We start from the raw sequence: 54,199 nt of genomic DNA on the forward strand, positions 1-54,199 counted from the left end.
GCGCGAGCATGCGCAGCCGGGCCCTCCGCGAGAAGACGTGGCTTGTTCGGGTACCGCGATCAGGGCTGCAGCGGCCGGTTGTGCTCGTCCCGAACCTTGCCGGTGAGCATCATGATGCCGTCGATCAACGGCCAGATGCCACCGAGGCCGCAGGTCAGCCACACCACTGCGATCTGCGCGATCGCCAGGCCCGGCTGGTTGAGATAGAACCGGCCGGCGCCGAACGCACCGAGGAGGATCTCGAGCAGACCCGCGGTCATCCGCGACTTGTCCGAGTACGGCTCGCCGGTGAGCGGATCACGACCGTACGGCGCCGACGGGTCGGCGAAGCCGTAGCCGGGCGTTCCACCCGGGCCGTAGCCGGGGGCGGCGGCACCGTAACCGGGCGCGGCACCGTAGGGTTGCGGCGGCGGAGGCGGGGTCGGTCCCCCGAATCCTCCCGGTGCGCCGTAACCGGACTGGTCGCCCATCGGGTACTGCGGGTTCGGGGTGCCGTAGACGGGACCGGCCGGACCGCCGGGCTGCTGCGGCGCCGACGAGTAGTCGGACGGCGGCGGGTAGCTGGGCGTGGTGCCCCAGCCCGGGCCGTTGCCGATGCCCGAGTAGGTGTCCCAGCCCGGGCCGGCGGTTCCCGGGGACGCTGCCGTGGACTCGGAGGTCTGCGGCGGCTCCGAGAGAGATGCCTGCGCGGTCGCGTCGTAGTCGAACCCGGGTCCGAAGTTCGGGTTCGACTGCGCGTCCGCTGGGTCGGATGCTTTCTTGCCGAAATCGATCGGGCGGCCCGAATTCGGGTCGGAAGCAGCCGGATCCGGTGTTGTCACTGGTGATCCCCCTCGTGGTCGATGTGTGTGTCAGACCTTACCGGCGCTTGCTCCCGGGTTCGGTTCAGGCAGGGGTCAGCGGTCCGCCGTCTTCGACCCGCCGGCCTCCTCGACCGGCTTCTCGGTTGACTTCTCGTCCGCTGGCTCGGCGTCGGCCGTCTTGTCGTCGGCCTGCTTGTCGTCGCCCTCCTGCGGGTCCTCATCGCCCTTCGCGACCGCGCTGTTACCGGCGGTCACAGCACCGTCGGTCCCGTCTTCGGAGTGCCGGGTCCGGGTCGACTTCAGCTCCTCGGGCGCCTCCCGGCCCTTGCGGGCGAAGACGAAGTACGCGACTGCGAGCGCGAACACGATGCCGGAGGTGAACGAGTTGATGCGGATGCCCGCGATCTGGGTGGCGGCGTCGCTGCGCATCAGTTCGATCCAGAACCGGCCCAGGCAGTACCCGGCGACGTAGAGGGCGAACAGCCGGCCGTGCCCGATCCGGAAGCGGCGGTCCACGACGACGAGCAGCACGACGATCAGCACGTTCCACAGCAGTTCGTACAGGAACGTGGGGTGCACCACCGAGGCGACCTGCCCGGTGGAGACGCCGTCGATCAGGCCGGGCGACACCTGACCGGCGTCGTTGCGGCGTTCGTAGATCTCGAGGCCCCACGGAAGCGTCGTCTCGCGACCGTACAGTTCCTGGTTGAACCAGTTGCCGAGCCGGCCGATGGCCTGGGCGAGCAGGATCGCGGGCGCCAGGGCGTCCCCGAACGCGGGCAGCGGGATTCCACGGCGGCGGCAGCCGATCCAGGCGCCGACCGCGCCGAACGCGACGGCACCCCAGATCCCGAGACCGCCCTCCCAGATCTTCAGGGCGTCGATCGGATCGGCGCCGTCGCCGAAGTACTTCCGCCAGTCGGTGGCGACGTGGTAGAGCCGGCCGCCGATCAGGCCGAACGGCACCGCCCACACGGCGATGTCGAGGACGGTGCCCTTCTCGCCGCCGCGCGCGACCCAGCGCCGGTCACCCCACACGATCGCGACGACGATGCCGACGATGATGCACAGGGCGTAGGCACGCAGGGCCACCGGCCCGAGATACCAGACGCCCTGTGGGGGCGAGGGAAGATAGGCGAGGAACGTGGTCGTGTCGGTCACGGTGCCACGGTAGCCGAGCGCACTCCCTTCGCGAGATCGCGTGTCAGCTCGAGCAGCGCGTCGCGGCCCTGAGCGGCGGCGGTGACGAGCGCGGAACCGACGATGACGCCGTCGGCGTATCCGGCGATCTCCGCGGCCTGGGCGCCGTTGCGGACACCGAGACCGACCCCGACCGGGATGTCGGAGTGGGCCCGCACCCGCGCGACGAGCTCCGGTGCGCGGTTGTCGACGTTGTCGCGGGCACCGGTGACGCCCATCGTCGACGTCGCGTAGACGAACCCGCGGCAGTTGTCGAGGGTCATCGCGAGCCGCTCGTTGGTCGACGACGGGGCGACGAGGAAGATGCGGCCGAGCCCGTACTTGTCGGACGCGGCGATCCAGTCGGCGGCCTCGTCGGGGATCAGGTCCGGGGTGATGATGCCGAGCCCGCCCGCCGCGGCGAGGTCGCGCGCGAAGTTCTCGACGCCGTACTTGAGGACGAGGTTCCAGTAGGTCATGACGACGGCGGCGCCACCGGCGTCGGTGACCGCCTTCACCGCCGGGAACACGTCCCGCACGCGCACACCGGCGGCGAGCGCCGCGTTGGCGGCGTTCTGGATGGTGGTGCCGTCCATGACGGGATCGCTGTAGGGGATGCCGACCTCGACGAGGTCGCAGCCGCCCTCCACGAGCGCGGTGACGGCCTCTATGGACTTCTCGACCGTGGGGTAGCCGACCGGCAGGTAACCGACGAGCGCGGCGCGCTTCTCGGCGCGGCAGGTCGCGAAGATGGCGGAGAGGCGTTCGTGCGGTGCGCTCACTGCGCGGCTCCTTCGGTGTCGGTGCTGTCGGAGGGCAGGTAGCCGAACCACTTGGCGGCGGTGTCGACGTCCTTGTCGCCGCGGCCCGAGATGTTCACCAGGATGATCGCTCCCTCGCCGAGTTCGCGGCCGAGTTTCAGCGCCCCGGCGACCGCGTGGGCCGATTCGATGGCGGGGATGATGCCCTCGGTGCGGCTCAGCAGCTTGAACGCGTCCATCGCCTCGGTGTCGGTGGCCGACCGGTATTCGGCGCGGCCGGTGTCGGCGAGCCACGAATGTTCCGGTCCCACACCGGGATAGTCGAGACCCGCGGAGATCGAGTGCGATTCGATGGTCTGGCCGTCCTCGTCCTGCAGCAGGTACGAGTACGCGCCGTGCAGGGCGCCGTGGGTGCCGCCGCCGATGGTCGCGGCGTGCCGTCCGGTTTCGACGCCGTCGCCGCCGGCCTCGATGCCGACGAGCTTGACGGACGGGTCGTCGATGAACGGGTGGAAGATGCCGATGGCGTTGGAACCACCACCGACGCAGGCGACGACCGCGTCGGGCAGGCGACCGGTGTGGGCCTGCACCTGGGCGCGCGCCTCGAGGCCGATGATGCGCTGGAAGTCGCGGACCATCGCCGGGAACGGGTGCGGCCCGGCGGCGGTGCCGAAGCAGTAGTAGGTGTTGTCGGCGTTGGTGACCCAGTCGCGCATCGCCTCGTTGATGGCGTCCTTGAGGGTGCGCGAGCCGGTCTTGGCGGCGATGACCTCGGCACCGAGCAGGCGCATGCGCGCCACGTTCAGGGCTTGCCGCTGGGTGTCGACCTCACCCATGTAGACGAGGCATTCGAGGCCGAGCAGGGCGCACGCGGTCGCGGTAGCGACACCGTGCTGACCGGCGCCGGTCTCGGCGATGACGCGGGTCTTGCCCATGCGCTTGGCGAGCAGGGCCTGCCCGAGCACGTTGTTGATCTTGTGGGAGCCGGTGTGGTTGAGGTCTTCGCGCTTGAGGAGCAGGCGCGCGCCGCCGGCGTGTTCGCTGAGCCGGGTGGCCTCGTAGACCGGTGACGGCCGGCCCGTGTAGTCGCGCTGGAGACGATCGAGCTCGGCGAGGAAACCGGGGTCGGTGCGTTCCTTCTCGTAGGCGGCGGTGACCTCTTCGATGACGGCCATGAGCGCCTCGGGCAGGTAGCGGCCACCGAAGACCCCGAAGTGTCCCTTGGCGTCCGGTTCGTGCGCGGTGGGGACGGACACGGCTTCGCTCATGACGGGAAGGCCGCGGCCCTTGGCCGAGAGGACGGAATCGTCTGCAGTCACGTGTCCAGTCTGCCCCACCATCGCACCCGCCGTGCCGTCGGGTCACCCGCGCAGTTCGCGGTGCGTCGTCGGCCGAAGACGTCCGCGCGCACCGGTATCCGCCGACGACGCGGACAGCCGCGCAGTGAGGACACTGCGCGGCTGTCTGATCGTCGTTCGGAGGGTCCGGTCGGTCAGCGTGCCGGCTTCGGGCAGGACGGATGCGTACCCACGGTGACCAGTTCGGCGACCGCCTGGCGGGGGTCGCCGCTCGTCACGAGACCCTCACCGACGAGCACGGCGTCGGCACCGGCACCGGCGTACGCCAGCAGGTCCGCCGGGCCCCGCACACCGGACTCGGCGATCTTGAGGACGTCGCTGGGCAGGCCCGGCGCGATCCGCGCGAACGTGCCCTTGTCGACCTCGAGGGTCTTGAGGTTGCGGGCGTTGATCCCGATGACGGTCGCGCCGGCCTCGAGAGCGCGGGTCGCCTCCTCCTCGGTGTGCGCCTCGACGAGCGCGGTCATGCCGAGCGATTCGACACGGTCGATGAGGGAGGTGAGCACGGGCTGTTCGAGCGCGGCGACGATCAGCAGCACGAGATCGGCGCCGTGCGCGCGGGCCTCGTGGATCTGGTACGGGCCGACGATGAAGTCCTTGCGCAGCACCGGGATCCGCACGGCGCGGCGGACCGCGTCGAGGTCGGCGAGGCTGCCGTGGAAGCGGCGTTCCTCGGTGAGCACGCTGATCACGCGTGCTCCCCCGGCCTCGTAGGCCTTGGCGAGTTCGGCCGGATCGGCGATGTCGGCGAGTGCGCCCTTCGACGGGCTGGCCCGCTTGACCTCGGCGATGACGGCGATCCCGGGCTCGCGCAGCGCAGCCTTCGCATCGATCGGCGGGGGTGCGGCGGCAGCGGCGGCCTTGACGGTGTCGAAGTCGACGACCGCCTCTCGGGCGGCGACGTCGGCGCGCACCCCTTCGAGAATCGAGTCGAGAACTGTCATGGCTCGAGTCCTTTCCGCACCCTTGTCAATCCCCCTGTGACGAAGCTCATCAGGTTCCTGAAGCCTAGTGGGCCGCTCCACAGCGGTCAGCGGCGGGTACCCGAATCGTCGCCGTCTTCGCCGTCACGAGGCGGCTTGCGGGTGGCGTCCGGGGCGGGATCGGCGTCGAGCGTCGGGTCCTCCCCCGCATCCAGGGCATCCCACAGGGCGCGTTCGGTGACCGGTTCGTCGCCCTCGCCGCGCCGCGCGGCCGCCTCGCGTCGCGCGGCGGGACCGGCGTACTTCGACGACAGGCCCGCCTGACTGCGCGGGGTCCGCCACAACACCACCCCCGCGACCAGCGCCGCGACCGCCCCTACCAGGGCAAGGACGGCCGGTCCGTAGGCGATGTCGGTGGCGGTGACCGTCGCCCGCGCGGGCAGTTCCGCGATGCGGGCCGCGTCCTCCGGGTCGGCGCCGCCGGCGAACAGTCCGACGGCCGGAACCGCCGCGGCGATCCCGACGGCCGCGACCGCGACCGCGACGATCCGCAGCGCCCAGCCGCGCACCGCGAACGACGCGGCGATCGCGGCGACGAGCACGAGCGCGAGCGGCGTCAGCGAGGCCGCCCAGGTGCCGCCGTCAAGTGTGCTGGTCCGATCCTGTCCCAGCCCGTCGGAGGAGGACACGGTCACCCACGTCATCCGGCTCGATGCCCACAGCGCGAGCGCGGCGACGCCGAGCAGCAGCGCCGCCACGACGGCGGGGCGGCGGCGCGGCGCGGCGGGTGCGGGTGCGGGTGCGACGGGGTCGGTCACTCGGGGTCACCACCGTAGGGGACGAGGGTGGCGGCGGCGGCGACCGCGGACAGCGCGGACATGGCCTTGTTGCGGGCCTCGGTGTCCTCGTAGACCGGATCGGAGTCGGCGACCACCCCGGCACCGGCCTGGACGTACGCGACGCCGTCCTTGACGAGCGCGGTGCGGATGGCGATGGCGGTGTCGGCGTCGCCGGCGAAGTCGAGGTAGCCGACGATGCCGCCGTAGATGCCGCGGCGGGTCGGTTCGAGCTCCTCGATGAGTTCCATCGCGCGGACCTTCGGCGCACCGGACAGGGTGCCCGCCGGGAAGCACGCGGTGACGGCGTCGAGGGCGTGCTTGCCGTCGGCGAGGCGGCCGGTGACGGTCGAGACCAGGTGCATCACGTGGCTGTACCGCTCGATGTGCCGGTAGTCGTGCACCTTCACGGTGCCGGGTTCGCACACGCGACCGAGGTCGTTGCGGCCGAGGTCGACGAGCATGAGGTGCTCGGCGTTCTCCTTCTCGTCGTTGATGAGGTCCTTCTCGAGCAGGACGTCCTCCTCCTCGCTGGTGCCGCGCCACCGGGTGCCCGCGATCGGGTGGGTGGTGGCGACGCCGTCGGAGACGGTGACCAGCGCCTCGGGGCTGGATCCGACGATGGAGAACGCGGTCTCCCCGTCCGGGCCCGGAATGTGCAGCAGGAACATGTACGGGCTCGGGTTCGACGCGCGCAGCATCCGGTACACGTCAATGGGCGCTGCGGGACAGTCGATTTCGAAGCGCTGCGAGAGCACCACCTGGAAGGCTTCACCGGCTTCGATGTCGCCGATGAGCTTGCGGACGTCGGCGCCGAAGCCCTCGGTGGTCCGCTGCCGCCGGTAGTCGGGGGCGGGCTTCGCGAACGTGGAGACGGTGGACGCGGCGGGGGCGGCGAGCGCGGCGGTCATCCGGTCGAGCCGGGCGACCGCGTCGTCGTAGGCCTCGTCGACTCGTTCGTCGGAGCCGTCCCAGTTGACGGCGTTGGCGATGAGCCAGATCGTGCCCTCGTGGTGGTCGACGGCGGCGAGGTCGGTCGCGAGGAGCATGACGAGTTCGGGGATCTGCAGGTCGTCCTCGGCGATCGAGGGCAGCTTCTCGAGGCGCCGGACGGTGTCGTAGCCGAGGTAGCCGACCATGCCGCCGGTCAGCGGCGGCAGGCCGTGCAGGCGCTCGGTGTGCAGGAGCTTCAGGGTTTCGCCGAGGACGTCGACGGGGTTGCCGCCCTGGGGTGCGCCGGCGGGAACGCTGCCGTACCAGGCGGCTTCACCGTCGACGACGGTGAGCGCGGCGGAGCTGCCGGCGCCGATGAACGACCAGCGCGACCAGGAGCGGCCGTTCTCCGCGGATTCGAGCAGGAAGGTTCCGGGCCGGTCGGCGGCGAGCTTCCGGTACGCCGACAGCGGCGTCTCGGCGTCGGCGAGCACCTTGCGGGTGACGGGCACGACGCGGTGCTCGGCCGCGAGTACCCGGAACTCCTCGCGGGTGGTGGTATCGGATCGACCGCGCGCGGAGGGGTCGCTGGCTGCGGGAATGGTGGTGGGCTCGCCGGACATGCGCCCATCATCCCAGGGCTGCCGCGAGGGCCGCGCGCGCGGTAGCGTCGCCGGGCATGAGACCCGGTGACATCGCCCCCGATTTCTCGCTGCGCGACCAGGACGGCAAGCTGCGCTCGCTCGGCGAGCTGCTCGCCGACGGCCCGCTGGTGCTGTTCTTCTACCCGGCCGCGTTCACGCCGGTGTGCACCGCGGAGGCCTGCCATTTCCGGGATCTGGCGGCGCAGTTCGCCGCCGTCGGCGCGACCCGCGTCGGGATCAGCGCCGATCCGGTGGACCGGCTCGCGTCGTGGGCGACGCGGCAGAGATTCGACTTCCCGCTGCTGTCGGACCCGGACGGTGTCGCCGCCGCGGCGTACGGGGTGCGGCGCGGGCTGCTCGGGAAGCTGTCCCCGGTCAAGCGGACCACGTTCGTGATCGACACCGATCGCCGCATCCTCGACGTGGTCGCGAGCGAGTTGCGCGCGTCGGTGCACGCGGACCGCGCGCTCGACGCGCTGCGCGCCCGCTGAGCGGGTTCAGTCCACCTGGATCGAGCGTTTCGCCAGGCCCATCCAGAATCCGTCGATGACCTGCCGGGCCGACTGCTCGGGGTTGCTGGACGCACCGAGCGTGACGAACAGCGGCGCGAAGTGCTCGACGGTCGGGTGCGCGTAGGGCATGCCCGGTGCCCCGGTGCGGAAGTCGAGCAGTCCCTCGATGTCGCCGGCCGCGAACCGTTCCCCGGCCCACGCGTCGAACTCGGAGGACCAGCCGGGGGCGGTCGCCTCGGGTCGCATGTCGCGCAGGAACGGCAGGCCGTGGGTGGTGAAGCCGGAGCCGACGATGAGCACGCCCTGCTCGCGCAGCGGCCGCAGGCGCTCGCCGAGGTGCAGCAGCCGCTGCGGGTCGAGGGTGGGCAGCGAGATCTGCAGCACCGGGATGTCGCCGTCGGGGTACATGACGGTCAGCGGCACATAGGCGCCGTGGTCGAGACCGCGGTCGGGCTGCTGCACGACCGGTTCGTTGTCGGGCATCAGCGCCGCGACCTGGCGGGCGAGGTCGGGTGCGCCGGGTGCGGTGTAGGTGACCTCGTAGAAGCGCTGCGGAAAGCCCCAGAAGTCGTAGACGAGCGGGGTGCCGGTGGCGGTGGCGCCGATGGTCAGCGGCGCCGATTCCCAGTGCGCGGACACCACGAGGATCGCCGTGGGTCGCGGCAGGTCCGCTGCCCACCGCTGCAGCTGGGACACCCACAGTTCGCTGTCGACGAGCGGCGGGGCGCCGTGGCTCAGGAACAGGGCGGGCATGGTGCTCATGACACTCCTAAAAGTTGAAGCTTCAACCATCATAGGGGTGCAACGAGCGGATCGCCAAGTTCATTCCCCACCGCCGCGAGCGTGCTCACACCGGAGAAGACCGAAATGACGGCGGGCGTACCGAAATATCGGTGCACCGACCGTCGTACCGGGCGCCTCCGACCGGCCGGACCGTCCGCGTCAGCCCGTGAACGTGAGCAGCGCCCAGCCCACCCCCACCGCCGACGCGGCGACCGCCAGCGTCAGCGGGATCCCGAACCGCACGAACGTCGCCGTCGAGTACCCGCCCGGGCGCAACACCATGAGGTTCGTCTGGTGGCTGTACGGGTTGAGGAAGGTGAACGAGATGCACGTGCCGATCAGCGTGAGCAGCAGCACCGGATCCAGGTCCGTGGTCGCGGCGATCTGCAGGGCGATCGGGGTCAGGATGGCCGCGGCGGCGGCGTTGGTCACCACGTTCGTCAACACCGTGGTGCCGACGACGAACACCAGCACGATCAACGCGACGTTCCCGGCCGCCAGGGTGAGAACGGCGTCGGAGATGTAGTCCCCGAGGCCGCTGCGCACGACGATCGTGCCCAGCCCCACCGATCCGGCGATGATCGCCAGGATGTTCCAGTTCAGGGCGCGCACGGCCGATCTCGGCGTCAACACCCCGGTCAGCACCATCAGGACGGCGCCGGCGGTCGCGACGAGTTCGACCGCGAGGACGCCGGACGACGCCGCGGCGATGGTGGCGGCCAGGATGCTCACGGCGATCCACGTCTTCGCGGCCTGCGGCGCCTTGCCGGACAGCTCCCGCCACACCGCGACCAGGGAGTTGTCCGCGAGCGAGTCGGCCGATTCCGCGGTGACCAGGCACAGCCCACCGGGTTGCGCGGGAGCCTCACGCAGCAGCCGATCGGTCTGCGCGGCGATCACCAGGATGTCCTCGTGCTCCTCGAGGTCGCGCACCGACCGGCCCTCGTTGGTGGCGATGGCCACGCGGAACAACCGCTGCGGAACGAGGCCGAAAACCGGGTTCGACCACAGCATCCGGACACCGGCCTCGGTCGCCCGGTACACCAGGACGTCGCCCGGCTCGAGCGGGCTGTCGATGTCCACGGGGTCGCCCCAGCGGCGGATCTCCACGAGTTCGTACTCCGCCGTGGAACGGACGTCGAGCCGGGATGCGGTGCGGCCGACGGCAAGCGCCCGCGCCGAGATCGGGATCTCGGCCTGCCACGACAGGTCGCGTTCGCCCTCGGCGACCCGTCCACCGAGCAGCAAGGGTGCGGTGACCGTCAGCACCAGCCAGCCAACGACGGCCACGGGCACCGCGATGGGCACGAACGAGAACATCGACACCCGCACCCCGGCCGGCTCGGCGAGCCCGGCGATGAGCAGATTCGAACTGGTTCCGATCAGCGTCGCCGACCCCGCCAGGGTCGTCGCGTGCGCCACCGGCAGCAGGATTCCGCGCGCCGGGATCCGGGACCGCTGCTCGAGTTCCTTCGTGGCCGGGATGAGCATCGCCACGATCGGGGTCGTGTTGATCAGCGCCGAGACGACCCCGACCGACGGAATCAACCGGCGCAGCACCTGACCCGAGGTGCGAACCCCGGACAGCAGCAGATGGGTGACGCGGGAAACCGCCCCGGTCCGCAGGACGCCTTTCGCGATGACGAGCATCGCCGCGATCGTGATGACGCCGCTGTTGCTCAACCCCGCGAACAGTTCGGCCGGAGTGGCAATCCCGGCCAGGCCCGCGACGACCAGTGCCGTGGCCAATGCCAGCACCGCAGGGGCCTTCCCGGTCGTCATCACGACGAGGGTCGTCACCACAATGAACGCCGCGAGAAGAGCCATGCGAGAGATAGTCTCAACTCGTGTCGCGGCAGGCTCACAACAGTCGACGAGAAATCCGATACTCCGTCATACTCTCCGATTCTTCCTGTTGCCTTGCTGCGTGTCCCGGAGGAGCGGGATCGGCACGCATCGCAAGGGTCGGTCACCGCGCCGGCACACACCCCGACCCGGTCGGGACGCGGACCGAACCGAGTCTGTCGGTGCCCGACGCTACGGTCGGAGCCGCGGTCGAGCACGACGAGATGTTTCCGGCAGGAACCGATCGACGACGACACGGGGCGGGGGTGAACGGATGAGCAACACCGCACCGATGGGCCGGCGCCCGTTCGCGTTCACCACCCGCCCGTACGCGGCGGTCGACGACAGCACCGGCGAGCAGATCGGACTCGACGACCTCGATATTCGCATCGCATGGCTGCTCGACCTGATCACCGGCGCCGAAACCGAACTGCTCACCCGCCTGTGGCACCCGGACACCTTCGACACCCTGGCCGCCGGCCGTGACCGCGACGGCCGGGCACTGCCGAAGCACGGGCACGTCGCGGCGGCGCGTCTGGGCTGGACCCCCATCTATCCCGGCGGGGTGTACGTGCCGTCGCGGGTGACGCGGGTGGTCACCGCCCAGGCCACCGCGACCCTGCGGACCCTGGCGTATCGGGATGCGGCGATCGCGGCGCTGTCGGCCCGGTTCGATCCCGTCACCGGACGCATCGCCGCACCGGAGTGTGCTGCGGAGTATGTGCCGGCGGGGTTCGCGCGGGGTGTGCGCCGTCAACTGCTCGCCCGGACCCGCCACGTCGGCGAGGCAACGTCCGGCGACGCGATGTGGGACGCAGCACAACCCACACGGTTGCGGATCACCGACATCCAAACCCCGCCGCGGGTCGGTGCGATGGCCCGGCTCTCGGCCGCCGACACACAACTCGCCCGGCTCACCGTCACCGGCGACATCATGGTGCTGACGGTGAAGCTGCCCACCACCGCCGCCCCGACCGGGCGGGCGCAGTGGCGCCCGGTGCGGATGACCGCCGCGCTCCCCCCGCACCTGCACGGCCGGACGATCACACAGTGGCATCTGCCGACCCTGACCCTCGACGGGCGGGGTCTGTTGCTGCGGTGCGCCGCCACCGAAGCCGTCCCCGCCGGCGACCTCGCGGCGGGCACGGTCGCGGTGGGGGTGGATTGGTCACCGGCCACCCTCGGCGCCGCCGCCGTGGTCACCGACACCGGCGACGGGTTGGTCTCCGACTTTCGGGGCTTCACCTACGACGATCGTGGTCTCGGCATCACACTCGCCCGCCTCCAGACAGAAGGCCAATTCCTGCACCGCAAGGCCGCCCGGCTGCGCCGGCTCGCCGAGAACGCCTCGCCCCGGGTGCGGGCGGAGCTGGAGGCGAAAATCGAGGTCCTCGACGACAATCGTCTCGCGATCGGTGTGAAACGCGCCAGGATCAACCGGGAACTGGCGTTTCATTTCGCCCGCCAGATCGTCGACCACGCCGCTGCCTCGCAGGCGACGGTGATCGCGGTGGAGGACCTGACCACCCTGGAGGCTCGCAGGCGCGGCCGGTGCAACAACAATCGGGCGGCGCAGTCCGCCCGCCGCAAGACCGTCGATGCCCTGGCCCACACCGCGGCCCGAGTGGGTGTGGTGGTGGTGTCGGTGCCGGCGCGGGGATCGTCGGCACGGTGTCCGGGCTGTGATGAGCCGCTGACCCGCCCCGGTGGCTATCACACGGCATGGTGCGAGGCGTGCAAGGTGGGTGGGAATCGTGATCATGTGGCGGCGGTGAACCTCGCCGCACGGGCGTTGTCGGGGCGCGCTGCGGCGGTCCGCACCCGCAGTGGGAGCGTCGAGATCCGAACCGCGGTGCACGCCCCGGTCCGGAAATGCCGGGACAAGACCGGCCCGACCCCGCGCAGGCCTCGGCATCGCCGGGTCCGCCGCAGTGTTCCCGCCGCGACACCCCCGAAGGGGGTGACACAATCGAGGAATTGTCCTGCACCCGAAGCGTCGGTGTGGGACACGGTCGAGCCCGCAACATCGCACGATGGTGTGGTGGGTAGCCGTGAGAAACGTGGATCTTCACCGCCTGCCACGTCAGCGGCAGGAAGTATCAGATTTACGTAGACGCTCGATCGCCACGCATGTTCGCACGACAGCTGACCATCGGCCGAAGGCGAGGAAGGCATGACATTCGTGAACACCGGAACACACATCGCGGTCGGCATCGACGGATCCGACACCTCGCTCGGCGCCGCGAAATGGGCCGCAGCGGTCGCCGGGAAGCTGGGCCGGTCACTGCAACTGGTGCATTCGACATCGCACCCCACGCGTCTGCTCGGCATCGGCGATCCGACACTCTCCCAGCAACTGGCGGACAGCCTGACCGAGGACGGCACCCGCATCCTCTCCGAGACGGTCGCCGCCGTCCGGGAGCACGCACCCGAGGCGCAGCTGACGACGCTGCTCGACGAGGAGGCCCCCGCGACGACCCTGCTCACGGCCGCGAAGGACGCGTCGCTCATCGTCGTCGGCGCGACCGGTCGCGGGTCGGTCGAGCGGTGGCTGCTCGGCTCCACCGCGTCCCGGGTGGCCGGCCGCGCGCCGTGCCCGGTCGTGGTGTGGCGCGGCGACCCGGCCGATCCGGGACCGGACACCCGCCCGATCGTCGTCGGCGTGGACGGCACGTCGACATCCGCGAACGCGACCGAAACCGCATTCGGCTTCGCCGAACTGACGGGCGCACCCGTCACCGCGGTCCGCACCTGGACCGGCGAATTCGCCGCCGACACCGTGATCACCGACTCGATGCCGATCGTGGGTCCGGCGACGCTCCTCGTCGACTGGGACGCCGTGGCAGGCGAGCAGGCGTCGAAGTTGCGCGAGATTCTCGCCCCTTACCGGCAGCGCTTCCCCGACGTGGCGGTCGAGGAGGTATCGACGCGCGGATCCGCGCCACGCGAGCTGCTGCGGGTCCTGGACGACGCCCAGCTCGTGGTCGTCGGCAGCCGCGGCCGGGGCCGCATCGCCGGTGCCCTGCTCGGTTCGACGAGTCAGAATCTTCTTCACCGCGCGGAGCGGCCCGTGATGATCTGCCGCGCGGACGACACCGATCCGAAGTGATCGGAGCGGCCCGCCGCGCGCGAGCACCCGTCTCTTTGGCAGGCTGGACGGGTAGTGACGACGGAAGCGAGGACACATTCATGGGCAGCGACAGTCCCCGCTGGCTCGACCCGAACGAGCAGGCCGCCTGGCGATTGCTGGTGTCGGTGATCACCCGGTTGCCCGCCGCCCTGGACACCCAGACCCAGCGCGACTCCGATCTGACGCACTTCGAGTACTTCACCCTCGCGCTGCTGTCGGAGGCACCGGACCGGCGCGCCCAGTTGTCCGTCCTCGCGGAATCGGTGAATGCGTCGCTGTCGCGGCTGTCCCACGTGGTCACCCGCCTCGCCAAGCGCAGCTGGGTGTACCGCGAGCCGATTCCGGGCAGCCGCGGCTCGTACGCGGTACTGACCGACAGCGGCTACGAGAAGGTCGTCGAGGCGGCGCCGTCCCACGTCGAGACGGTGCGCCGGCTGGTGTTCGACGGGCTGGACGACGATCAGCTGCGCGCCCTCACCGAACTCGGCAAGGTGCTCGTCGCACAGCTGGACAAGGGGCTCGCCGAGGGGACCGGCAGGGCTTAGGGCAGTTGTGCTCACATGGTGAGCACCATGCGATAGCGCGCGCGTCCCTCCTCGGCGACGGCGTACGCCTGCGCTGCCTCGGACAGGGGACATTCCTCGATGCGAGCGCGCACTCCGGTCTGTACCGCGAATCGCATCGTCTCCTCGACATCGCGTGCCGTCCCGGACGGGTGACCGGTCACACTCAGCCCGGGCATGATCAGCTGCAGAGGATTGATCGGCAGCGGATCGACCGTCGCGCCGACGACGACGAGTTCGCCCTGCGGCTGCAACCCACCGACCGTCGCGGCCATCGCCGCGGAGTTCGCCGCGGTGGCCAGCACCACCGACACGCCACCGAGTGCCTGCAACGCCTCCGCCACGTCGCCCGCCGAGGAGTCCACGTAGTGATGGGCCCCCAGCTCCAGGGCGTCGTCCCGTTTGCCGGCGCCGCGCGCGATGGCAACGGTCTCGAATCCCATCGCGCGGGCGAACTGCACTCCCAGGTGACCGAGACCGCCGAGTCCCAGGACCGCGACCCGGTCGCCGGGTAGTGCCCGGGTCTTGCGCAGTGCGTTGTAGGTGGTGACGCCGGCGCAACCCATGGGGGCGGCCTCCGAGAACGACAGTTCGTCCGGAATCCGGGCGAGCGCAGTGACGGGCACCGTCGCCGACTCGGCGTAACCGCCCGGATAGTGCCAACTCGGCACCTGCAGCTTTTCGCAGTGGATGAATATTCCTCGGCGGCAGGGAACGCACTCGTTGCAGTGGCCGCCGAACCATCCCACGGCGACCCGGTCGCCGATGTCGAAACCGGTGACCCCGGCGCCGAGTTCGGCGATGGTTCCGGCGATTTCGTGGCCGGGCGTCAGCGGCCAGGTCGTACCGGGAAATCCGCCGTTCACGAAGCCGTGGTCGGTGCCGCAGATTCCGCAGGCGGACACCGCAATTCGGACATGTCCGGGATCGGGGGAGGTGGTTTCGGTGTCGACGAGGGTCAGTGCTCCCCCGGCCGACTCGACGTGAACTGCTCGATGTGTGGGCATCTGCATCCTCGCTGTCCGGTGTGGGATCGGGAGCTGGGTCCACCTACCAGTCAAAGGGTTCGACCGGGCACTTGACAAGGGCCTGCCACCGACACCGGGAGCGAAACGAATCAGCGGGTACCGCTCATGCCCCCGTCCACCGGGATCACCGTGCCGGTGAGGTAGGCGCCGGCCCGCGACGACAGGAAGATCGCGGTGCCCGCGATGTCTTCGGGGCTACCGATGCGCCCGAGCGGGACATTGCCCTCGACCGCGGATTTCAGCGCGGGGTCGTCCAGTATGAACGCCATCATCTTCGTCGGGAAGGGTCCCGGCGCAACGGCGTTCACGGTGATGTGCTCGCGTGCGAGAGTAGCGGCGAGCTTGCGGGTGAGCATGTGCACCGCGGCCTTGGATGCCCCGTACGAGAAGTTCTCGGTTCCCGAGACCACGATCCCGTCGATCGATCCGATGTTGATCACTCGCGCCGGGCCGTCCGGGGTCGCCGCGGCCCGCAACTGCGGCAGCAGCGCCTGCGTCAGCGCGAACACCGAGGTGACGTTGAGGCCCAGGACCTTGTCGAACCCGGAGAGGGGGAACTCGTCGACGGGCGCACCCCAGGTGGCCCCGGCGTTGTTGACCAGCACGTCCACCCGGTCGAAGGTCCGGGTCACGAATGCGGCGAGATCGGCCACCCCCTCCGGGGTGCTCAGGTCCGCCGGGTGCGCGACCACGTCACCGAACGCGGACAGTTCCGCGGCGGCCGACTCGCACGCATCGGCCTTGCGGGACGAGATGATGACCCGCGCACCGGCTTCGGCGAAGCCCTTCGCGATCATCAACCCGATGCCGCGGGTGCCGCCGGTCACGACCACGGTCTTGCCCTCGACGTCGAACAGGCCGCTCATCGGGTGGCCTCGAACGATGCGCGGCCGATCCGTAGGCGGGCGGCCGAGACGATGAATGCTTCCCCCATCGGGACTCCTTGTCGTGCGTGCGCGGCGCGGGATGCGGCCCGTGCGACAAGACGATACGGGACCGATTCGTGGCCGGTGGGCAGGCAATGGGATACGTGGTGCGTCCGGTGCCGAACACCGCGGAGGCCGGGCGACCCTTCTTCCGAAACCGGGCTGGGCTCATCCGGACGTCACGGGGACCCGCCCCTCCCACACCGCCCGGGAACCGGACTCCCCCACCCGATACACCTGAACAACCGCGCCGACGGCGATGATCACGGCGACGACCGCGACGATCACGGTCACGATCCTCACCCGGGCGGCGGGGATGCGTTCACGGGCGATGAGCACATGGACGGCAGCGACCAGCAGGGCCGCCACGAACAGGGCGATCACGACCCAGGGCATGGTTTCGCCGAGGTCGGCGTGGGTCTCGATCCGCGGGCTCTCCCCGAGCTGCTGCTCGAGCCATTCCCCCGCGTCGGTGGTTACGGGGGTCAGCACGAGCAGCACGACGGCCAGCGCGAGCGTGGGCCACACCAGCCGGACACGCGCGACCGGCCAGAGCGCCGAGAGAACGACCCCGAGTGCGACGAGCGGCACGAGGACCACGATGGCGTGAACGAGCAGGACATGGGCCGGAAGTCCGCCGATCAGGGTCATGGCACTCCGCTCGGGACGAGGCCGGCGCACCCGGCTCCAGCCGTGCGAACGAATCTAGTCGACGGTCGGCGTTCACCCCACCGGATCCGCGCACCGCACTCGGTTCAGAGACCCGCGGGAAGCGTGAGGATCTGCGCGTCACCGTCGGTGATGGCGATGGTGTGTTCGCTGTGCGCGGTGCGTGATCCGTCCGCGGAACGGATGGTCCATCCGTCCGGGTCGTAGACGATCCGGTCGGTGCCCTGCGCGAACCACGGTTCGAGTGCCAGGGTCAGGCCGGGCTGCAGTTTCAGGCCGCGGTCGGGACGTCCCGTGTTGGGTACGTGCGGATCCTCGTGCATCGTGCGACCGAGGCCGTGGCCGCCGAACTCGGTGTTGACGAGATAGCCGTACTCGGCTGCCACTGCGCCGATCGCCGCCGAGATGTCGCCCAGTCTGTTGCCGGGTCGGGCCGCGGCGATTCCGGCTTCGAGGGCCCGTTCGGTGGCTTCGACGATCCGCTGATCCTCAGGTCGCGGCGTGCCGACGATGACGGTGCGCGCGGAGTCGGCGACCCATCCGTCGATCGAGACCGCGATGTCCATGCTGAGCACGTCACCGTCGCGTAGCAGATAGTCGTGTGGAAGTCCGTGCAGGACAGCGTCGTTGACGGACAGGCAGATGACGTTCCGGAACGGGCCGCTTCCGAAGGAGGGGGCGTAGTCCCAGTAGCAGGACTTCGCGCCACGCTCCTCGATGAGGTGCCGCGCGCGATGTTCGAGATCGAGCAGGTTCACGCCGGGCTTCGCTATGCCGGTCAGGTCGTCGAGCAGATCGGCGATGAACGCGCCGGTCGTCCGCATGGCCGCGATCTCTTGTGTCGTCTTCAGTTCCAGCAACGATCCGCACTCCTGCATCGGTCGAAGAATCGGTATTAAAATACCACCGTAGCGGATCGCATCGGTATTTTCATACCGGTTCGGGTAGGGTGGCCCCATGGTCCGCCTCCCCCTGACCCCGGAACAGCTCGCCACCGGCAAACGCCTCGGCGAACACCTGCGCCGCGCGCGCGGCGGGCGCACGCTGGCCGACGTCGCGAACGCCGCGGGCATCTCGCCCGAAACCCTGCGCAAGATCGAAACCGGGCGACTGGCGACACCGGCGTTCACCACGGTCGCCGCACTGGCTACCGAACTGTCGGTCTCACTCGACGACCTCGCCCGCCTCTGCCTACCGCCGGCGGATCTCCAGCAAACCGGCTGAAGGAAACAACAGATCCGGATATCGTCACGATTCATGCCGGACGACTCCCTGCACGATTTCGACCGAGGCACCTTCACCCACGACGGCAAGACGCGCACGGTCTTCCGTCAGGGCACGGGACCGGCGGTGATCGTGATCGCCGAAATACCCGGCATCACACCGAAAGTGCTCGAGTTCGCCCGCCGCGTCTCCGCGATCGGCTGCACGGCCGTGCTGCCCCACCTGTTCGGCCGGCCCGGACAGGCCTACCCCCACCCCGACGTGGACGGCTGGCTGCACCTCGGCCGTGTGTTCGCGGAGTCGATCGTTCCCGCCTGCATCAGCCGCGAATTCACCGTCCTTGCCACCGGCAAGACCTCCCCGGTCGTCTCGTGGCTGCGCGCCCTGGCCGCCGAGGAACATCGCCGATGCGGCGGGCCGGGGGTCGGAGCGGTCGGCATGTGCTTCACCGGCGGGTTCGCCCTGGCGATGGCCACCGACGACCGTCTGCTGGCGCCGGTGCTCTCCCAGCCTTCATTGCCCTACGGAATCACCGCACGACAGCGGCGTTCGATCGACATCTCCCCCGACGATCTGGCAAAGGTCAAACAGCGCTGCGCCAACGGGCTCACGGTCCTGGGGCTGCGATTCAAGGGCGACAAGAACTGCCGTGCCGAACGCTTCGCCTATCTGCGCGAGCAGCTGGGCCCGGCATTCGTCGGTGTGGAGCTCGAGAACTCCGCCGCCAATCCCGCAGCGGCCCTCGGACCTCACTCGGTGCTCACCGAACACCTCATCGACGAACCCGGGCAACCGACGCGGGACGCACTCGACCAGGTCCTCGACCTGTTCCGCACCCGGCTGCTCCCGCCGCTGTGACCCACCGCCTCGACCGTGGCGACACCGACAACCGGACTCGGCGCTGTACATGACCGCGACCCGCAGATCCCTCGTTGATCCGCGTGCCGGGACATGACAGCGCCGAGCCCTGTCGCACGATCGAGCCGAACGATCATGACACTGTCGAGACCACCGTCCCTTCTTCGGTCACCGAGTGACGCCGCTTCAGCTCCCGGGCGGCGTGCCGGTACGAGGACGGGCGGGCAGGCAGCAGCCACTGCAGCAGTCGGGTGCCCGGGCCGACGTTCAGTCCGATCTCGTCGAGAACCTCGTCCACGTGCCGGAGAGAGAACGGGATGATGTTCGTGCCGCGGGCCTGCTTGCCCTCGGTACGGTCGATCATCCAGTCCAGTCGCGTGCGGACGAACGCGCGACGCTCCTCGACCGGCGGGATCGCCCCTCCCAGCATGTGGTTGACGGTCCACAGTGCCGCCGCCTCGGCGCTGAGCGGGCTGAACAGCGAGGACCCGTAGCCGACGAAGTACAGATTGGCCACCTCGTTCGGCAGGATCTGTCGGTACAGCAGGAAGTTGCCGTCGTCGTCGAGCAGTCGCTTCTGCACCGCTTCCGGCAGGAAAGGCACTCGCTGCACGAACCCCGTAGCGCAGACGACCACGTCGGCGGGCAGCACCGTGCCGTCGTCGAGTTCGGCGACCGGCCGCCCGTCCTTCTCCCCCAGCACCGCGATGGACCTTCCCCGCCGTACCGAGATCGTGCCGGCCTCGACCTTCTCGTAGAAGCCCTCGGTGGCGAGGCTGACCGCGTGACGCACGATCCGCTCGAACGAGCCCTCCGGCACCAGCCCGGTCCGGTCGAGCCGCAGTTGCCGACGCGCGACCCACTCGATGCCGCCGAGCAACCCGTTGCGAACGAACCGCCCCGACCCGGTCAGGAACCGCCCGAGTCCGCGTTGCTCGATGTGCTCGAACAGTCCCTCGCTGAGACGGGTGAGCAGGATGTACTTGTAGTTCAGTACGTTTGCGAGCTTGCGCGGCATCTTCCATGTGACCTCACGGGCCACGAGGGTGGTCGAGGCCGCGACGTCGCTCAATGCCTCGGCCACGTCGCAGGACGATTTGCCGTAGCCGACGACCAGTACGTCGCGGTCCGCGGCGTCGGCGAGGTCGTGGAAGTCCGAGGCTGCGCAGAGCCGGCCTCCCGCGGCCTCGTACTCCTCCCGCCCCTCGTAGGGCGGGAGGAACGGGTCGCAGAAAATGCCGTTGGCGACCACCAGACGGTCGTACTCCTCGACCGCGGTCTCCCCCGCGACGGCGTTCCGGCTGGTGACCGTCCAGCGCTGCGAGACGGGATCCTGGTCCGCCGAGACCACTTCGGTGTCCAAACGCAACAGGCGCCGGAGATCGAAGTGCTCGACATAGTCGTCGAGGTACCGCTGGACTTGTTCCCCGGTCGGCCACTCGGGATAGTCGGCCGGCATCGGAAAGTCGGAGAACGCGTACGTGCCCTTGTTGTTCTGGGTGGTGACACCGGGATACCGCCGCGTCACACTCCACACCCCACCGACGTCCGGGGTCCGATCGTAGACGTGGACGTCGAATCCGAACTCGGACAGCAGTTTCGCCGAACACAGGCCGGCGATCCCCGCACCGACCACCGCGACTCTTCGTCCCTGGCCGGTCATGACCGATCGGCCCCCGCGGTGTCCTCGGCGAAGAAGGCACTCACCAGCTGCTGGAAGCGTGCGGCATGCTCGATCTGTGTCCAGTGACCGCACTTGCCGAAGACGTGCAGCTGCGAATTCGGGATCAGGTCGAACATCTTCTGCGACGCCGCAACCGGCACCACCCGGTCCTCCCGGCCGTGCAGGATCAGCACCTCGTGCTCAATCGCGGCCAGGTCGGCGTCGGGCACGATCTGCGCGTCCAGCCACCGCTGGCGAGGCTCGGGGAAGACCTGCTCGAAGGCCTCCTGTGCGCCGGGCCGCGCCGTCGCGCGGTACCGCAGCTCGGCCAGCTCGTCGGTGACCAGCGACCGGTCGTAGGCCATGATGTCCATGATCTTCTTCATGTTCTCGACCGAGGGCGTGTAGCCCCACAGCGCGTCGAGTTCGGGCGTGAAGTCGAACTGCACACCACCGGCTCCCATCAGCACGATCCGGCCGAGCCGCTGCGGATGCCGGACCGCCAGGTGCAACGCGAGTCCCCCACCGAACGAATTGCCGACCACGTGCACCTTCGGAATCTCGAGGGCGTCGAGCAGCGCGAGAATCTGATCGATCCAGGTATCGAAGATCTCGAAGCGGACCGGGTCCGGCAGGGTGGTGTACCCGAAACCGACCAGGTCGGGGGCGATCACCCGACGCTGCTCGGCGAGCACCGGGATCAGTCCCCGCCAGTTGGCCCACGCCGAGACGCCGGCGCCGGAACCGTGCAGCAGCAGCACCGGGATGCCGTCACCCGACCCTACGTCGTGGTAGTTGGTCTCGAACCCACCGGTTCGGATGGTCTGTGCAACTTCGGGATTGGTGTCGACCTGCATCAGGACTCCTTCGAGGGGAAGACGGATGCCACCGCGGCGAGCAGGTCGTCCTGCGGCCGTTCGGGCGAGGGGTATGCCTGCTTGCTGTGCGACAGGCCGGTCTGCACGAGCATTTCGCACATCTTGTAGGCCACGACACCGGGATTGAGCACCGGAACGTCGAGGACGGTGGACAGGTGGGCGTGGCTCTGATGCATCGTCGTCGAACCGAGGATGATGACGTCGGCGCCGTCCTCCGCAACGGCGGCCTTCGCCTCGCGCTCGAGCGCCGCGAAGACGAAATCCTCCTTGCCCGCCAGCAATTCGGCAGCATCCGGGCGGACGCCGATGTCGCGCACCGACGCCAGTCGGGAGGTGATGCCGTTTTCTCGAGCAGCCTTGTGATAGAGCTCGTGCCATTGCGGCCACATGGTGACCACCGAGAACTTCTTGCCGAGCAGGCAGGCCAGCAGCATGGTGGCCTGGCTCGGCGCGACGACCGGGATGGACAGCCGGGACCGCAGGGCGGCGAGCGCCGAATCGCTCATCGAGTTCACGCAGACCCCGACGTAGCCCTGCTCCTCGGCGCGACAGCCCGCGTCGAGCACGAACGCGTCCGCGAGGGTCGTTTCGTAGGCGCTGTCGAGGCTGCCGCCGCCGTTGCGCGCCGAGACGAAGACGTTCTCGAACGCCGGGTGCACGAAGTCTCCGGAGAGCTGGGCAGCGAAGGCGTCCAGCGCCTCCGGCGGAACCGGGACGGGGACGATGTTCAGTACACGTTTCACAGGTCGAGTTCCTCTCGGGTACGGGTCAGGGTGTCCACGACGGCGAAGGCGATGGCACGGGTCGCCATCATCACGTCGGTCACCGAGGCGACACCCATGCCGCCGAGACCCTCGTTGAGTTCGGCCGGGGCACTTGCCGGCGGCCAAGGGTAACCGATTCGGGCACAAGGAATTCCGAGACGACGGATCAGAGTGCCGTCGGTCTGCCCACCCAGCAGAGGGGTGGACTCGTAGGGCTTGCCCTCGACTTCCTCCCAACCCCGTCGGCAGCTCTGGATGATCCAGTTGTCGGGGTCGGTCATGCCGCCCGGGAGGGACCCGTACATCTCCCAGTCCAGTTCGATGTCGGGATGTCGCGTGCGCAGGGCGCGGATCATCTCGGCGAACTGATGCCGCACCTCGCCGGGTGTGGTCCGCGGATTGACCCGCACATCGAGATAGATCTCCGTCGCCGCGGACGGGAAGGCCGGCTTGTCGGGACTGCCGGACCGGACCGCCGAGATCCAGCCCTCCGGCAGCGTCGACCCGGAGGTGTTGCGCGCCGTGTACTCCGGCAGCCACGCCTCGATCTCCTGGATCACCGTGGCGGCGGGCACGATCGAGGATCGGAAACCCTCGGTGCCGCGGCTGATGCCCGCGTACCCGAACGTGCCGCGCACCGTCACCTTGAACCAGCACATCCCGGGTTCCTCCGGGTACACCGCCCACCACGGCTTCAGCACGATCGCGTGATCGGGCATCATGCCGTGGGTGAGCAGATGGAACACCCCGGAACTCATCCCGACCTGATCGCGATTGCTCATGCTCACCGGCATCCCGCCGCCCGCGAAGCCGATCGCCAGATCGCCGAGCAACGGCAGGTCCGCGTCGACGACCGCGTGCAGCACCTCGGTCAGCCCCGCCACCATGCACTTCGGGTTCGAGGCGCCGAGCCCGATCACCAGATCGCCGTCGACCTTCGCCTCGGGAATCATGTCGGGCCGCAACGACTTCCCGACCCACGGCACGTCGGCCTCGGGATCGATGTGGGTGTCGATGGGCGCGTACAGCAGCAATCGGCTTCCGCCACCGCTACCCCGTAGCTCGCCGATCGCATTGCCGGTGTGCTCGGAGATCGGCTGGTACCGGGCGTCGATTCCGACGTTCTCCTGCAGGTAGCTCGCCATGTGCTCGGACGCAGGACGCTCCCGACCGGTCGGGCTGTGGATGTTCACCAGGTCGACGAGCAGATCCCGGAATCGATCGGGATTCAGTTTCGCGCAGACCTTCTCGTACATCTCCCGCCGGGCGGGATCGAGTGTCACGGCGTCCGTGGTGTCGAGAGTGTCGGTCACGGTCGGCCCCCTTCGTGGACTTCGAAGCGATGCGCCAGACCGACGCGATCGGTCAGGCACGTCGCGATGCGGACCAGCCCCTGGTCGGCGTGGTGCGGCGCGATGAGCTGGATACCGAGGGGCAGGCCCTCGACCCCGCGCCCGGCGGGCAGGCCGACCGCCGGGCACCCGGCGATGCTGGCGAGCTTGTTGAACACCGGGTCGCCGGTGCCGGTCTCGATCGGCGGGGCCTCGCCCGGTGCCGCGAGCGTGACCAGCACATCGACCTCGTCGAACGCACGCCCGACGAACGTTCGCACGCCCCTCAGCACCTGGCGCGCCCGCTGGATCTCGCTGGGGGCGGCGGTGCGCCCGTCGTGAAGGAATCGGTGCAACTGCTCGGAGACCCGTTCGACATGCGGACGCGCGATGCGGTCGGTGAGCGAGGCGGACGCCTCGACGGCCATGACCAGGGTGTGCGCCCGGTCCAGCGCGTCCAGTTCGTCCGGCACCGGCACGTCCCGCACGTCGGCCACGACCCCGCGCAGGTTCTCCGCGAACTCGTCGAGCAGCGCCGCCGCGGCCGGGGTGGCCCGGTCCGCCCACGGGGGCCGGAGAATCCCCACGCGCAGGTTCCGCAACGCGGGAAGAACCGCGGCCGGCGGGGTGGTGGACCCGTCGGTCGAGAGCGACTCGTCGATCGCCCCCAGCCACGCCGGATGGCGGGCGAATGCGCCGACGGTGTCGAAGGTGAGCGCGACGGGCAGGACCCCGTCGAACGGCCACCGCCCGTAGGTCGGTTTCAGGGTGAACACCCCGCAGAACGATCCCGGCCGCAGCACCGATCCCGCGGTCTGGGTACCGAGCGCGAGCGGCACCTGACCGTCCGCGACCGCGGCCGCGGACCCGCTCGACGACCCGCCCGGTGTTCGATCGAGTCCGTGCGGGTTCCGGGTGGCGGTGGGCCGGTAGGTGGCGAACTCCGTGGTGGTCGTCTTGCCGAGGATCACCGCGCCGTCCCGCCGGAGCCGACGGACCACCTCGGCGTCCTGCGCGGGCTGCCACCCGGACCACAGGTCGGATCCGTAGCCGGTCGGCTGGTCACCGGTCTCGATGATGTCCTTGAGCCCGAACGGGATACCGTGCAGCGGCGACCGTCGCGGCTCGGCGTCCCGCGCCCGTGCCTGTTCGAGGGCGAGCGCCGGATCGAGGTGCGCCCACGCTCCGATTTCCCGGTCGCGCTGCGTGATCCGGTCCAGACAGCGCTCGACGGCAGAGACGCTGGGGTGCTCGTCGGCGAGGATATCGGCGATCGGAGAGACGGCCTCGGTGCCGGTCACGGTACTCATCCGACCTTCTGCGGCTCGTGGCCCCACCGCGACGGCGAGCGGAAGGTCTTGACCTCCCAGTCGTCGGAGTCGATCGTGTCGCCTCCGTAGCCGATCTCGATCGCGAAGCCGGACGGTGTGCGCATGTAGAACGAGGTGACGCCGTCGTTGGTGTGCCGGCCGAAAGTCATCTGCAGTGCGATGCCCGCGCCGGTGACGAGATCATAGGCGCGGCCCACGTCGTCGAGCGATTTCGTCTCGATCATCAGGTGGTTGAAGTCACCGCCGGTGAAGCTGAAGCACTCGTTCATCAGCGCCAGGCTGTGGTGCCGCGGATTGCAGTGCAGGAAGGTGGCATCCGCACCGTCCCAGACGATGTAGTCGGTGAGCTCGAAGCCGAGGACGCGGGTGTAGAAGTCGACCGCGGCCGGGTAGTCCCGGCACATCAGCACCACGTGACCGAGGCCGAGTTCACCGGTGACGAAGCCACTGATCACCCCTCCCCCGGCGAGCGGGGTGTGGTCGATGGTGGGTCCGAACACGACCTCGTTGGGGAAACCTTCGGCGTCGGTGAACCGGAACGCCGCGACGGCCAGTCTCTCCTCCGGCGCTCCGGTGTCGATCCAGTCGACGTCGATACCTTCGGCCGCGACCCGCTCCGCGACGTCGCGGAGGTCGTCGAGGCTGTCGACCTCCCAGGTGATGGCCCGGATCCGGTCCTCGTTCGCGGGGTACAACGCGATGCGGTGGTGGTGGTCGTCGAGCCGGATCAGCAGGGGATCGCTGTCGTTGTGCCGGGGGCGTGCCTGCAGGCCGAGCAGATCGACCAGAACCTGGCGCCAGGTGTCGAGGTCGGTGACGTCGACGCTCAGAGCGCCCAAGCGGGTGATGCTCATATCGTCCTCTGTTTCGAAAAGGGGGGCCGCGGAGCGGCTAGCTGGGAAGGAATTGCTCGGCGTGGATGCGCTCGGCGGGCAGGCCGAGTTCGACCAGCCGGTCGTGTGCGGCGGCGAGCATCGCCGGCGGTCCGCACAGGTAGGCGGAAGTGCGCGGGTCGCGGACGTCGTCCTCGGTGAGGACGCTGACCGGGTTCCCGGTCAGGACCTCGTCGATGGAGGTCGGCTCGTCGCACGTCACCCGGACGTCGAGAGTGCGCATGAAGCTCCGGCGGGCGTCGAGTTCGTCGAGGTGGAACAGGTCCACCTCCCGGGCGCAGCCGAACACCAAGCGGATCGGGTGGTCCTCGCGGGCGGTCTGCAGGTTCTCGAGCATGGACAGCATCGGTGCGAGACCGGTGCCGCCGGCAATCATCAACGTGGGTCCCGGTTCCTCCGCGAGGCCGAATCCGCCGCTGGGACCTTCGATCTCGATCAGGTCACCGACGGAGGCGGCGTCGCGCAGGTAGTCCGACATCGCCCCGGACGGCAGGACTCGAATGGTGAAGGCGAGTTTCTTGCGGTCCCGCTCACCGGAGGCCATCGAGTACGAGCGCCACTCGTCGGTGCCCGGTACCCGCATCCGGACGTACTGACCGGCACGGAAGGCGAACCGGACGGACTTCGGCAGCTTGAGCACGAACTCGACCACCGACTCACCGAGCCAGGTGATCGCCCCGACCTTGGCGGTGGCGGCGACGAGCGGGTACTCGTCGAGCATCGAGGCCGGGTAGTCGAGCTCGACCTCACTGTCCGCGCACGCCACCGACTGGCACAGCAGTCGCTGTCCATCGCGAATCTCGTCCTGCCGCAACGAGAACACGCGGTCCTCGGGCATCGCGAGGTCGCCACGGACGACCTTGCCGACGCACGTGCCGCACGTGCCGACGGTGCACTGGCTGACCAGACGGACCCCGGCGGCCGTCGCCGCCTCGAGGACCGTCGAACCGGCCGGCACGGTCACCGTCCTGGTGCCGTCTGCGAACGTCAGGTCTACCGTGTGGGCGACGCCGGCCTCGGACGCCGCCACCGTTTCGGTCGGGGTGATCGTCATGGGTCAGTCCTCGTCCAGGTACGGCGACTCGAAGAACCCGCGCGGATGACGGGCCGCCATCTTGCGCCACGCGATGATGGAATAGTCCATGTCGCAGAGCATTTCGTTGTTCCAGCCGTCGAAACGGGTGTAGTGCTCCTCGGTGGCCTCACGGGCGAAGACGTCGCTGTTGTTGAAGCCCTCGAGCGCCAGCGGCAGCATGAAGTTGTCGTACTTGAAGTTGAACTCCGCGATCTCCTCGTCGGTGCGGGCGCGGGTGGCGATGACCTCCCAGTACTCGTGGTGGTGGTCGTCGATCGGGACGTAGAACTCGTACTGGACGTGATCGGTGATCGGCCAGTGCTCGACCATCAGGACGCCGGGAACCCACAGCGAGGTGCGGAAGTAGTGCGGCACCGTGCCGCGGGCCTTCATGTTGACCTTGGGGTTGTCGAGGACCGGCTGGTACAGGTCGGGGCGGTCGTAGCGGTTCATCACGCCCTTGGGACCGTTCTCGATGTCGATTTCCTCGGTCGCCGAGTCGGTGAGCGCGTTGACGCCGAGGGGCAGGGCACGGTCGAGGGCGACGAGGATCTGGTTGTCCCAGTGCACCAGCAGGTGGCCCGGATCGAGGCCGTTCTCCGCGGCGAGGCGCCAGTTGCCGACCAGCTTGCGGTGGATCCCACGGATCACGACACCTTCGTCGAGCAGGTGCGGCACCGGAGAATCGTTGGGGTCGTTGGTGACCGGAGCCGGAAGGTCGCTGGCCAACGGCGGCGGAGTGCCGAAGTCCTCCTCACCCACGAACACGTAGATGATCCCGTTCGCCTCTTCCACCGGGTAGGTCCGGATGCGGGCCTTTCCGATCAGCGAATCGTCGGGATTGCCGACGATCGTGGTCAGACTCCCGTCGTCGAGTCCGTAGGTGAAGCCGTGGTACCAGCAGGTGATCGTGCCCTCGGACAGGCACATCGGCTTCGCCGAGAGCTTCACGCCGCGGTGGATGCACCGGTCGGACACCGCGTAGGTCTTGCCTGCGCTACGGCGCAGCGCAATGTCGTGCCCGCCGATGGTGACGCCCTTGGCGGTGCCGTCCTCGAGTTCGCTGGACAGCAGGGCCGGGTACCAGTGATTGGCGAAACCCCAGTCCGCCTGGACATACGGGGCGTACTGGCGGGTGACGCCCGCCGAGGATCCACTGTGCGAAATAGCGGTCATGGAATGACCTCCCTGGAGGTGGTGATTGTGGGATCGGTCGCGATCTTGTGGGCTGAGACGCAACCGGGATGAGAACCCGCGAACCGGGTGATCCGAGAAGTGGAGTGACACTCGCTGTGTCCGACACCACAATATCGAACTTCGATCGAGAGTCAATGGAAATTTCGTGAAATTTTCATTGATGCTGTGCGGCCGGGCTTGGTACCGTTGACCAGCGCGGCGCACCGCGTCGCGGGGCGATGAGCCCGGGCCGACCCCGGAAGACAGTGATGACCAGCGCAGACTCCGAGCCGACCGACGACAACACCCCCCTGCCCGACGGCAGGCGCTGGCATCTCGCCGAGAACGCCTATGAGGACGCGTTGACGTCCTTCGAGTTCGCAATCCTCCAGGCCGAGGGCGGGTTCCAACGCTTCGCCGTCCAGGCGATCCGGACGGCCACCGACCTCGACCTGGCGTTCAACGAGATCGTGGCGCTGCACGTCGTCCGGATGCAGGAACGGTCCAAGGACACTGCGACGATCGCGCAACTGACCAACCGGGAGGATCTGCCCAACCTGCAGTACAACCTCCGCAAACTCGTCACCCTCGGCCTGCTCGAACGACGGAAGGCCGGCACCTCCTCCGTCTTCACCGTCACCGAGAAGGGTCGGGCCGTCACCGACCGCTACGCCCAGTTGCGCCGCGAGACCCTCGTGTCCAATCTCGAGGAACTCAGCGACATCACCACGAAGATGCGGCACGCGTCGCGATCGATGCAGGTGCTCACCGGCCTGTACGAGGCCGCGAGCCGCGAACTCGCCACCATCAACACGGCCGTGCTGTTCGAGCCCCTCGAGAACGGATCGCGACCCCGCCGCTCGGCGAAGCGCACCTCCGACTGACCCACCCCCTCATCCATCACCCCCTATGCACCCGGGTCTCCCGGGTGCGTCCCCGGCGACCCCTGAAAAGGATCGACACATGACCGACGACACCCGGCCGTTGCTGGCCGCGCTCTCCCCCGACGCCGAAGACCGCACGGCAGTCCAGGTCGGCGATCGGGCCCTCTCCCGTTCGGAACTGACCGCTGCTGCGGCTGCCGTGGCCGACCGCGTCGCCGGGGCGAGTGCCGTCGCCATCGATGCGACCGCAAGCCTCGAGACGATCGTCGCCGTCACCGGCTGCCTGACCGCCGGTGTCCCCGTGGTGCCGGTGCCCCCGGACTCCGGCCCTGCCGAGCGTGGACACATCCTGACCGACTCCCGCGCGCAACTCTGGCTCGGCGACCCTCGCGAGGACGTCGCGCTCGAGACCGTCCCGGTCGACATCACCGCCCGATCCGGGTCGACCCACCGAGAACCGGCCGCCGACCGAACCGCGATGATCATGTACACCTCCGGGACGACCGGTGCACCGAAGGGTGTGCTGCTCTCCCGCTCGGCCGTGGCCGCCGGACTCGACGGGCTGGCGCAGGCCTGGGACTGGAACCCGGACGACACCCTGGTCCACGGCCTGCCGCTGTTCCACGTCCACGGGCTGATCCTCGGGGTCGTCGGCGCACTGCGGCACGGGTCGCCGCTCCATCACACCGTCCGGCCGACCCCGGATTCCTATGCGGCTGCGGCGGGCTCGCTGTACTTCGGGGTACCGACCGTCTGGTCGAGGGTCTGCGCCGACGAGTCGTCCGCTCGCGCCCTCGGCTCCGCGCGACTGCTCGTGTCGGGGAGCGCACCGCTCCCGGTGCCGGTCTTCGAACGGCTGCGGGCGTTGACCGGATCGGCGCCCATCGAGCGCTACGGCATGAGCGAAACCATCATCACGCTGAGCACCCGGGTGGACGGCGAACGCCGCCCCGGGTGGGTCGGCCTCCCGATCGACGGGGTCCACAGCCGGATCCGGGACGCTTCCGGCGGCGACGTGCCGCACGACGGCGAGACCCTGGGCAACCTCGAGATCACGGGTGCCACCCTCTTCGACGGATATCTCCGCAACCCGGAGAAGACCGCCGAGTCGATGACCGCCGACGGATGGTTCCGGACCGGGGACATCGCGGTCGTGGACGAAACAGGATTCCATCGCATCGTCGGCCGCGAGTCGATCGACATGATCAAGTCGGGCGGCTACCGGATCGGCGCCGGCGAGGTGGAGGCGGCACTGCTCGATCACCCGGACGTCGGCGAGGCCGCAGTCGTCGGAGTCCCCGACGACGATCTGGGTCAGCGCATCGTTGCATTCGTCGTCGGCGAAGCGAACGACGCGCGGACGCTCTCCGACTTCGTCGCACGCACCCTGTCGATCCACAAGCGGCCCCGGGAGATCCACTTCGTCGACACGCTCCCTCGCAACGCTATGGGCAAGGTGCAGAAGAAGATTCTCGTGGAAGAGCACCAGGCCGGGCGGTGAGCGCGCTGACTCGGCGCCCACACAGCTACCGGCGGCGCACGGCGTAGGTCAGGTGGGTCACCCTCGGCGAGGACTCCACGTGTACCGGCTCCAGGGCCACTCGCTCCGCGTCCACACCCTCGAACAGGCGGATCCCGGAGCCGAAAAGCACCGGTGACAGCGCGATCGAGAACTCGTCGATCAGGCCGGCGTTCAGGTACTCGAGGATCGCGGCGCCGCCGCCCGCGATGCGGACGTCCCGGTCGCCGGCGACCGCTCGGGCCTGTTCGAGCGCGGCCTCGATACCGTCGTTGACGAAGTGGAAGGTCGTGCCGCCCGGCCGTTCCCACGGGTCACGCTTCTCGTGGGTCACGACGAACACCGGGGTGTGGAACGGCGCTTCCTCCGGCCACCCCTGCTCGCCGCCGTCGAACATGCGCTTACCCATCACGCTCGCGCCGGTGCGCTCGAACGTCTGCCGCAGGATGTCGTTGTCGCGTCCTTCCTCGCCGCCCTCGCCGAGTTTCAGGTTCTCCCGGAAGAACCGCTGCGGAAAGACCCACTGCTGCAGTTCCGTCCACTGCCGGCCCATCAGGTCGTCGAGGGACTCGGGCGCGATGAATCCGTCCAGCGACATGGACACGCTGAAGAACACCTTCCCGGTCATCAGCCCTCCGCCGCCTTCCGGACGATCTCGGTGACATAGGCGTCCAGGTGGCTCAAGGTCTGCCGGCCGCCCTCGACCGCGTGGTACTGCTCGACAGCCTGATCGCGCAGCTCCTTGGTGGGGAACACCGTGCGCATCTCGATCCGGGTCGCCGCACCGTCGGGCTCGAACGTCAGGACCGACTCGAAAGCGCTCGGGTCGCCCGGGTATTCACCGTGGACCAGCGCGATCCGCTCCGGCGGGGAGATCTCGGTCCAGGAGATCCACTCCTGGTAGTCCGTCCCGTCCGGGCCGTGCATCACGAAGTCCCACTCTCCGCCGACGCGGAAGTCGAACGCCCGCGTCGTGGTCGTGAACCCGTCCGGACCCCACCACCGTGACAGGTGCCGCACGTCGGTGAACGCCTCGAACACCAGATCCCTCGGTGCCTTGATGATTCGGTCGATCACGATCTCGCGGTCCGCCGTTGCGGACCGAGCCGGCACTCCTCGTCCCGTTGCGCTCATCAGCTATTCCTCTCGCGTTGTCTGCTCGAGTTCCTGCACGTACTTGTCCAACCGGTTGAAGCTCTGGTTCCAGAACCGCTCGAATCCGCCGGTCCAATCGTGAACCGGCCGCAGCCCGCGGGCGTCGAGGCCGTACAGGCGCTGCTTGCCGACCCTGCGGTCCCGCACCAGCCCGACCTCCCGGAGCACCCGCAGGTGTTTGGACGTCCCCGGCTGGGTCATCCTCAGCTCCTGGGCCAGCTCGGTCACCGGTCGCTCCCCCGCGCGCAACAGCATCAGGATCTCCCGGCGCTGCGGCTCCGCGATCGCGTTGAAGACATCCGACGTCGTTGCTGCTCGTGCCATAGCCCCAATCATATTCCCATATCGGAATGCGTCAATGGCAGAGAACCGGGAGGCTTCTACCGATGGGTCGCCGCACCGAACGTGTCCGACCCCACCCGCTTCATCTGCCATGACGAACACTGCCACGATCGAGTGGATCGCCTCCGAACTCGAGGGCGTCACCGAGTTGCTGCAGGCCGCGTACACGCGGATGAACGCGGTCAACGCCCGGGCGCGGTTACTGTATCCCCGAGCGTGAAGGCAGGTCAGCGCCCCGGCCGGTAACGCGACCGCGCCAGCGCGTGGGCCTGCGACAGCAACCCCCGCACGTCGGCGTCGGTTCCGCTGCCCGGATTCACCACCGACAGCCACCCGAGCGTGCCGTACACCGGATGCGCGAAGACCCGGTCGGGCACGCTCGGGTCGGTCGCGAGCGCGCCGGCCTCGCGCGGTCGCACGCCCGTCCGCGCGGTGAACGCATCCTTCCCCGCGAAGACGTTGAGCCGGAAGGCATCCGGACGATTCAGCTGTGACTTCTCGTCACCCGGGTAGTCCTTGGTCACGATCGTCGCGAACGGCTGGGTCCTCTCCGGTATCCGCCCGTCCGGGGCGTAGTAGAAGAACGTGTCGCCCCAGCTGATCTCGGGTGAGCCGTCGCCGGGAACCGGCCGCAAGGCCAGCACGCCGCCGGGTTCGGTGACGAAGTCGATGATCTCGTCGATACTCATGTCTCGAGTGTTTCATTCAAGTGCTTGTGGAGACCTGGACCGCAAACAGCGAGGAGAATCGGTGGAAAGTCGCCATTCGCGGCTGCGCACGAGCGACGTCGCGCGCGGTGCCGGGTACTCGGTCCAGCAGATCCGCAATCTCGAACGCGACGGCGTGCTGCCACCGGCGGCCCGATCGGATACCGGCTACCGGATCTACGGCGAGGAGCACCTGGAATCCGCATGCGCCTACCGGGCCCTGGCTGCGGGGGTGGGGCCGGTCGAGGCGAAGGCGATCGTCCGCGCGGCGCATACCTACCCGGCGTCGGATCTGCTCGCGCTCCTCGACGCAGCCCACGCACGCCTCCACACCGAACGCCGCGACCTCGCGCTCGCGCAGGAGGCGGCGGCGGCGATCTCCACCGAACCGATCGACGACGTCCACCCCTCCGACGCCATGAGCATCGCCGAACTCGCCGGCGCGCTCGGGGTGCGGGTCTCGACGCTGCGGCACTGGGAAGCGGAAGGGCTCCTCGTGCCGGACCGGGCCGGGGCGCGCGGCCCGCGCCGCTACTCCCCCACCGACGTGCGGGACGCGCGCATCGTCCATCAGCTGCGCCTCGCCGGGTACCGCATCCCGCAGCTGCGGCAGGTGCTGCCCCGGTTGCGGGCCGCCCGCGGCCGCGCCGAGCTGAGCGCGGCGCTGACCGCCCGGGGCGAGAACATCGATGCCCGCGCGCGGGCCCTGCTCGACGGTGCTGCCGCGCTTCGATCGCTGATCGGCCCGGCGCAATCCCCTAGGGTCGGTTGACCAACTGAGCCCGCAGGTCGCGGGCGAGATGGTCGCGCTGCTCGAGCACCAAGCGGCGCAGCGCCCCCGGAGCGTCCGGGTGCGCATCCAGCCAGCCGTCGGCGAGTGCGACGGTGTCGGTGTCCGGGAACAGGCCGACGACGATCCGCCGGGCGATCTCGATACTCCGCTCGTCCCACACCCCGCGGATCGCGGCGAAGTAGTCGGTGTCGTAGCGCGCGGTCAGGTCTCGTCGACCACCGGCGCGGAATCCCGCGATGGTCGCGTCGAGGTGCTCGTTGGACAGGCTGCGATCGGTGAGGATCGCGGTCCACGCGGTGGCCTTGACGTCGGCGGCGGGTCGGGCCGCGAGGGCACGCAGGTGCGCGGTGCGACCGGAACCGGTGTCGTCGCGGGTCAGTTCGCCGTCGAGGTCGGCGGCGTCGGCATGCCCGGTCGCGGCCAGCGCCAGCCACAGCGACCAGCGCAGGTCCGGGTCCAGCGCCAGCCCTTCGGGCGGCGGCGCGGCGCCGTCGAGGACGGCCCGGATGTCCGCGGCGCGGGCGTCGTCGTAGACGGCCGCCGCCGCGACCGTCCGCGCCCAGGCGAGTTGCGCGCCGGAGCCGGCGTCCGCGGCGTGCAGCGCGGCCCACGCGGAGTCGAGCCACGCGCGACGGTAGCCGGGGCGCGTCGCTTCCGGCAGGTAGTGCTCGATCGCGGTGGGAACGTTGCTCTGCACGGCGCTGAGCAGCGCAAGGTTCGATTCGGCCGGGGCGAAGCGCTGCGCCATCGTCACGTACCGGGTGGCGAGCAGTTCGGCGTCACGGGTGGCGTTCCACAACGCCGACCACACGAGACCGCGGGCGAGCGGATCGGTGATCCGGTCGAGCGACTCCTCGACGGTGGCGAGGGAGCGCGTGTCGAGCCGGATCTTCGCGTAGGTGAGGTCGTCGTCGTTGAGCAGCGTGAGAGGCGCGTCGGCGAGGTCCACCCGCGTGCGGCGCTGTTCGAGATCGACCTCGATGCGGTAGCGCCGCACCAGGTTTCCGCTTTCGTCGAAGTCGTACTGCCCGACCGCGAGGCGGTGCGGCCGCGGATCGCTCTGAACGATCTCGAACCCGCCGCTGCCGGCCGGTTCGAGGGTGAGCGTGGAGACGCCGGTGGTCTGCAGCCACGCGCGCGCCCAGCCGGTCAGGTCACGCCCCGAGGTCGCCGACAGTTCGGTGAGCAGATCGTCGAGGGTGGTGTTGCCGAAGGCGTGGGCACGGAAGTAGCGGCGGGCACCTTCGAAGAACGCGTCCCGGCCCACGTACGCGACGAGTTGCTTCAGAACGGAGGCACCCTTGGCGTAGGTGATGCCGTCGAAGTTCAGTTTGGCGGCTTCGAGGTCGACGATGTCCGCGACCACCGGATGCGTGGTCGGCAACTGGTCCTGCAGGTACGCCCACGCCTTGCGCCGGTTCGCGAACGCCACCCACGCGTCGGTGAACTCGGTGGCCTCGGCACTGACGAGCGAACCCATGTAGTCGGCGAAGGATTCCTTGAGCCACAGGTCGTCCCACCACTTCATGGTGACGAGGTCGCCGAACCACATGTGCGCCATCTCGTGCAGGATCGTGTTCGCCCGGCCCTGGTACTGCGCCGCGGTCGCCGCGCCCCGGAAGACGTAGGACTCGGTGAAGGTGACGCAGCCGGGGTTCTCCATCGCACCGAGGTTGTATTCGGGCACGAACACCTGGTCGTACTTGCCCCAGGGGTACGGGTAACCGAAGTGCTCGGCGAAGAAGTCCAGTCCCTGCCTGGTGATCTCGACGATCGCGTCGGCGTCGAGGTACTGCGCGAGTGACGCCCGGCACAGTACACCGAGGTCGACGGTGAGATCGTCTCGGCTCCATGATGATTCGACCAGATGATAGGGGCCGGCGACGACCGCGGTGATGTAGGTGGACATCGGCGGGGTCGGCGCGAACACCACGCGCTGCCCGCCTGGCACCGAATTCCGGTGCGCGACGGCCTGATTGGACACAACCTGCCACCCCTCGGGTGCGGCCACGTCGAAGGTGAACGGCGCCTTGAGATCCGGTTGCTCGAAGCACGCGAAGACGCGGCGCGCGTCGGCCGGCTCGTACTGGGTGTAGAGATAGGTCTGTCCGTCGGCGGGGTCGACGAACCGGTGCAGACCCTCCCCGGACCGGCTGTACTCGCCGGTCGCCGCGACCGTCACCACGTTGTCCTCGGCCAGCCCGCTCAACGCGATCCGCGCCCCGTCGTACGCGACCGCGACGGGGACGCCGTTGACGGTGACGGACTCGACCGACGGGCCCAGGAAGTCGAGCCAGGTCTCACTGGAGGTGGAGGTGAACTCGATCGTGGTGGTGGTCGCGAAACCGGTGGTCGCCGGATCGGGCGCGTCCCGCAGGTCCAGTTCCACGCGGTAGGCGTGCACGCGGACGGCGTTCGCGCGGGTCGCGGTCTCGGCTCGGGTCAGGTTCGCGGTGCTCACGCGACGATCCTATGGTGCCCGCACCCGGATCCGCCGTCACCGGAAGTGGCGTCGCGGGTCAGCCGAGCGGAACCCCGCCCACACCCCAGTTCTCGCGGGGCACCTCGGTGAGGGTCACCCACACCGACGACTCGGGTTTGCCGGAGGTTTCCGCGTAGGCCTTGGTGACCGCGGCGATGACGGCGGCCTTCTGCTCGGTGGTCAGGCCGGGTGTCTGGCTGATCTGGATCAGTGGCATGTAGGACACTGTGTCACAACCGTCCTCGGGCCTCTCACGCGCGCTGTGTAGCGTTCACGGCATGAGCAGGTTGGACGAAGTGGGCGAGCGCGACGCGTGGCGATGCTGGCTGTGCGACGAACCCGTGGACCCGGACATCTCGGTCAACGATCCGCGCGGCCCCAGCGTCGACGCCCTCACCACCGCGAAGAAGGGCGCGAAGGGCGGGCAGGAACGACTGGCTCACCGCGCGTGCAACACGAAGAAGGGCGCGGTGAAACCGGTGGTGCCGTGGGCCGAGCACCTCTTCGTCGTCGACCCCGCCCCGATCATCGGGGTGATGGATCAGCTCACCCGCAAGGGCGGCCGCGTCGCCGTCGCACGCTGCCCCACGGAAGCCGACGCGACCGAAGCCGGTGCCTGGCTGGTGGACCGGATGTCGCGCCTGGCACCCGACCTGAAGGTCGCGGCGCGGATCGACTCCGCCGGAGGCGGATTCCTCCTGTCGCTCACCGCGTCCTGAGCATCGGCCCCGGCCTGCCGACGGCTCTACTCGGCGGCGAGCAGCACGTCGGTGTCGAAGCAGGTGTGGGTGCCGGTGTGGCAGGCGGCGCCGGTCTGGTCGACGACGAGCAGCACCGTGTCACCGTCGCAGTCCAGCCGCACCTCGTGCACGTACTGGGTGTGCCCGGAGGTTTCGCCCTTGACCCAGTAGCTGTTGCGTGACCGCGAGAAGTACGTCGCCTTGCGGGTGGCGAGGGTGCGGGCGAGCGCCTCGTCGTCCATCCACGCCATCATCAGCACCTGGCCGGTCGACTTCTCCTGTACGACGGCCGCGAACAGCCCGGCGTCGTTGCGCTTGAGTCGGTCGGCGATCCGCGGGTCCAGAATGTTGGTCATCGCACCGTGATCCCTTCTGCCCGCATGGCGTCCTTGACCTGGGGAATGGTGAGTTCCCCGAAGTGGAACACGCTGGCGGCGAGCACCGCGTCGGCCCCGGCCTTCACCGCGGGCGCGAAGTGCTCGACGGCACCGGCGCCGCCGCTGGCGATGACCGGCACGGACACGGCGGCGCGGACGGCCTCGATCATCTTCAGATCGAATCCGGCCTTGGTGCCGTCGGCGTCCATCGAGTTGAGCAGGATCTCGCCGACCCCGAGTTCCTCACCGCGGCGGGCCCATTCGACCGCGTCGATGCCCGTGCCGCGGCGACCGCCGTGGGTGGTGACCTCCCAACCGGAGGGGGTGGGTTCCTGCCCTTCGGGAACGGTGCGGGCGTCGACGGACAGCACGATGCACTGGGCGCCGAACCGCTCGGACATCTCGCGCAGCACCTCGGGGCGGGCGATCGCGGCGGTGTTCACGCTGACCTTGTCGGCGCCGGCCCGCAGCAACCGGTCCACGTCCTCGACGGTGCGCACACCGCCACCGACGGTGAGCGGGATGAACACCTGCTCGGCGGTGCGGGTGACCACGTCCAGCATCGTGCCGCGGTCACCGCTCGAGGCGGTGACGTCGAGGAAGGTCAGTTCGTCGGCGCCCTGTGCGTCGTAGACGGCGGCGAGTTCGACGGGGTCACCGGCGTCGCGCAGGTTCTCGAAATTCACGCCCTTGACGACGCGTCCGGCGTCGACGTCCAGGCACGGGATCACCCGAACTGCCAGGGTCATGGTTGTTCTCCTTCGAGGCGGGAATCGGTCACCGATTCCAGTATGTCGAGTATCTCGTCGTGCACGCCGGGCGCGGCCGCGACCACCGAGCCGGAGCCGATCCGCCACGGTGCGCCGGTGAAGTCCGTGGCGATACCGCCGGCGGCGCGCACCAGCGCCACCCCGGCCGCGTTGTCCCACGGATGGTGCCCGAACACGACGGCACCGCCGAGTACCCCGGCGGCGGTGTAGGCGAGGTCGACACCGGTCGAGCCGTGCATCCGCAGCCGGGACACCCGGCGGCTCAGTTCGGTGATGACCGCGAGCCGTCGCCGGCCCGGGACACGGCCGCGGCTGTCGATGTCGAAGCTGCCGACGCCGACCATCGCGTCGGCGAGCCGCCCCGGCTTCAGCGGCTCGGCGGGCACGCCGTTGTGCAGCAGGGGGCCGTCGACCGCGGCGGCGAACCGCTCCCCCACCAGCGGCAGCCACGTCAGTCCGAGCACCGGGTCACCGTCCTGCACGAGCGCGAGGAGGATCCCGGCGGTGGGCAGGCCGGCGGAGTAGTTCACGGTGCCGTCGATGGGGTCGAGCAGCCACACCGTGCCCGTCCCGGCGCCGGGTCCGCCGAACTCCTCACCGTGCACCGCGATGCCGGTGCGCTCGGTGAGCTCGCCGCTGATGCGTCGCTCCAGCTCGAGATCGAGATCGGTGGCGAAGTCGTCGGGACCCTTGTCGACCGATCGGGGCGCGCCGCGACCGGCGACGAACCGCTCCGCCGCGCCGTCGAGGATCTCACTCGCGACCGCAAGCAGCCTCGACAGGTCGGCGGTGTCGGTCATCGGCTCACCGAGAGACGGCGTCGAGCGCTTCGGCCAGGGTGAACCGTCCGGCGTAGAGCGCCTTGCCGACGATCGCACCCTCGACACCCTCGGGCACCAGTGTCGCGATCGCCCGCAGGTCGTCGACGGTCGAGATACCACCGGAGGCGACGACGGGCGCGTCGGTCGCGTTCGCCACCTCGCTCAGCAGATCCAGGTTCGGGCCGGTGAGGGTGCCGTCCTTGGTGATGTCGGTGACGACGAACCGGGAGCAGCCGTCCTGGTTGAGTCGCTCCAGGGTCTCCCACAGATCGCCGCCGTCGGAGACCCAGCCGCGGCCGCGCAGGCGCCACTGGCCGTCGATGAGCTTGACGTCGAGACCGACGGCGATGCGGTCGCCGTACTCGGCTATGGCGCGGGCACACCATTCCGGGTTCTCGATGGCGGCGGTACCGATGTTCACGCGGGCGCAGCCGGTCGCGAGGGCCGCGGCGAGCGTCTCGTCGTCGCGGATGCCACCGGACAGCTCGACCTTGACGTCGAGCTCACCGATCACACCGGCGAGGAGGTCCCGGTTGTCGCCGCGACCGAAGGCGGCGTCGAGGTCGACGAGATGCACCCACTCGGCTCCGGCGTTCTGCCATTCGAGGGCGGCGTCACGCGGCGAGCCGTAGCTGGTTTCGCTACCCGCCTCTCCCTGGACGAGGCGAACTGCTTCACCGTTGACGACGTCGACTGCAGGCAAAAGGACCAGGCTCACTGCGCCCACAATAGTGCCTGGTGCCCTCGACCCGGAAAACGTGCCGCGGTCGACACTGCCGCAGATCCAGAAGACAGCCGCGCGCGGCGGGCAGCGCGCTCCTGTCTATTCGCTCGGCGGCTCTGCGCCGCCCGCGGATGCGCGGCGATTCCGTCACTCCCCCATCCGCGCGAGCACCGTCGACTCGAGTGCCGAGACGAACGTGTAGGCGACGATCATCGTGCCGGTACACACCACGACGGCGGCCCACAGCTTGTCGTACGAGAAGGTCGTGGTCGCGCGGAGCATGAGGTACCCGATGCCCGTCCCGGTCGCGAGCCACTCGACCAGCAGCGCGCCGACGACGGCGGCCGGCACGGCGATGCGGGCGGCGGCCAGCAGCGCGGGCAGTGCGGCGGGCAGCTGTGCACCGACGAAGGTGCGCAGGGCGCTTGCTCCGGATACCGCGAACACGTCGGTGATGCTGCTGGGCACCGCCCGCACGGCGGCGAGTGTCATCACGAGCGTCGGGAAGAAGGTAACGGCGGCACAGATGAAGGCGGCGGTGAACAGCCCCCGGCCGAAGATGATCATGAAGACGGGGGTGAACACGCCCAGCGGCACCGACTGCAGGACGATCGCCGGCGGCATCATCACGTATTCGAGCGCCGGGAACCGCACGAACGCGGTCACGAGCGCCAAGGCCACCGCGGTCCCCGCGAGGTAGCCGACGGCGGCCGACGACAGCGTCTGCCCCAGCGCGCCGAACACCTCGGCCCGGTGCGCGGTCGCGTCGTCGCCGGTGAGCAGGTAGCGGACGACGTCGTCGGGGGTCTTGGCGACGAACGAGCTGAGGTCGAACAGTTCGACGGCCGCCCACCACGCCCCGATCATGACGACCACCGACCCCACGAACCCGCCCGCGAGTCCGAGCAGCCCGACGCGGTGCCCGGCGGCGCCGGTCGTCCCGACCGTCACCGAGGACGCGGAGACGGTGCGCGTCCACGGTGACGTCACGCGGTTCACCAGCGCGGGAAGCGCATAGGCGATGCCCGCGACGGCGGTCGCCGCGAGCGCGAGCGCCCACGTGCGGGGCACCTGCAGTTGCTGCTGGGCCGTCATCATGGCGGGACCGAGACCGTCGGAGCCACCGAGATATTCACCGATGATGGCGCCGAGCACGGCGGCGGGTCCGGCGATGCGCAGACTGGCCAGCACGCTCGGAAGGCTCGCCCGCAGCCGCGCGAAACGCAGTTGCGCGCCGCGGCCGCCGCCGGCCGCGCGGACGACGTCGAGCACGGCCGGGCTCACCGATCGCAGGCCGACGAGCGCCCCCACCACGGTGGTGAGCACCACCCCGAGGGACGCGACCACGATCTTCGGGGCGTCCCCGTCGAGCAGCACGTACAGCACGGGCCCGATCGCCAGGACCGGCAGGAACGACACGATCGCGGCGATCCGCAGCACGAACGATTCCAGCCGCGGCACCAGCACGACCAGTCCGGCCGCGGCGAGCGCGACGACGTTGCCGGCCAGCCAGCCCGCCGCCGCGATCCGCACGGTCGCCGCGGTGTTGGCCGCGATCAGCGCACGGTCGTCGACGAACGCGCCGAGAACCGCTGCCGGGGTGGGAAACAGTGCCGGGCGCAGCAGCGCCAGACCCGTCCACACCAGTAGGAGAACAGCGAATCCCACTGTGCCCGAGATCAACCTGCGGTCGACCCGGAACGTCCTGCTCCGATGCGCCGGGACCGCCGTTGGGGTTTCGGTGACGGGCCGGGCGGCGGTGGCGGTACTCATCCCTCGACGTCGGCGAGCGCCGTCGCCAATTCGGGTCGGGCCGCGTAGATCTCGGCGAGCAGCGACAGATCGAACAGGTCCTCGGCGGTGATGTCGAGGCCGGAGTCGGCGAGGGTGGCGATGTTCTGCGCGACGAGTTCGTCGGTGACCGTCATGATCCCGGACCGGCGGGTGTCGCCGGTGACGACGAGCCCGGTCTGGACGTGGGCGATCTCGCTCTGCACGGCGGCGTCGAGACCGAGATCCGGTGCGTATTGCTCGATCGCGATGGTCGCCGCCCGGTCGGGATCCTTGATCGCGGCGATCCAGCCTTCGATCTCGGCGGTCAGGCAGGCGATCACGTCGGCGCGCCGATCCCCCGCGAGCGACGACTCGTCGGCTACGTACACCTGCGCGACGAGGGGGTAGCCGTGGTCGGCGAGCAGCAGCGTCGTGACGGCGTGCCCGGACGCGGCGAGGGTCACCGGTTCGTTGGTCACGAACGAGAACCAGCCGTCCACCTCGCCCGCGGTCAGCGGGGTGGGATCGAACTGGACGGGAACGGTCCGGACGGAGGCCGGGTCGATGCCGGCGCCGGCGAGGAATGCGGCCCAGACGGTTTCGTTGACCGCCTGGACACCGATGGTCTTGCCGACCATGTCCTGCGGGGTCCGGATCGGCGAGGAGGCGAGGGACGTGACGCAGTAGGGGTTCTTCTGGTACAGCGCACCGACGATCTTGACCCCGGCGCCGCCGTTGAGGCGCGCGGTCGCGACCTGGTCGGGGGACGACGCCACCCCGATCAGGGCCTTGCCCACTGCCACATCGATGGGCGTCGGGGTCGCGGTGGGTCCACCCTCGACGAGTTCCACCGTGTCGAAACCCTGTGCGGCGTAGAACCCGTCGGCGATCGCCAGGTAGGTGCCGGCGAACGAGACGCCGTGGGTGTACGAGAGACGGAACGTGAGCGAGCGCGAGCCGTCGGAGCCGCCGGCGGATTCGCCGTCGCTGCCGGAGCAGGCCGCCAGCAGGGCGGATCCTCCGCCGAGCAGCACGAGACCGCCCAGCGAGCGGGCGAGGAAGGCACGTCGGTGCATGGTCGTCAAAATGATTCTCCTGGGGAGTGCGTGCGGCCGGGTTGCGTCACCGGTCAGGCGGTGAGTCCGACGACCTTGTATTCGAGGTATTCGCCGGAATGCACGGCCTCGTGGGCGATCGGGGTGTCGGCGTCGGTGCACGACGGCAGGCACTCGATGATCGTGGACCAGTTCGGGGTGTGGAAGAACGGCATCGAGACGCGCTCGCGCTCCCACTTCTCCTGCGGCGGGGTGAGGATGCGGTGGCGGGTGGAGACCCAGCGGTCGTTGGTCCAGATCGCCATGAGGTCACCGATGTTGACGACGAAGGAGTTCTCGACGAACGGCACGTCGACCCATTCCCCGGTCGACCGATCGACGACCTGCAGGCCGCCCTCTTCGTCTTGGTACAGGATCGTCAGCGTGCCGGAATCGGTGTGCGGGAATTTGCGGTACTGTCCCTCGGCCGGCGGTGTGGTGATGGGCGGGTAGTAGTTCGCGCAGAGGTTGGTCAGGTGGTTGTCGAACATCCCGTCGAAGAAGTGCTCGTCGAGGTCGAGTCCGAGCGCGAAGAACCGCATCACCTCGAGGGCGAGGTGTTCGAGCTCGGCGTAGTACGCGAGCCAGCTGGGCCGGAAGTCCTCGAGACCGGGCAGGTCGGGCCAGCGGTTCGGACGCGACCACACCTCGTATCCCTCGGCGAGTTCGGCGGGATCGGCGATGCCGGGTTCACCGGCGCGGTTCATAGTGAACAGCTCGCACAGGTCGGGCGGCGAGTCCAGGCGGGTCGCGAAACCATCGGCGCTGGCCCCGTCGCGGCCCGGGGTGCTGGCCCGGCCCTCGTGGAACAGGCGCAGCCCCCGCAGCGTGACGTCACCGGGCGGCGCGGCGAGGTGCCGGCGCTCCTCGAGCGGCACGTGGAAGAAGTCGCGGGTCACGCTCAGCACCCGATCGATGAGCGCCCGGTCGATGCCGTGGCCGGCGATCACGAAGAATCCCGAAGTGCTGCAAGCCTTGTCGAGGGCACGTCCGACGGCCGCGCGCGCCTGCGAATCTCCGGTCAACGCCCGGGACAGGTCGATCTGCGGGATGTACCCGTCGATGAGAACGGGGTCGCCGGAAACGGTCGAAACGTTCGAATCAGTCACAGGGATCATCGAACGGGACGAAGATGACGGCTCCTCACCGTCAGGTAAATGATTCGTTACCGATGCAACTGAAACGCCGGCGCGGGCGCCTCGATGCAGTCGCCGACCGAGGAGACAGCGGCGCGCTGCATGCCACGCGCGGCTGTCTGCTGGGTCGGCGGGTGTCGCGCGGGGTCGTGGGCGCCGTCGATCATCACCCTTGATTTATACCCCTAGGGGGTATATCTTCGGTTGTGGCATACCCCGAGGGGGTACACGACCAGTCAGAGGATCACCTACATCCAGCCCGGAGAGGTGCCCGATGCACAACCATCAGCCCGAGAGCGAACCCGGCGCCACGAAGACGACTCTGCTCCCGGAACCACACGCCGGTCACGCCGGTCACGACGCGCACACCGCCGACGCCGCACACGGCCGTCACGATCGGCACGCGGGACACGGAGCCCACGGGGAGATGTTCCGGCGACGATTCCGGATCAGCCTCGTGTTGTCGGTGCCGGTCGTCGCGTTCAGCCACATGGTCGCCGAACTGTTCGGCTACACCCTCCCGCACGCCCCCTGGGTCGCGTGGATTCCGCCCGTGCTGGGCACGGTGATCTTCGTCTACGGCGGCATGCCGTTCCTCACCGGCGGCTGGGCCGAGCTGCGGTCCCGGCGGCCGGGGATGATGCTGCTGATCGGGATGGCGATCAGCGTCGCGTTCGTCGCCTCGTGGGTCACCACGCTCGGCCTGGGCGGCTTCGACCTCGACTTCTGGTGGGAGCTGGCGCTGCTGATCGTCATCATGCTGCTCGGCCACTGGCTCGAGATGCGCGCGCTGGGTTCGGCGTCCGGCGCACTCGAGGCGCTCGCCGCGATGCTGCCGGACACCGCCGAGAAGATCACCGACGATGGCACCCGCGAGGTGCCGCTGGACGAATTGACGGTCGGCGACCTGGTTCTCGTGCGGGCCGGAGCGCGAGTGCCGGCGGACGGCAACATCGCCGACGGCCGCGCCGAGGTCGACGAATCGATGATCAGCGGCGAATCCAAACCCGTCGTCCGGCAGGTCGGCGACACCGTCGTCGCCGGCACCGTCGCCACCGACAGCTCCCTGCGGGTACGTGTCACCGCAGTCGGCGAGGACACCGCTCTGGCGGGTATCCAGCGGATGGTCGCCGACGCACAGGCCTCGTCGTCCCGCGCGCAGGCCCTGGCCGACAAGGCCGCGGCGTTCCTGTTCTACTTCGCCGCGGTCACCGGCGCGCTCACCTTCGCGGTGTGGACGCTGCTCGGCAACCTCGACGAGGCGGTGGTGCGCACCGTCACCGTGCTCGTCATCGCCTGCCCCCATGCCCTGGGTCTGGCGATCCCGCTCGTGATCGCGATCTCCACCGAACGCGCCGCGCGGGCAGGGGTTCTGGTGAAGGACCGCCTGGCGCTCGAACGCATGCGCACCGTCGATGTGGTGCTGTTCGACAAGACCGGCACCCTCACCCAGGGTCGCCATCAGGTGACCGGCATCGCGCCCGCCACGGGTGTCACGGACGAGGAGCTGCTCGCCGTGGCCGCCGCGGTCGAGGCCGACAGCGAACACCCGGTCGCGCGGGCCGTCGTCGCGGCGGCGGAGGACCGTGTGCCCCACGACGCGCGGGTCACCGCCACCGACTTCCGGTCGCTGCCCGGCCGCGGAGTGAGCGCCGTCGTCGACGGTGTGGAGGCGACGGTCGGTGGACCGGCGATGCTGCGCGACCTGCAGCTCTCGGTGCCCGACGAGGTTGCCGCCGTCACCGGCGGATGGGTGCAGCGCGGCGCCTCGGTGCTGCACGTCGCGCGCGGCGCGCAGGTGCTCGGCGCGGTCACGCTTGAGGACGCGGTGCGCGACGAGTCACGCCGGGCGATCGAGGCCCTGCACGCCCGCGGGGTGCGGGTCGCGATGATCACCGGCGATGCACAGCAGGTCGCCGATGCCGTCGCCGCCGACCTGGACATCGACGAGGTGTTCGCCGAGGTGCTACCGGAGCACAAGGACGCGAAGGTCACCGAACTGCAGCAGCGCGGCCACCGGGTCGCGATGGTCGGCGACGGCGTCAACGACGCACCCGCCCTCGCTCGCGCGGACGTCGGTGTCGCGATCGGCGCGGGCACCGACGTCGCGATCGAATCCGCGGGGGTCGTGCTGGCTGCGGACGATCCGCGGGCGGTGCTGTCGATCATCGAACTGTCGCGTGCCGGCTATCGGAAGATGTGGCAGAACCTGGTGTGGGCCACCGGCTACAACATCGTCGCGGTGCCGCTCGCCGCCGGCGTGCTGGCCTTCGCCGGGGTGGCGATCTCCCCCGCGGTGGCCGCGATCCTCATGTCGGTGTCCACCATCGTGGTCGCGCTCAACGCCCAGTTGCTGCGTCGCCTCGATCTGGATCCGGCCCGCCTGTCGCGTCCGTGAACCACCCCGCGGCGTGGTCCGGCTAGCTGCGATCGTCCCCGCGCCCGTAGGCCCGGCGCGTCATCCGCGTCGAAACGACACCCATCGCGGCGATGGCGCCGGCGATGCCGACGAGGACGATGATCAGCCCGACGACCGGACCCGGCTGCAGCACGATCATCAGCACGGTGACGAGCGCGAGCACCGCGGTTGCCGAACCGACGACCGCGAGCGCCAGCTTCCCCAGCGGCAGATCCTTGCGTGGATCGTCGCCTCGGCCGCCGGCGCCGGTCACAGGCTGCCGACCCAGTTGCGCAGCAATGCCGCGCCGGCGTCTCCGGACTTCTCCGGGTGGAACTGCGTCGCCGACAGCGGGCCGTTCTCCACGGCGGCGAGGAACCTGACGCCGTGCTCGGCCCACGTGAGCTTCGGCGGGGCGATGCGTTCGGGTTCGGGCAGTTCCCACACCTGCGCGGCGTAGGAGTGCACGAAGTAGAAGCGGGTGTCGGCGTCGAGGCCGGCGAACAGCACCGAGTCGGCGGGAGCTTCGACGGTGTTCCAGCCCATGTGCGGCAGCACCGGGGCGTCGAGGCGGGCGACCGTTCCCGGCCATTCGCCGCAGCCCTCGGTCTCGACGCCGTGCTCGACACCCTTCTCGAACAGGACCTGCATGCCCACGCAGATGCCGAGGACCGGCCGGCCTCCGGCCAGGCGGGTTCCGATGAGCTTCTCGCCCCCGACGGCCCGCAGGCCCTTCATGCACGCGTCGAACGCGCCGACGCCAGGGACGACGAGGCCGTCCGCGTTGAGCGCGACCTTCGGGTCCGCGGTGACTTCGACGTTCGCTCCGGTGCGGGCCAGTGCCCGGGCAGCCGAATGCAGGTTGCCGGAACCGTAGTCGAGAAGGGCGACGTTCTTTGCGCTCATGGGTTCGATTCTATGGGTCGTGGTTTCGGGTCGGACGGCCCGGCAAGGCGGGCCAGGAGGGGAAGGACCGGAACGAGCACCGCGGCGATCGCGAAGGCCGCCGGGTACCCCGCGGCGGTCGCGAGTGCGCCGAGCAGAAACGCGCCGATGCCAGCACCGGCGTCGAAGCCGATGTTCCAGGCGGCACTCGCGGATCCGATGTGGCTTGGGCCGGCGCGACGGAACGCGACGAGCAGCGCCTCGTTCTGCACGATGCCGAAGCCGAGACCGAAGCATGCCGCCGCGCCGATCAGCGCAGGCGCGCCGGCGCGGTCGTCGGCGACGAGCGCGAACGGCACCATCGCGATCGCGGCGAGCGCCAAGCCGATCGGCAGCAACCGGCCCGCACCGATCCGGTCGGCCAGCGATCCCGCGCCGAACCGCCCGACGAGCGTGGACGCGCTCAGCGTGGCGAGGGCGATCGGCACCGGCAGGCCCACCGCCGCGATCTGCAGCAGCGACGTCAGGCCGCCGTAGGCGATGGCGCCGGCACCGATCGCCACGGTCGGCAGCAACAGTGCGAGCAGCGGAGGCCGGCCGTGCGTGGCGCCGGCGGCGGGTCGGACCCGCGGCAACCGTGCGGCGGCCACGAGCCCGAGTGTGGGCACGAGCGCACCGAGCACGAACACCGGTGCGGTCGAGAACCTTTCGGCCAGGAACAGGCCCAGCGGCAGACCGATCATCTGCGACGCGGCGATCGCGATGCCGAGGGCGCCGGTGGCGCGGCCCAACTGCCGGGCCGGGGTCAGTTCCGCGACCAGCGCGGCCGCGGCCACGGTGATCATGCCGAAGCCGATGCCGCGCACCGCCGAGATGCCCAGCACCACCGGCGGCGCGGTCGAGGCGAGCAGCCCCAGCGACGGCAGACCGAGCAGCAGGCACCCGGCGATCAGCAGTTGCCGATGTCCCCGGGCGCGCATCAGCTTCGGCATGGCCAGCTGGGTGAGCACCGTGGTCGCCATGAACACCGTCGTCACCGATCCGGCGAGCGTGTCGCTGCCTCCCGCCTGCGCGATCGCCCACGGGACGACGGGCAACAGCAACGAGAATCCGCCGAACGCGGCGGCCGCGAGAGCCCAGGACGCGAGAAGGCCACGGATGCCGAGCAGGCCCGGCGCAGCCGTCACAGCAACCTCAGGATCCCGGCGATCGCGGCGAGCAACGTCAGGGCCAGCAGCACCCCGGCGAACAGCTGGTTGCCGGCTTTCCATGCCGACCACGTTCCCCCGGCGGCCAGCCCTGCGACCAGGAAGCAGCCGTAGGTCAACAGGACATCCATCGGCTACAGGCTGCCCTTGGTCGACGGGATGCCGCTGACCCGCGGGTCCGGTTCGACGGCCTCGCGCAGCGCCCGCGCCACCGCTTTGAACTCGGCCTCGGTGATGTGGTGCTGGTCGCGGCCGTACAGCACGCGCACGTGCAGCGCGATACGGGCGTGGAACGCGAACGACTCGAACACGTGCTTGTTGATCACCGTGGCGTAGGGCACGCCCGGGTAGCCGCCGATCACCGAGTGCACCATGTAGTCCGGTTCCCCGGTGTGCACGCAGTACGGCCGTCCCGACACGTCCACCGAGGCGTGCGCGAGGGTCTCGTCCATGGGGATGAAGCAGTCACCGAAGCGGCGGATGCCGCGCTTGTCGCCGAGGGCCTGGTTGAACGCCTGGCCGAGCACGATCGCGGTGTCCTCGACGGTGTGGTGCGCCTCGATCTCGACGTCGCCCTTCGCGTGGACGGTCAGGTCGAAGGAACCGTGCTGGCCGAGCGCGGTGAGCATGTGGTCGTAGAACGGGATACCCGTCGAGATGTCGGTGCGGCCGGTGCCGTCGAGATTGATCTCGACGCTGATGCTCGACTCCTTGGTCGTGCGTTCGACCTTCGCGATCCGGTCGCTCATCGGGTTCCCTCGATTTCCGTTGCGGCGAGTTGCTCACTCACGCGCAACAATTCGTCGTTCTCGTGTGCCAACCCGATGGTGGTGCGCAGGTAGCCGGGGATGCCGACGTCCCGGATGAGCACGCCTTCGTCGAGGTAGCGCTGCCAGGTGGCGGGGGCGTCCGCGAACCGGCCGAACAGGATGAAGTTGGCGTCCGACGGGATCACCTCGTAGCCGAGGCGCGCCAGTTCCGCGGCGACGCGGATGCGCTCGGCGGTCAGTGCCGCGACCGACCCGAGCGTCTCCTCGGCGTGCCGCAGCGCCGCCCGGGCGGCGGCCTGGGTGATCACCGACAGGTGGTACGGCAGTCGCACCAGCAGCAGTGCCTCGACGACGGCGGGCGCCGCGGCGAGGTAGCCGAGGCGACCCCCGGCGAACGCGAACGCCTTGCTCATGGTGCGCGAGACGATGACCTTCGCCGGATACTCGTCGATCAGCGCGAGCGCGCTCGGCACCGCGGAGAACTCTGCGTACGCCTCGTCGACGATGACGATGCCCGGTGCGGCCTCGACGATCACCCGCAACTGGTCGAGCGGGATGCTGTGCCCGGTGGGGTTGTTCGGGCTGGTGACGAACACGACGTCGGGCTTACGGTCCCGGATCGCCGCGACGGAGGCCTCGATGTCGAGGGTGAAATCGTCGCGCCGGTAGGTCGCCAGCCACTCGGTCTGGGTGCCGTCGGAGATGATCGGGTGCATCGAGTACGACGGCACGAAGCCCATCGCACTACGGCCCGGCCCACCGAACGCCTGCAGGATCTGCTGCAGGATCTCGTTGGATCCGTTCGCCGCCCACAGGTTTTCGACACCCACTGCGACACCGGTCTGCCGGGTCAGGTAGGCAGCGAGGTCGGTGCGCAGGGCCACGGCGTCGCGGTCCGGGTAGCGGTGCAGCTCACGCGCCGCCTCACGCACGGCCTCGGCGACGTCGTCGACGAGCGCCTGCGTCGGCGGGTGCGGGTTCTCGTTGGTGTTCAGCTGCACCGGCACCGTCAACTGCGGTGCGCCGTAGGCGGATTTGCCGCGCAGGTTCTCGCGCAGGGGCAGGTCGTCGATGGTGATGCGGCTGCCGGGCACGGTCCCGGTCTGTGCGCCGCTCATCGCAGAGCCTCGAAACGCAGACGCACGGCCTCACCGTGGGCGGGCAGGTCCTCGGCGTTCGCGAGGGTGATGACGTGCCCGGCGACGTCCTGCAGCGCTTCGCGGCTGTAGTCGACGACATGGATGCCGCGCAGGAAGGTCTGCACGCTCAGCCCGGACTGGTGCCGCGCGCAGCCGGCGGTGGGCAGCACGTGGTTCGAGCCGGCGCAGTAGTCGCCGAGGCTGACCGGCGCCCACGGCCCCACGAAGATCGCGCCGGCGGCACGGACCCGCGCGGCCACCTCGGAGGCGTTCTCGGTCTGGATCTCGAGGTGCTCGGCGGCGTAGGCGTTGACGACCTGCAGGCCCTGCTCGAGATCGTCGACCAGGACGATGCCGGACTGGCTGCCGGACAGCGCGGTCGTCACACGTTCGCGGTGCTTGGTGATCTCGAGCTGCGCGGCGAGGGCGGCGTCGACGGCGTCGGCCAGGTCGGTGCTGGTGGTGACCAGGACCGAGGCGGCCATCACGTCGTGTTCGGCCTGGCTGATCAGGTCGGCGGCCACGTGCACGGCGTCGGCGGTGTGGTCGGCGAGGATCGCGATCTCGGTGGGCCCGGCCTCGGCGTCGATTCCGACGACGGCGCGGCACAGCCGCTTGGCGGCGGTGACGTAGATGTTGCCGGGGCCGGTGATCATGTCGACGGGGGCGAGCTCGGTCGCGGCGTCGTCGACGTCGGTGCCGCCGTAGCTGAGCAGCGCGACGGCCTGGGCGCCGCCGACGGCCCACACCTCGTCGACGCCGAGCAGCGCGGCCGCGGCGAGGATGGTCGGGTGCGGCAGACCGTCGAAGTCCTTCTGCGGCGGCGAGGCGATGACGAGCGATTCGACGCCGGCGGCCTGGGCCGGGACGACGTTCATCACGACGGACGACGGGTAGACGGCGTTGCCGCCGGGCACGTACAGGCCGACGCGCTCGACCGGCACCCAGCGTTCGGTGACGGTGCCCCCGGGCACGACCTCGGTGACGGTGTCGGTGCGGCGCTGATCGGCGTGGACGAGGCGGGTGCGGGTGATGGCGACCTCGAGGGCCGCGCGCACGGCGGGGTCCAGTTCGGCGAGCGCCCGGTCGATCGCGGCCTGCGGTACGCGTACCTGCGCGGGGCGCACGCCGTCGAACTTCTCGCTGTAGTCGAGGGCGGCGACGGCTCCGCGGTCGCGGATGTCGTCGACGACGGGACGGACGTGATGCAGCACCGCGTCCACATCCACTCCGCCTCGGGGCAGGGCGCCCCTCAGCTCCGCAGTGGTGGGGGTACGACCGCGCAGGTCGGTGCGGGCAAGCATGAGGTGTCCTCTCTCGTAGAACAGGGATCTGTTCCATTATCCGCGATACACGCAAACGAGTTGTCGGCCGGTCGCCCGGCGGCGCGGCGTCCCCGCCCCGGCGGCACCGATTCCGGGCTGCGGCGGTCCTATGCTGGGCGGCATGGACGACGACGCATCGCACCCGGCCACCCTGGGTGAGCTGATTCGCCGCCAGCGCGAGCTCGCCGCACTGCCGATGCGGCAGCTGGCCGCGATGGTGGGAATCTCGAACCCGTATCTGTCGCAGATCGAGCGGAATCTGCGGGCGCCGAGCGATCGGGTGCTCAATGCCATCGCCGAGCAGCTGCACCTGTCGGCGGACACCCTGACGGCCCAGGTCGCCTCCCCCGACGCGGCCAAGGAATCCGCAGTGCTGCAAGCGATCCGGGAGGATCCGGATCTGACCAACCCGCAGCGCCGGTCGCTGGAGGAGATGTACGAGGCGTTCCGAGAGGTGACCGTCGCCAAACGGAGACGGGGCATTCGGGACGAGTCGGACGAATCCCCGACAGCGTGACGTGATTCACATCTGAAACAAGTTCTACGACCGCGTCACAGCCCCTCGCAGGTCGGACGAGTGCCCGTGTGCCGTGTCACTACCTGCAGTGACCATGTACCTCGAAGTAAGGTGCGCGTCCCTGCGGTCCGTGTCACCCTCGGGCATCCCCCAACCATGACCTGAGGTGAGTCCGTGCTCGACCATGTGCACAAGAAGTTGAAGTCCAGCCTCGATCCGATCGGCTGGGCACCCGCCGTCGCGTCCGTGGCCGGACGCGCCGTCCGCAATCCGCAGAAGGTCGCCTCGGCGACCACCGGATACACCACGCGCCTGGCCAAGATCCCCGCCGCCGCCACCCGCGTGTTCAACGAGGCCGACCCGCAGCCGCCGCTGCCCGTCGATCCCCGGGACGGGCGGTTCAGCAACGCCGCGTGGAAAGAGAACCCCGCCTACTTCTCGCTGCTACAGAGCTACCTGGCCACCCGCGAGTACGCGCTCGAGCTCACCGAAGCCGGCGCCGGTGACCCGCTGCAGGACGGCAAGGCCCGTCAGTTCGCGAACCTGATGTTCGACGCCCTCGCGCCGTCGAACTTCCTGTTCAACCCCGCGGTGCTGACCCGCGCGCTCGAGACCGGCGGCGCGAGCCTGCTGCGCGGCGCCCGGTACGCCCTCGACGACCTGACCAACCGGGGCGGCCGGCCGCTGAAGGTCGACGTCGACGCCTTCAAGGTCGGCGAGAATCTCGCGGCGACGCCCGGCAAGGTCGTCTACCGCAACGATCTGATCGAGCTGATCCAGTACGCGCCGCAGACCGAGCAGGTGCACGAGATCCCGATCCTGGCGGCGCCGCCGTGGATCAACAAGTACTACATCCTCGATCTCGCGCCCGAGCGCAGCCTGGTCGAGTGGGCGATCCGCCACAACCGCACCGTGTTCATGATCTCGTACCGCAATCCCGACGAGTCCATGCACGACGTGACCATGAGCGACTACTACGCCCAGGGCATCGCGTCGGCGCTGGACGTGGTCGAGGAGATCACGGGATCGTCCCGCATCGAGGTGCTCTCCATCTGCCTCGGTGGCGCGATGGCCGCGATGGCCGCCGCGCGGTTGGCGGCCGAGGGCGACCGCCGCATCTGCGCGCTGACCATGCTCAACACCCTGCTCGACTACCGCGACGTCGGCGAACTCGGATTGCTGACCGATCCGGCCACCCTCGACAACGTCGAGTTCCGGATGCGCGCCCAGGGCTTCCTGTCCGGCCACGAGATGTCCGGCAGCTTCGACATGATCCGGGCCAAGGATCTGATCTTCTCGTACTGGGTATCGCGGTGGATGAAGGGTGAGAAGCCGACGGCCTTCGACATCCTCGCCTGGAACGAGGACAGCACCCGCATGCCCGCGGCCATGCACTCGCACTACCTGCGAACCCTCTACGGACGCAACGAACTCGCCGAAGGCGTGTACGAACTCGCCGGCAAGACACTGGATCTGGGCGACATCCGGTGCGACACGTACATCGTGGGCGCGATCAACGACCACATCGTGCCGTGGACGTCGTCGTACGAGTCGGTGCGGCTGCTCGGCGGCTCGGTCCGGTTCGTGCTGTCCAACGGCGGTCACATCGCGGGAGCGGTGAATCCGCCGGGGGCGAAGTGCTGGTTCGAGGCGGTCGGCGCACCCGACGCGGAAACCCCTGCCGCCCTTCCCGATTCGGCGCAGGACTGGAAGGAACGCGCCACCCGCACCACGACGTCGTGGTGGGAGGACTGGGCCGTGTGGTCCGGTTCGCGGGCCGGCGCGCTGGTCGCACCGCCGTCGATGGGCAGCACGGCACATCCGGCGCTGTGCGACGCACCGGGCACCTACGTCTTCGGATGACGCTCGGGTAGCGCGTTAGCAATCATCGTGCTAACTTGCTAACAGCGTCGTTCGAGGCGCTTCCACCACCGACAGAAGGACTCGTTATGACCTCCCCCAAGACCACCAACGCCGCCAAGGTCGCCACCGACGCCGCCTCCAAGGCCGCCACCGACGCGACCGACGCCGCCCAGAAGGTCGCCGCCTCCGCCACCCAGGCCGCCACCCGCGCCACGGAGGAGCTGAGCAAGGCCGTCGACGACACCACCGCCCGCGTGAACGACTTCAACGGCAAGATCGTCGACGCCGCCAAGCAGAGCGGCAACCTGGCCGTCGACACCTACGAGAAGACCGTCTTCAGCCTTCTCGACCTGCAGGAGAAGTTCGCCGAGGCCACCCCGATCGAGTGGGTCGCCGACCTCGCGAAGGCACAGGTCTCGTTCGCCCGCGAACTGACCGCCACCACCGCCACCACCGCCCGCGACCTCCTCAAGTGAGGCCCGTGCGCACCGTCCTCGCATCGAAGGACGGGAAACGCGCACCGGCTCCCGAGCCGCAGGCTTAGGGTGCGCGGCATGGATGCCGTATCACCCGCCGCGATCGCCGCGGCCCCGTTCCGCATCGGGGCCAGCGCGCACCGGTCGCCACGATCCATTCCTGCAGGCGCTCGAGGTCGTCGTCGGTGAAGCGGAGCCGCCTGCGCACCGGCGGC

Annotated in this window: 56 protein-coding genes; 15 read left to right on the forward strand and 41 right to left on the reverse strand. The window is 69.6% G+C overall.

The features are described 5' to 3' along the window. Nucleotides 1-59 precede the first annotated feature (59 nt). From ACWDUD_RS23515 to ACWDUD_RS23545, 7 genes are all read right to left on the reverse strand, one after another. Nucleotides 60-821, reverse strand: a complete 762-nt coding sequence (locus ACWDUD_RS23515; RefSeq protein WP_197251701.1) for a TM2 domain-containing protein — start codon at nucleotides 819-821, stop codon at nucleotides 60-62. 75 nt (nucleotides 822-896) lie between these two features. Further along, complete coding sequence (lgt, locus tag ACWDUD_RS23520; RefSeq protein WP_248676676.1) at nucleotides 897-1,964, reverse strand: prolipoprotein diacylglyceryl transferase; 1,068 nt, start codon at nucleotides 1,962-1,964, stop codon at nucleotides 897-899. Continuing rightward, nucleotides 1,961-2,764: a tryptophan synthase subunit alpha gene (gene trpA, locus ACWDUD_RS23525; RefSeq protein WP_197251700.1), complete on the reverse strand. Its 804-nt coding sequence runs from the start codon at nucleotides 2,762-2,764 to the stop codon at nucleotides 1,961-1,963. The genes lgt and trpA overlap by 4 nt, the downstream gene beginning before the upstream one ends. Then, entirely contained in the window at nucleotides 2,761-4,011 is a 1,251-nt protein-coding gene (gene trpB, locus ACWDUD_RS23530) for a tryptophan synthase subunit beta (RefSeq protein WP_197251702.1), read from the reverse strand. The genes trpA and trpB overlap by 4 nt, the downstream gene beginning before the upstream one ends. A gap of 224 nt (nucleotides 4,012-4,235) precedes the next feature. Further along, on the reverse strand, nucleotides 4,236-5,045 hold the full coding sequence (trpC, locus tag ACWDUD_RS23535) for an indole-3-glycerol phosphate synthase TrpC (RefSeq protein ID WP_248676677.1): 810 nt from the start codon (nucleotides 5,043-5,045) through the stop codon (nucleotides 4,236-4,238). An 86-nt stretch (nucleotides 5,046-5,131) separates the two neighbouring features. Then, entirely contained in the window at nucleotides 5,132-5,842 is a 711-nt protein-coding gene (locus ACWDUD_RS23540) for a TIGR02234 family membrane protein (protein ID WP_450110862.1), read from the reverse strand. After that, nucleotides 5,839-7,416, reverse strand: a complete 1,578-nt coding sequence (locus tag ACWDUD_RS23545; RefSeq protein WP_450110863.1) for an anthranilate synthase component I — start codon at nucleotides 7,414-7,416, stop codon at nucleotides 5,839-5,841. The genes ACWDUD_RS23540 and ACWDUD_RS23545 overlap by 4 nt, the downstream gene beginning before the upstream one ends. 56 nt (nucleotides 7,417-7,472) lie before the next feature. Between ACWDUD_RS23545 and ACWDUD_RS23550 the strand changes: the two genes are divergently transcribed. Beyond that, nucleotides 7,473-7,928 carry a peroxiredoxin gene (locus ACWDUD_RS23550; RefSeq protein ID WP_450110864.1) on the forward strand — a complete coding sequence of 152 codons (456 nt, stop codon included), beginning with the start codon at nucleotides 7,473-7,475 and terminating at the stop codon, nucleotides 7,926-7,928. Nucleotides 7,929-7,934: 6 nt separating this feature from the next. Here ACWDUD_RS23550 and ACWDUD_RS23555 read toward each other — a convergent pair whose 3' ends face one another. Together ACWDUD_RS23555 and ACWDUD_RS23560 are read right to left on the reverse strand one after the other, a co-directional pair. After that, nucleotides 7,935-8,702, reverse strand: a complete 768-nt coding sequence (locus ACWDUD_RS23555) for a dioxygenase family protein (protein ID WP_450110897.1) — start codon at nucleotides 8,700-8,702, stop codon at nucleotides 7,935-7,937. 189 nt (nucleotides 8,703-8,891) lie between these two features. Next, nucleotides 8,892-10,559 (reverse strand): SLC13 family permease, encoded by a 1,668-nt coding sequence (locus ACWDUD_RS23560; protein ID WP_450110865.1) that lies wholly within the window; start codon nucleotides 10,557-10,559, stop codon nucleotides 8,892-8,894. A 292-nt stretch (nucleotides 10,560-10,851) separates the two neighbouring features. On the opposite strand from ACWDUD_RS23560, the gene ACWDUD_RS23565 reads away from it, so the two are divergent. The 3 genes from ACWDUD_RS23565 (at nucleotide 10,852) to ACWDUD_RS23575 (ending at nucleotide 14,252) form a co-directional block, all read left to right on the forward strand. After that, nucleotides 10,852-12,690 carry a zinc ribbon domain-containing protein gene (locus tag ACWDUD_RS23565; RefSeq protein WP_450110866.1) on the forward strand — a complete coding sequence of 613 codons (1,839 nt, stop codon included), beginning with the start codon at nucleotides 10,852-10,854 and terminating at the stop codon, nucleotides 12,688-12,690. Between the two features lie 60 nt (nucleotides 12,691-12,750). Next, nucleotides 12,751-13,686: a universal stress protein gene (locus tag ACWDUD_RS23570; protein ID WP_450110867.1), complete on the forward strand. Its 936-nt coding sequence runs from the start codon at nucleotides 12,751-12,753 to the stop codon at nucleotides 13,684-13,686. Between the two features lie 80 nt (nucleotides 13,687-13,766). After that, nucleotides 13,767-14,252, forward strand: coding sequence for a MarR family winged helix-turn-helix transcriptional regulator (locus tag ACWDUD_RS23575; RefSeq protein ID WP_450110868.1), 486 nt, complete (start codon nucleotides 13,767-13,769; stop codon nucleotides 14,250-14,252). Between the two features lie 11 nt (nucleotides 14,253-14,263). On the opposite strand, the gene ACWDUD_RS23580 is transcribed toward ACWDUD_RS23575, so the two are convergent. From ACWDUD_RS23580 to map, 4 genes are all read right to left on the reverse strand, one after another. Continuing rightward, the gene (locus ACWDUD_RS23580) at nucleotides 14,264-15,277 is read right to left on the reverse strand and encodes an alcohol dehydrogenase catalytic domain-containing protein (protein WP_450110869.1); all 1,014 of its coding nucleotides are present in this window, start codon (nucleotides 15,275-15,277) and stop codon (nucleotides 14,264-14,266) included. Nucleotides 15,278-15,387: 110 nt separating this feature from the next. Beyond that, on the reverse strand, nucleotides 15,388-16,164 hold the full coding sequence (locus ACWDUD_RS23585; protein ID WP_450110870.1) for an SDR family oxidoreductase: 777 nt from the start codon (nucleotides 16,162-16,164) through the stop codon (nucleotides 15,388-15,390). A 228-nt stretch (nucleotides 16,165-16,392) separates the two neighbouring features. Further along, entirely contained in the window at nucleotides 16,393-16,875 is a 483-nt protein-coding gene (locus ACWDUD_RS23590) for a DUF2231 domain-containing protein (protein ID WP_450110871.1), read from the reverse strand. 104 nt (nucleotides 16,876-16,979) lie between these two features. Next, on the reverse strand, nucleotides 16,980-17,753 hold the full coding sequence (gene map / locus ACWDUD_RS23595; protein WP_450110898.1) for a type I methionyl aminopeptidase: 774 nt from the start codon (nucleotides 17,751-17,753) through the stop codon (nucleotides 16,980-16,982). A gap of 97 nt (nucleotides 17,754-17,850) precedes the next feature. On the opposite strand from map, the gene ACWDUD_RS23600 reads away from it, so the two are divergent. Continuing rightward, nucleotides 17,851-18,117, forward strand: coding sequence for a helix-turn-helix domain-containing protein (locus tag ACWDUD_RS23600; protein ID WP_450110872.1), 267 nt, complete (start codon nucleotides 17,851-17,853; stop codon nucleotides 18,115-18,117). Nucleotides 18,118-18,150: 33 nt separating this feature from the next. Further along, the gene (locus tag ACWDUD_RS23605) at nucleotides 18,151-18,975 is read left to right on the forward strand and encodes a dienelactone hydrolase family protein (RefSeq protein WP_450110873.1); all 825 of its coding nucleotides are present in this window, start codon (nucleotides 18,151-18,153) and stop codon (nucleotides 18,973-18,975) included. Between the two features lie 133 nt (nucleotides 18,976-19,108). Here ACWDUD_RS23605 and ACWDUD_RS23610 read toward each other — a convergent pair whose 3' ends face one another. The 8 genes from ACWDUD_RS23610 to ACWDUD_RS23645 are packed head-to-tail and all read right to left on the reverse strand — an operon-like array spanning nucleotide 19,109 to nucleotide 28,086. Then, nucleotides 19,109-20,638 carry a flavin-containing monooxygenase gene (locus ACWDUD_RS23610; RefSeq protein WP_450110874.1) on the reverse strand — a complete coding sequence of 510 codons (1,530 nt, stop codon included), beginning with the start codon at nucleotides 20,636-20,638 and terminating at the stop codon, nucleotides 19,109-19,111. After that, entirely contained in the window at nucleotides 20,635-21,495 is an 861-nt protein-coding gene (locus tag ACWDUD_RS23615) for an alpha/beta fold hydrolase (protein ID WP_420752312.1), read from the reverse strand. The genes ACWDUD_RS23610 and ACWDUD_RS23615 overlap by 4 nt, the downstream gene beginning before the upstream one ends. Beyond that, nucleotides 21,495-22,259, reverse strand: coding sequence for an aspartate/glutamate racemase family protein (locus ACWDUD_RS23620; protein ID WP_197252014.1), 765 nt, complete (start codon nucleotides 22,257-22,259; stop codon nucleotides 21,495-21,497). Before ACWDUD_RS23620 ends, ACWDUD_RS23615 begins: the two co-directional genes overlap by 1 nt. Next, the gene (locus ACWDUD_RS23625) at nucleotides 22,256-23,593 is read right to left on the reverse strand and encodes a M20 family metallopeptidase (protein WP_248674909.1); all 1,338 of its coding nucleotides are present in this window, start codon (nucleotides 23,591-23,593) and stop codon (nucleotides 22,256-22,258) included. Before ACWDUD_RS23625 ends, ACWDUD_RS23620 begins: the two co-directional genes overlap by 4 nt. Continuing rightward, nucleotides 23,590-24,921, reverse strand: a complete 1,332-nt coding sequence (locus ACWDUD_RS23630) for an amidase (protein WP_450110875.1) — start codon at nucleotides 24,919-24,921, stop codon at nucleotides 23,590-23,592. Before ACWDUD_RS23630 ends, ACWDUD_RS23625 begins: the two co-directional genes overlap by 4 nt. Beyond that, nucleotides 24,918-25,796, reverse strand: coding sequence for a VOC family protein (locus tag ACWDUD_RS23635; RefSeq protein ID WP_450110876.1), 879 nt, complete (start codon nucleotides 25,794-25,796; stop codon nucleotides 24,918-24,920). The genes ACWDUD_RS23630 and ACWDUD_RS23635 overlap by 4 nt, the downstream gene beginning before the upstream one ends. Before the next feature lie 37 nt (nucleotides 25,797-25,833). After that, nucleotides 25,834-26,889, reverse strand: coding sequence for an FAD-binding oxidoreductase (locus ACWDUD_RS23640; protein ID WP_450110877.1), 1,056 nt, complete (start codon nucleotides 26,887-26,889; stop codon nucleotides 25,834-25,836). Between the two features lie 3 nt (nucleotides 26,890-26,892). Continuing rightward, a complete protein-coding gene (locus ACWDUD_RS23645) occupies nucleotides 26,893-28,086 on the reverse strand; it encodes a Rieske 2Fe-2S domain-containing protein (protein WP_248674905.1) in 1,194 nt (397 codons plus the stop codon). A 269-nt stretch (nucleotides 28,087-28,355) separates the two neighbouring features. Here ACWDUD_RS23645 and ACWDUD_RS23650 point away from each other — a divergent pair, with 269 nt between their 5' ends. After that, complete coding sequence (locus tag ACWDUD_RS23650; protein ID WP_450110878.1) at nucleotides 28,356-28,970, forward strand: winged helix DNA-binding protein; 615 nt, start codon at nucleotides 28,356-28,358, stop codon at nucleotides 28,968-28,970. 79 nt (nucleotides 28,971-29,049) lie between these two features. Further along, nucleotides 29,050-30,471 (forward strand): acyl-CoA synthetase, encoded by a 1,422-nt coding sequence (locus ACWDUD_RS23655; protein WP_450110879.1) that lies wholly within the window; start codon nucleotides 29,050-29,052, stop codon nucleotides 30,469-30,471. A gap of 25 nt (nucleotides 30,472-30,496) precedes the next feature. Here ACWDUD_RS23655 and ACWDUD_RS23660 read toward each other — a convergent pair whose 3' ends face one another. The 3 genes from ACWDUD_RS23660 to ACWDUD_RS23670 are packed head-to-tail and all read right to left on the reverse strand — an operon-like array spanning nucleotide 30,497 to nucleotide 31,968. Beyond that, the gene (locus tag ACWDUD_RS23660) at nucleotides 30,497-31,117 is read right to left on the reverse strand and encodes a dihydrofolate reductase family protein (protein ID WP_450110880.1); all 621 of its coding nucleotides are present in this window, start codon (nucleotides 31,115-31,117) and stop codon (nucleotides 30,497-30,499) included. Beyond that, nucleotides 31,117-31,623 (reverse strand): SRPBCC family protein, encoded by a 507-nt coding sequence (locus ACWDUD_RS23665; protein WP_450110881.1) that lies wholly within the window; start codon nucleotides 31,621-31,623, stop codon nucleotides 31,117-31,119. Before ACWDUD_RS23665 ends, ACWDUD_RS23660 begins: the two co-directional genes overlap by 1 nt. Before the next feature lie 3 nt (nucleotides 31,624-31,626). Next, complete coding sequence (locus ACWDUD_RS23670; RefSeq protein ID WP_450110882.1) at nucleotides 31,627-31,968, reverse strand: ArsR/SmtB family transcription factor; 342 nt, start codon at nucleotides 31,966-31,968, stop codon at nucleotides 31,627-31,629. Nucleotides 31,969-32,077: 109 nt separating this feature from the next. Between ACWDUD_RS23670 and ACWDUD_RS23675 the strand changes: the two genes are divergently transcribed. Beyond that, nucleotides 32,078-32,206, forward strand: a complete 129-nt coding sequence (locus tag ACWDUD_RS23675; RefSeq protein WP_450110883.1) for a hypothetical protein — start codon at nucleotides 32,078-32,080, stop codon at nucleotides 32,204-32,206. Between the two features lie 7 nt (nucleotides 32,207-32,213). Here ACWDUD_RS23675 and ACWDUD_RS23680 read toward each other — a convergent pair whose 3' ends face one another. Then, nucleotides 32,214-32,675, reverse strand: a complete 462-nt coding sequence (locus tag ACWDUD_RS23680) for a DUF6194 family protein (protein WP_450110884.1) — start codon at nucleotides 32,673-32,675, stop codon at nucleotides 32,214-32,216. A 61-nt stretch (nucleotides 32,676-32,736) separates the two neighbouring features. Between ACWDUD_RS23680 and ACWDUD_RS23685 the strand changes: the two genes are divergently transcribed. Continuing rightward, entirely contained in the window at nucleotides 32,737-33,465 is a 729-nt protein-coding gene (locus tag ACWDUD_RS23685; protein WP_248674899.1) for a MerR family transcriptional regulator, read from the forward strand. On the opposite strand, the gene pepN is transcribed toward ACWDUD_RS23685, so the two are convergent. Both pepN and ACWDUD_RS23695 read right to left on the reverse strand, forming a co-directional pair. Then, nucleotides 33,452-35,947, reverse strand: a complete 2,496-nt coding sequence (gene pepN / locus ACWDUD_RS23690) for an aminopeptidase N (protein WP_450110885.1) — start codon at nucleotides 35,945-35,947, stop codon at nucleotides 33,452-33,454. The two genes, ACWDUD_RS23685 and pepN, sit on opposite strands and share 14 nt — an antisense overlap. A 58-nt stretch (nucleotides 35,948-36,005) precedes the next feature. After that, nucleotides 36,006-36,185, reverse strand: a complete 180-nt coding sequence (locus tag ACWDUD_RS23695; protein ID WP_197252026.1) for a tautomerase family protein — start codon at nucleotides 36,183-36,185, stop codon at nucleotides 36,006-36,008. Nucleotides 36,186-36,246: 61 nt separating this feature from the next. Between ACWDUD_RS23695 and ACWDUD_RS23700 the strand changes: the two genes are divergently transcribed. Beyond that, on the forward strand, nucleotides 36,247-36,687 hold the full coding sequence (locus tag ACWDUD_RS23700; RefSeq protein WP_450110886.1) for a hypothetical protein: 441 nt from the start codon (nucleotides 36,247-36,249) through the stop codon (nucleotides 36,685-36,687). 26 nt (nucleotides 36,688-36,713) lie between these two features. Here the strand turns inward: ACWDUD_RS23700 and hisI are convergent, their stop codons facing one another. The 7 genes from hisI to ACWDUD_RS23735 form a co-directional block, all read right to left on the reverse strand. Beyond that, nucleotides 36,714-37,064, reverse strand: a complete 351-nt coding sequence (gene hisI, locus ACWDUD_RS23705) for a phosphoribosyl-AMP cyclohydrolase (protein WP_197252028.1) — start codon at nucleotides 37,062-37,064, stop codon at nucleotides 36,714-36,716. Further along, complete coding sequence (hisF, locus tag ACWDUD_RS23710; RefSeq protein ID WP_450110887.1) at nucleotides 37,061-37,834, reverse strand: imidazole glycerol phosphate synthase subunit HisF; 774 nt, start codon at nucleotides 37,832-37,834, stop codon at nucleotides 37,061-37,063. The genes hisI and hisF overlap by 4 nt, the downstream gene beginning before the upstream one ends. Continuing rightward, nucleotides 37,831-38,655: an inositol monophosphatase family protein gene (locus ACWDUD_RS23715; RefSeq protein WP_450110888.1), complete on the reverse strand. Its 825-nt coding sequence runs from the start codon at nucleotides 38,653-38,655 to the stop codon at nucleotides 37,831-37,833. Before ACWDUD_RS23715 ends, hisF begins: the two co-directional genes overlap by 4 nt. Nucleotides 38,656-38,659: 4 nt before the next feature. Beyond that, nucleotides 38,660-39,394, reverse strand: coding sequence for a bifunctional 1-(5-phosphoribosyl)-5-((5-phosphoribosylamino)methylideneamino)imidazole-4-carboxamide isomerase/phosphoribosylanthranilate isomerase PriA (priA, locus tag ACWDUD_RS23720; RefSeq protein ID WP_450110889.1), 735 nt, complete (start codon nucleotides 39,392-39,394; stop codon nucleotides 38,660-38,662). A 153-nt stretch (nucleotides 39,395-39,547) separates the two neighbouring features. Then, nucleotides 39,548-41,173, reverse strand: a complete 1,626-nt coding sequence (locus tag ACWDUD_RS23725; protein ID WP_450110890.1) for an ABC transporter permease — start codon at nucleotides 41,171-41,173, stop codon at nucleotides 39,548-39,550. Beyond that, the gene (locus ACWDUD_RS23730; protein WP_450110891.1) at nucleotides 41,170-42,249 is read right to left on the reverse strand and encodes an ABC transporter substrate-binding protein; all 1,080 of its coding nucleotides are present in this window, start codon (nucleotides 42,247-42,249) and stop codon (nucleotides 41,170-41,172) included. Before ACWDUD_RS23730 ends, ACWDUD_RS23725 begins: the two co-directional genes overlap by 4 nt. 53 nt (nucleotides 42,250-42,302) lie before the next feature. Continuing rightward, on the reverse strand, nucleotides 42,303-43,376 hold the full coding sequence (locus ACWDUD_RS23735) for an isopenicillin N synthase family dioxygenase (protein WP_450110892.1): 1,074 nt from the start codon (nucleotides 43,374-43,376) through the stop codon (nucleotides 42,303-42,305). Between the two features lie 301 nt (nucleotides 43,377-43,677). Between ACWDUD_RS23735 and ACWDUD_RS23740 the strand changes: the two genes are divergently transcribed. After that, on the forward strand, nucleotides 43,678-45,801 hold the full coding sequence (locus ACWDUD_RS23740; RefSeq protein WP_450110893.1) for a heavy metal translocating P-type ATPase: 2,124 nt from the start codon (nucleotides 43,678-43,680) through the stop codon (nucleotides 45,799-45,801). Nucleotides 45,802-45,823: 22 nt separating this feature from the next. Here the strand turns inward: ACWDUD_RS23740 and ACWDUD_RS23745 are convergent, their stop codons facing one another. The 7 genes from ACWDUD_RS23745 to hisD are packed head-to-tail and all read right to left on the reverse strand — an operon-like array spanning nucleotide 45,824 to nucleotide 51,107. Further along, on the reverse strand, nucleotides 45,824-46,075 hold the full coding sequence (locus tag ACWDUD_RS23745) for a hypothetical protein (protein WP_197251336.1): 252 nt from the start codon (nucleotides 46,073-46,075) through the stop codon (nucleotides 45,824-45,826). Next, on the reverse strand, nucleotides 46,072-46,707 hold the full coding sequence (gene hisH, locus ACWDUD_RS23750) for an imidazole glycerol phosphate synthase subunit HisH (protein ID WP_197251335.1): 636 nt from the start codon (nucleotides 46,705-46,707) through the stop codon (nucleotides 46,072-46,074). The genes ACWDUD_RS23745 and hisH overlap by 4 nt, the downstream gene beginning before the upstream one ends. Beyond that, entirely contained in the window at nucleotides 46,704-47,846 is a 1,143-nt protein-coding gene (locus ACWDUD_RS23755; protein WP_248674918.1) for an MFS transporter, read from the reverse strand. Before ACWDUD_RS23755 ends, hisH begins: the two co-directional genes overlap by 4 nt. Nucleotides 47,847-47,869: 23 nt before the next feature. Further along, nucleotides 47,870-48,025: a hypothetical protein gene (locus tag ACWDUD_RS23760; RefSeq protein ID WP_231610203.1), complete on the reverse strand. Its 156-nt coding sequence runs from the start codon at nucleotides 48,023-48,025 to the stop codon at nucleotides 47,870-47,872. A 3-nt stretch (nucleotides 48,026-48,028) separates the two neighbouring features. Continuing rightward, on the reverse strand, nucleotides 48,029-48,643 hold the full coding sequence (hisB, locus tag ACWDUD_RS23765) for an imidazoleglycerol-phosphate dehydratase HisB (protein ID WP_197251333.1): 615 nt from the start codon (nucleotides 48,641-48,643) through the stop codon (nucleotides 48,029-48,031). Then, nucleotides 48,640-49,782, reverse strand: coding sequence for a histidinol-phosphate transaminase (locus tag ACWDUD_RS23770; RefSeq protein WP_197251332.1), 1,143 nt, complete (start codon nucleotides 49,780-49,782; stop codon nucleotides 48,640-48,642). Before ACWDUD_RS23770 ends, hisB begins: the two co-directional genes overlap by 4 nt. Next, complete coding sequence (gene hisD, locus ACWDUD_RS23775; protein ID WP_248674894.1) at nucleotides 49,779-51,107, reverse strand: histidinol dehydrogenase; 1,329 nt, start codon at nucleotides 51,105-51,107, stop codon at nucleotides 49,779-49,781. The genes ACWDUD_RS23770 and hisD overlap by 4 nt, the downstream gene beginning before the upstream one ends. A 142-nt stretch (nucleotides 51,108-51,249) precedes the next feature. Here hisD and ACWDUD_RS23780 point away from each other — a divergent pair, with 142 nt between their 5' ends. The 3 genes from ACWDUD_RS23780 to ACWDUD_RS23790 all read left to right on the forward strand — a co-directional run bounded on the left by ACWDUD_RS23780 (nucleotide 51,250) and on the right by ACWDUD_RS23790 (nucleotide 53,984). Continuing rightward, a complete protein-coding gene (locus ACWDUD_RS23780; protein ID WP_450110894.1) occupies nucleotides 51,250-51,645 on the forward strand; it encodes a helix-turn-helix domain-containing protein in 396 nt (131 codons plus the stop codon). Nucleotides 51,646-51,819: 174 nt separating this feature from the next. Further along, on the forward strand, nucleotides 51,820-53,508 hold the full coding sequence (locus tag ACWDUD_RS23785) for a PHA/PHB synthase family protein (protein ID WP_450110895.1): 1,689 nt from the start codon (nucleotides 51,820-51,822) through the stop codon (nucleotides 53,506-53,508). An 86-nt stretch (nucleotides 53,509-53,594) separates the two neighbouring features. Beyond that, nucleotides 53,595-53,984 carry a hypothetical protein gene (locus tag ACWDUD_RS23790; protein ID WP_450110896.1) on the forward strand — a complete coding sequence of 130 codons (390 nt, stop codon included), beginning with the start codon at nucleotides 53,595-53,597 and terminating at the stop codon, nucleotides 53,982-53,984. Nucleotides 53,985-54,199 lie beyond the last annotated feature (215 nt).

It is taken from the genome of Rhodococcus sp. NPDC003382, from assembly GCF_053589135.1.

Bases quoted from the DNA above. Each gene is read 5' to 3' on its own strand.
- ACWDUD_RS23600 (WP_450110872.1), top strand. From the start codon at position 17,851: ATGGTCCGCCTCCCCCTGACCCCGGAACAGCTCGCCACCGGCAAACGC.
- ACWDUD_RS23760 (WP_231610203.1), bottom strand. From the start codon at position 48,025: ATGGATGTCCTGTTGACCTACGGCTGCTTCCTGGTCGCAGGGCTGGCC.
- ACWDUD_RS23635 (WP_450110876.1), bottom strand. From the start codon at position 25,796: ATGAGCATCACCCGCTTGGGCGCTCTGAGCGTCGACGTCACCGACCTC.
- hisF (WP_450110887.1), bottom strand. From the start codon at position 37,834: ATGACCCTGGCAGTTCGGGTGATCCCGTGCCTGGACGTCGACGCCGGA.
- ACWDUD_RS23555 (WP_450110897.1), bottom strand. From the start codon at position 8,702: ATGCCCGCCCTGTTCCTGAGCCACGGCGCCCCGCCGCTCGTCGACAGC.
- ACWDUD_RS23570 (WP_450110867.1), top strand. From the start codon at position 12,751: ATGACATTCGTGAACACCGGAACACACATCGCGGTCGGCATCGACGGA.
- ACWDUD_RS23695 (WP_197252026.1), bottom strand. From the start codon at position 36,185: ATGCCACTGATCCAGATCAGCCAGACACCCGGCCTGACCACCGAGCAG.
- trpB (WP_197251702.1), bottom strand. From the start codon at position 4,011: ATGAGCGAAGCCGTGTCCGTCCCCACCGCGCACGAACCGGACGCCAAG.
- ACWDUD_RS23605 (WP_450110873.1), top strand. From the start codon at position 18,151: ATGCCGGACGACTCCCTGCACGATTTCGACCGAGGCACCTTCACCCAC.
- ACWDUD_RS23715 (WP_450110888.1), bottom strand. From the start codon at position 38,655: ATGACCGACACCGCCGACCTGTCGAGGCTGCTTGCGGTCGCGAGTGAG.
- ACWDUD_RS23675 (WP_450110883.1), top strand. From the start codon at position 32,078: ATGACGAACACTGCCACGATCGAGTGGATCGCCTCCGAACTCGAGGGC.
- ACWDUD_RS23730 (WP_450110891.1), bottom strand. From the start codon at position 42,249: ATGCACCGACGTGCCTTCCTCGCCCGCTCGCTGGGCGGTCTCGTGCTG.
- ACWDUD_RS23770 (WP_197251332.1), bottom strand. From the start codon at position 49,782: ATGAGCGGCGCACAGACCGGGACCGTGCCCGGCAGCCGCATCACCATC.
- ACWDUD_RS23585 (WP_450110870.1), bottom strand. From the start codon at position 16,164: ATGAGCGGCCTGTTCGACGTCGAGGGCAAGACCGTGGTCGTGACCGGC.
- ACWDUD_RS23575 (WP_450110868.1), top strand. From the start codon at position 13,767: ATGGGCAGCGACAGTCCCCGCTGGCTCGACCCGAACGAGCAGGCCGCC.
- hisB (WP_197251333.1), bottom strand. From the start codon at position 48,643: ATGAGCGACCGGATCGCGAAGGTCGAACGCACGACCAAGGAGTCGAGC.
- ACWDUD_RS23545 (WP_450110863.1), bottom strand. From the start codon at position 7,416: ATGTCCGGCGAGCCCACCACCATTCCCGCAGCCAGCGACCCCTCCGCG.
- ACWDUD_RS23655 (WP_450110879.1), top strand. From the start codon at position 29,050: ATGACCGACGACACCCGGCCGTTGCTGGCCGCGCTCTCCCCCGACGCC.
- ACWDUD_RS23725 (WP_450110890.1), bottom strand. From the start codon at position 41,173: ATGAGTACCGCCACCGCCGCCCGGCCCGTCACCGAAACCCCAACGGCG.
- hisD (WP_248674894.1), bottom strand. From the start codon at position 51,107: ATGCTTGCCCGCACCGACCTGCGCGGTCGTACCCCCACCACTGCGGAG.
- hisI (WP_197252028.1), bottom strand. From the start codon at position 37,064: ATGACCAACATTCTGGACCCGCGGATCGCCGACCGACTCAAGCGCAAC.
- ACWDUD_RS23630 (WP_450110875.1), bottom strand. From the start codon at position 24,921: ATGAGTACCGTGACCGGCACCGAGGCCGTCTCTCCGATCGCCGATATC.
- hisH (WP_197251335.1), bottom strand. From the start codon at position 46,707: ATGAGCGCAAAGAACGTCGCCCTTCTCGACTACGGTTCCGGCAACCTG.
- ACWDUD_RS23680 (WP_450110884.1), bottom strand. From the start codon at position 32,675: ATGAGTATCGACGAGATCATCGACTTCGTCACCGAACCCGGCGGCGTG.
- ACWDUD_RS23740 (WP_450110893.1), top strand. From the start codon at position 43,678: ATGCACAACCATCAGCCCGAGAGCGAACCCGGCGCCACGAAGACGACT.
- trpC (WP_248676677.1), bottom strand. From the start codon at position 5,045: ATGACAGTTCTCGACTCGATTCTCGAAGGGGTGCGCGCCGACGTCGCC.
- ACWDUD_RS23565 (WP_450110866.1), top strand. From the start codon at position 10,852: ATGAGCAACACCGCACCGATGGGCCGGCGCCCGTTCGCGTTCACCACC.
- ACWDUD_RS23660 (WP_450110880.1), bottom strand. From the start codon at position 31,117: ATGACCGGGAAGGTGTTCTTCAGCGTGTCCATGTCGCTGGACGGATTC.
- ACWDUD_RS23665 (WP_450110881.1), bottom strand. From the start codon at position 31,623: ATGAGCGCAACGGGACGAGGAGTGCCGGCTCGGTCCGCAACGGCGGAC.
- ACWDUD_RS23610 (WP_450110874.1), bottom strand. From the start codon at position 20,638: ATGACCGGCCAGGGACGAAGAGTCGCGGTGGTCGGTGCGGGGATCGCC.
- ACWDUD_RS23590 (WP_450110871.1), bottom strand. From the start codon at position 16,875: ATGACCCTGATCGGCGGACTTCCGGCCCATGTCCTGCTCGTTCACGCC.
- ACWDUD_RS23615 (WP_420752312.1), bottom strand. From the start codon at position 21,495: ATGCAGGTCGACACCAATCCCGAAGTTGCACAGACCATCCGAACCGGT.
- ACWDUD_RS23580 (WP_450110869.1), bottom strand. From the start codon at position 15,277: ATGCCCACACATCGAGCAGTTCACGTCGAGTCGGCCGGGGGAGCACTG.
- ACWDUD_RS23560 (WP_450110865.1), bottom strand. From the start codon at position 10,559: ATGGCTCTTCTCGCGGCGTTCATTGTGGTGACGACCCTCGTCGTGATG.
- ACWDUD_RS23780 (WP_450110894.1), top strand. From the start codon at position 51,250: ATGGACGACGACGCATCGCACCCGGCCACCCTGGGTGAGCTGATTCGC.
- ACWDUD_RS23790 (WP_450110896.1), top strand. From the start codon at position 53,595: ATGACCTCCCCCAAGACCACCAACGCCGCCAAGGTCGCCACCGACGCC.
- ACWDUD_RS23650 (WP_450110878.1), top strand. From the start codon at position 28,356: ATGACCAGCGCAGACTCCGAGCCGACCGACGACAACACCCCCCTGCCC.
- ACWDUD_RS23670 (WP_450110882.1), bottom strand. From the start codon at position 31,968: ATGGCACGAGCAGCAACGACGTCGGATGTCTTCAACGCGATCGCGGAG.
- ACWDUD_RS23700 (WP_450110886.1), top strand. From the start codon at position 36,247: ATGAGCAGGTTGGACGAAGTGGGCGAGCGCGACGCGTGGCGATGCTGG.
- ACWDUD_RS23645 (WP_248674905.1), bottom strand. From the start codon at position 28,086: ATGACCGCTATTTCGCACAGTGGATCCTCGGCGGGCGTCACCCGCCAG.
- ACWDUD_RS23640 (WP_450110877.1), bottom strand. From the start codon at position 26,889: ATGACGATCACCCCGACCGAAACGGTGGCGGCGTCCGAGGCCGGCGTC.
- ACWDUD_RS23550 (WP_450110864.1), top strand. From the start codon at position 7,473: ATGAGACCCGGTGACATCGCCCCCGATTTCTCGCTGCGCGACCAGGAC.